Here is a 57,671-nt window from a genome sequence, read left to right as displayed (position 1 = left end):
CCGGCCGACACCTCGTCGTACACGGTCGCCGCCCGGCTGGTCGCGGACGGGCGGGGCGGCTCCCGGGAGGTGCACGAGCAGGTCGTGGCGGGCATGGAGCTGGAGGTGCGCGGGCCGCGCAACCGTTTCCCGCTCGTCGAGGCAGCCTCGTACGTGTTCGTGGCCGGGGGCATCGGGATCACACCGATCCTGTCGATGGTGCGGGCGGTGCCGGACGGGGTGGCGTGGCGGCTGCTGTACTGCGGGCGGACGCGCGGGTCCATGCCGTTCCTCGCGGAGCTGGCCGGGGACGAGCGGGTCACGGTCGTCGCGGAGGACGAGGACGGGCGCCCGGACCTCGGCGCGCTGGCCGTCCCGGAGGGCGCGGCGGTGTACTGCTGCGGTCCGGAGGGGCTGATGGCGGCGGTGGCGGAGCGGTTCCCGGCGGTCCGCCTCGAACGTTTCGCGCCGCGCGCCGACAGCGGCGGCGACCACGCCTTCGAACTCGAACTCCGGCGCAGCGGACGGACCTTGACGGTCCCGGCCGACTCGTCCGTGCTGGCCGCGGTACGTGCGGAGCTGCCCGACACCCCCTATTCCTGTGCCCAGGGGTTCTGCGGGACCTGTCAACAGCGGGTTCTGGAGGGGGAGGTGGAGCACCGGGACGAACTCCTCACGGACACGGAGCGTGCCGACTCGATGCTCATCTGTGTCTCGCGGGCCCGAAGTGGGAGACTTGTGCTGGATCTGTGAACACCCGTGAAGGGCCGGGTCCGTGGGAGGCCGGATCCGATCGGTAAGGTGTTCGCATGACAACCGGGGTACGCCGCAGGATGGGAGTCGAGGAGCGGCGGCAGCAGTTGATCGGCGTCGCCCTCGAACTGTTCAGCCGTCGCTCGCCTGACGAGGTCTCGATCGACGAGATAGCCTCGGCCGCGGGCATCTCGCGGCCGCTGGTCTACCACTACTTCCCCGGCAAACTCAGTCTGTACGAGGCCGCGTTGAAGCGGGCCTCGGAGGATCTCGCGGACCGCTTCCACGAGCCGCACGAGGGCCCGCTCGGGGCCAGGCTGCTCCGTGTGATGCGCCGGTTCTTCGACTTCGTCGACGAACACGGGCCCGGCTTCGCGGCGTTGATGCGCGGTGGCCCCGCGGTCGGCTCCTCGGCGACCAACGCCCTCATCGACTCGGTACGGCAGGCCGCCTACGAGCAGATCCTCGCCCACCTCGGCATCACCGAGGCGCCGCCCCGCCTGGAACTGGTCATCCGCTCCTGGATCTCGCTCGCCGAGTCGACGGCGCTGATCTGGCTGGACGGGCGGCGCATCCCGCGTGCCGAGCTGGAGATCCAGCTCGTCCATGACTTCGCGGCGCTGACCGCCGTGAGCGCGGCGTACGACGAGGAGATGACGGCGCTGGTGAAGCGGATGGTGCAAGGGGAGCCGAACGACGGGCCGTTCGCCGACCTGGCCGCCCGACTGATCGCCCTGGCGGGCTAGCCCCCCCGTACCGGGCGCCTGGGCCGTCGTTCGGCTGCGGCGCCGTCGTGGTCGCTCGCGCAGTTCCCCGCGCCCCTGAAGGGGCGCTCACCGCAGCGCCCTGCTTTCAGGGGCGCTGGGGGAGGAACTGCGCGACCAGCCCCCGCGGCGCCGCAGCCGGACCACCGGCCGGAGCAGACCTAGCTCTCGTACTTCCGGTACGACGGGTCCAGGTCCCGCACCTCCGCCGACGCGTGCAGTACGAACCCCTCCGGCTTCAGGTGCTCCCGCAGCAGCTCCAGGGTCGTCTCGGTCAGCTTCGCCTTCGTCTCGTCGGTGCGGCCGGCCAGCAGGCCGAAGGTCACGTGGACGATGACGTGCGCCCCGTCGGTGTCGTAGCCGAAGGCGGTCTCGTCGGCGGCGCGGAACAGGGTCTTGCAGGCCTCCGGCTTGGCCGCCGCGATCTCGACCACGGCGGTGTGCAGGGCCCGGGCGAAGCCCGCCCTGTCGAAGGCGGGGCCCGCCGTGGCGGTGTAGTCGACGGTGATCTGCGGCATGAGCACTCCTGTTCTACGGCAACGGGGCCCAGCCTAGGGCCCGTCCCGGCGGGCCGGTGCGTGCCCTGGTGTCATTCGGGGCGGCCGAAGCGGTGGGCCGCCCAGAGCAGGGCCATGGCTCCGCCGGCCAGCAGGACGGCGCCCTCCAGGAGCAGGGGCGGCTGCCGGCCGAACCACTCGACGCCGACGCCGGCCGCCTGGTGCGGTACCCGCAGGGCGATGCAGCGGCGGATCAGGTCCACTCCGTAGGCGAGCGGGTTGACGACGGACAGGGTGTGGGCCCAGCCCGGCAGGTTCGCCAGCGGGAAGAAGCCGCCGGAGAGGAACAGCAGCGGCATCATCACCAGGCCGAGCAGCATCTGGAAGATCTCGGGCCGGTCGAGGCTGACGGCCAGCAGCAGTGACAGGGCCGTGATGGTGAAGGAGGCGAGGACCAGGGCGGCGAGGAGCAGGGCCAGCAGGAGCGGGTCGTAGGGCAGGCCGACGGCGCCGCCCAGGCCGAGCAGGACGGCGCCCTGCACCGTGGAGACGAGGGTGCCGCCGGCGCAGCTGCCGAGCAGGAGGGTGGACCGGCGGACCGGGGCCATCAGGAGTTCGCGCAGGTAGCCGCTCTGCCGGTCGGTGATCAGGCGGATGCCGACGATGATGGCCGGTGCCTGGACCGTCATGATCAGCATGCCCGGGAAGAGGTAGGCCTGGTAGCCGACGCCCAGCGAGGAGTCCGGGATCAGGGCGGCCAGGCCACCGCCCAGCACGAAGAGGTAGAGCACCGGCTGGAGCAGCATCAGGGCGGTGTGGACGCGCTGGACGGACAGGCGCAGCAGATCGCGGTGGACCAGGGCGTGGACGGCGCGCAGTTCGTGGCGCAGGCGGGTCCCGGGCGCACGGCCGAGGCCGGTGGCGTCAGGGGTGGCGGGCGCGGTCACGGGGCCTCCTCCGCTGCTGCCGTGGGGGCGGCCGGTGCCCGGTGCGGCCCGGGGACGTGGATGCTACGGCCGGCGTGGTGGAAGAAGACGTCGTCGAGGGTCGGCGGGGTCGCGGACGCGGCGTGCACCGCGATGCCGTGGTCCGCCAGCGCCACGCACAGGCGGGGGATCCAGGCGCTGCCGTCGGGCACCCGCAGCGACACCCCTTCGGTGCCCAGGGTGACGGCGTGGCCCGGCGGCGCCGTCCGGCCCACGACCTCCCGGGCCGCCGCGTCGTCGCCGGTGCGCAGCACCACCAGGTCGTCGCCGATCGCGGCCTTCAGGGCGAGGGGCGTGCCCTGGGCGACGAGCCGGCCGTGGTCGATGATGCCGAGGCGGTCGCAGTGCTCCGCCTCCTCCAGGTAGTGGGTGGTGACGAAGAGCGTGCAGCCGTGCCGGCCGGGCAGTGCGCGCAGGTGTTCCCAGATCTGGGCACGGGCGTGCGGGTCGAGTCCGGTGGTCGGCTCGTCGAGGAACAGCACCCGAGGGGCGTGCAGCAGGCCGCGGGCGAGTTCGAGACGGCGGCGCATGCCTCCGGACAGGGTGCGTACCGGGGACCGCCGCCGGTCGGTCAGTCCGGCCGTTTCGAGCATCTCGGTGACGCGCAGGCGGGCCTGGCGGCGGCGCAGTCCGTAGAGGCGGGCATGGATGTGCAGGTTCTGTTCGGCCGTCAGGTCCGGGTCCAGGGCGCTGTGCTGGAAGAGCATCCCGACCGCTGCGCGTACCCGGTCCGGCCGGCCGAGCACGTCGACACCGGCCACCGTGGCCTGTCCGGCGGTGGGGCGGGCCAGCGCGCACAGCAGGGCGAGGGTGGTGGACTTCCCCGCGCCGTTGGGGCCGAGGAAGGCGTAGGTCTCGCCTTCGAGCACGTTCAGGTCCAGGCCGCGGACGGCGTGGATGGCGGTTCCGGCCGGGCCCGGGTAGCTCTTGACGAGGCCGCGTGTGCTGATGGCGTACCCGGTCCGGGCGGCGGGCTGCGTGGCGTCCGGGTGCGTGACGGAGGCGGTCGGCATGGCGGTCCGGGTGCGGGCGCCGTCACCGGCGGGTGGCTGCATGGTCGGGTCCTCGTCCACGTGGGTGCGGCTCCGGCCGGTGGCCGCCCGAGGGCGGCCACCGGCCGGAGGTTTTCGGCTAGGCGCAGCTGACGCCCACGCAGACCGTGTTGAGCAGCGTCAGCAGGCCGACGCACGCGCACGTCCCGGAGTACGACGCCCCGTCGAAGTCGACCGGGTCGGTCTCCGGCAGGGCGTGCAGCTCGGCCAGCAGCTCAAGGGCCTGGTTCTCCATGACATTCTCCTTCTGTGAGCGGTTGCGACAGGGGGATTTTCCTGTCGCTCAGCCCGGCTGCTGGACGGTCCAGTGCCGGGAGTCGGTGTGGCGGGTCCGCAGGAGGAACGCCAGGATTCCTGCGGATCCGTCGCTCCAGCTCGTCGAGACGTCCCCGTACTCGTTGGGGAAGACGACGTGCCGGTCGCGGTGGGCGCGTTCGGAGACGATCAGGCGGGCCAGGCCGTCGGCCATCGCCCGGTAGGCGGGGTCCCCGGTGGCGTCGGCCATGTCGAGGAGGAAGTCGCCGTTGCCGGCCAGTCCGTGGCACTGGGTCAGGGCTGCCCGGGAGGCCCGCTCCACGACGGCGTGCGTGGCGCCGCGGGCGAGGTCGCCGAATCGTTTGTCCCCGGTCCGCTGCCAGAGCCGGACCAGGAAGGTGCCGATGCCCGCCGAACCGTGGCACCAGTAGGGGGCCGTGGGCGGGTCGGTGGCCTGGGCGGGCCACTGGGCCGCTCCGCCGACCAGCACGGCGTTGGCCACCAGGTGCTCCCCGGCCGCGACGGCCAGCGCCAGGTGTTCCGGCCGGCCGGAGACGTCGGCGGCGGCGAGGAGGAAGCTGCCGATCCCGGCCGTTCCGTGCGCGAAGCCCAGGTAGCGTTTGCCGGCCTCCTCGGAGACGGCTTCCGCGGGGACGGGCCAGCTCACGCCGGACGGCTCGGGCTGGGCCGCGGCGGCCAGCCGGTCGGCCGCGTCGACGACCAGTTCGGCCAGGCGTGGGTCGCCGGTGCGGTGCCACAGGTGGGCGGCGGCGAGTCCGCTGCCCGCGCAGCCGTGGGTGATGTCGTGACTGGGTGTCGGCTCCAGCGGGGCGAGTGCCAGGGCCAGCGCGTGGTCCGTGAGCGTGCGGTCGTCGACGGCGCGTCCGGTGTCGTACAGCGCCCAGGCGATGCCGCGGCCGCCGAAGTGCAGGCCCGGGCGGATGGCGCGGGTGTCGGTACGGGCGGCGATCCAGGTGCCCGCCGTGCGGATCGGATCCGGCAGGCGTGGGTCGCCGGTGAGCTCGAAGTACCGGGTCAGGACCGCCAGTACGCCTGCGGCGCCCTGCTGCACGGTGCAGGGACCGGTCTCGCCGGCCAGGGTGGACACGGGCCACAGCCGCCGGTCGTCGCGCGGGGTCATCGAGTCGACGAGGTGGTCCACCATGCCGGTGACCGCATCCTGTACCACCCCGTCCGCACCGGCCGTCCACAGCTGCCCGACGGCTGCCCACGGCGCCCCGGCGGCGGATGGCGGCGGCACGGCGGCCGATCCCGGCACCCCAGCGGCCGAACGTGGCGCCACGGCAGCCGATCGCGGCGCCCCAGCAGCGGATCGCTGCGGACCGGCGGATGGTGGCCCCCCAGCGGTGGACGGCGGCGCCCCGGCAGCGGACGGCGGCGCCCCAGCGGCGGACGGCGGCGCCCCAGCGGCGGACGGCGGCGCCCCGGCGGTGGGCTGCTCCGGGCGGGACGGGGCCGCGGTGCGGAGGGCCGGGCGGGCCCTGGCGGGGGTCCAGCGCGCGGCGGGGTCGTCCTTCGTCAGCCCGAGGATCGTCTCCGGCACGCCGTCCGGCAGGTGCAACGTTTCGTCGCAGGCGGCCAGCCACTCCGCGAACCGCTGTTCGGCGGTCCTGGTGTCCGGTTCCTCGGGCAGCAGGTTCGGTATCTTCCCGGCGAGCACGAAACACACGGTGGCGCCGAGGCTGTAGTAGTCGGCCGTCACGGAGACCGGCGCGTCCGCCAGGCGCTCGGGGGCGCTGAAGCCGGGGGTCCCCACCCGGGTCGGGAGCGGGACGTCGTCCTCCAGGACGGCGAGCTCCAGGTCGATGAGACGCAGTTCGCCGTCGGGGCGGACCATGACGTTGCCGGGTGTGAAGTCCCTCAGTACGCAGCCGCGGGCGTGGGCCGCCGCGACCAGCTCCACCAGGCGTCCGGCCTGGGCGAGCGCGTCCGCGCGGTAGCGCTCGCTCCCGACGTCCCGGAAGCGCTCGGCGACCCAGGTGCGCAGGGGCACGCCCGGCACTTCCTCCTGGGCGAGGAACAGGTGCCCGCCCGTCTCGAACATCGCGAGCGGCTCCGGCGCCAGCCCCGTGCCCTTGAGCTTCTCCAGCGTCCTGGCCTCGGCCCGCAGCCAGTCTCGGACGTCGGAGCCGGACGCGTCGCCCTCGACGTGCGGCCGGGCCTCCTTGATCACCACAGGTGCGCCCGTGGTGACGTCGGTGCCCCGGTAGACGCCGCCCTTGTTGGTGTGCCGGATCGCCTCCCGCACGGAGAACCGGCCGCCGAGCAGTACGGGGCGGTTCGCCGTCTTCTTCTCCGCCCGCGGGGGCAGCGGTACCGAAGCGGGAAAGGGGCTGACCGCCCAGGAGGGCGGGGAATACTGCCCGGTGCGCTTGTCCTCCACGGGATTTCCGTCGGGGTCCTCGATGAACCAGACCAGCAGCCCCTGGTCCGAAAGCCGCCGCCGGCCGACGAAGGCGCCGTAGCGGTAGTGCACCAGACTGTGCGGGGCATAGGGCTGGTCGGACAGGATCCGGGGGCCGGCCAGTCCCGCCGTGGCCACGTGCAGTTCGAGCGCCAATCGGGCGGCGGCGGTGTCCGTGGCCGGGTACACGGTGATGAACTTGCCCGAGCTTCCTCGTGGCGTGGCGCGGGAATTGAGCGCGCCCACCTGTTCGAGCGACCGCACGAACTTGAATCCCGACTCGTCGCGCAGCAGCACTTCCAAAGCTTTCTCAAGCACTTTCGGCGCGGAGGCGGCCGTCGCGGAGACGTGTAATTTCCAGCCCTGCCGACGCCGCATACCGGACTGGTGGGTGAGGCGGCACCACATCTCGTCCGCGTCGGTCGTCCAACGCGCGCCGGTACCTGTGGCCTGTAACGCCCGGCGGAGCAGACTTTCGAGTTCGAATTCGGTTGCATGGCTCGTCATGCGTGTCCCTCTCAACGGCGAGAACCGCTGGTTGGAATATGCCTTCGGTGACGAGAAACGTACAACTCGCGTCGACCGGGCCGCTACTTGCTTCGATGAGCGCACGGTGTTGCAGCGGCAATAGAGGGCGCAGTCCGGCGCAACTATAGGCGTATAAGCGCCACCGCGCCGGAAAATAATTCACGCGTTCGATGGCAGCGGAGACCGCACTCCGGGAACCATAAACAGTGTGCACCAATTAACTCGGAATCAAATCCCGGTGACCGGGATGAATTCAGGAGTCCCACGCCGACACGCCGACCCCAGCTTTCCCAGCGGATCTCATGTGCCGGACGACGGAGGATTCCGCTCCACATTCTTTACCGGCCGGTCCGCCGTTTCGATCACATAGGGAATCGGCCACGAATAGTGACAGTCATGGCCACGGCGACCGCCATCGGCACGGAATACCCCGTACCACTTCTCGGCGCCTTTCGGTTCCGCTCGACCTCGCGCGATTCCGCTCGTTTCCGCTCGAATTCGCCAAAGCATCAGCTGGGACCGGCCGGCGTTCCTCCGCGGCGACCCGCGGTCAGAGACCGGCCCGGTCCGCCAGGCTCAGCGCGAGGAGTGCGATGTCGTCCTCGCGGTCCCGGCCGAAGCAGGCGAGGAGCGTGTCGCACAGGGCGTCCAGGCCGGGCAGGGCGCCGCCGGCGGCGGCCCGGAGGTGTTCCATGGAGACCGTGAGGTCGGTGCCGCGCGTCTCGATCAGGCCGTCGGTGACCATGAGGAGCCGGTCGGTGGGTTCGAGGACCACCTCGGTGGGCGGCGGGTGCGGCAGGCCCACCCCGAGCAGCGGACCCGACGCCTTGACGTACTCGGCGCTGCCGTCGTCGCCCAGTATCAGCGGCGGGATGTGCCCGGCGTTGGCGATGCGGGTGCGCCCGGTCCCCGGATCGACGAGGGCCAGGCAGACGGTGGCCGTGACCTCGGCGTGGTAGTGCTGGAGCACCTGGTCGAGCCGTTCGGCGAGGGCGGCCGGGTCGCTCTCGGTGAGGCAGTAGGCGCGCAGCGCGTGCCGCAGTTCGACCATGACGGTGGCCGCGTCCAGCGAGTGCCCCACGACGTCCCCCACCGCGGTGAGCACCCCGTCGCCGACCCGCAGCGCGGCGTAGAAGTCGCCGCCGATCTCGGTCTCCTGTGAGGCGGGCTGGTAGCGCACCGCTATGTCGACGCCCGGCAGCTCCGGCAGCTGGTGCGGGCGGGGCAGGAAGCTGTGCTGGAGGGTGAGCGCGACATGCCGCTCCACCTGGTACATGAGCAGCGGCTCGGCGGCGAGCGCGGTGGCCTGGGCCAGCTGGGCCAGCAGCGCCTCGTTCTCGGGATCGACCCTGCGCTGCCCGCGGGTGGGGGTGGCCACGCAGACCGGCACCTTGCCGTCCTGGGTGAGGACCAGCGTCAGCCGGGCGTCGTGCTGCACCCCGGGCCGGAAGAAACCGGTGGGCCACAGCGGCGTCGGCACGGTGGTGATCCGGACCCCGGACTGCCCGCGGGTGAGCCGCCGCAGCAGACCGGCGACGTCCCGGTGCGCGCCCTCGTCCGGCAGGGCCAGGGAGGTGCGCTCCCGGTACAGGCCGCGGTACAGCTCGTCGTCCTGGTCGAGGACGAAGACGGCGGCGGGGCAGCCGAGGAGGCGTGCGGCGCCGTCCGCGGCGGCGTCCGCCAGTTCGTGCAGCGAGCGCGCCGCCTGGATGGTGACGATCGTCTCCGACAGCAGTTTCAGCCGCCGCACCAGCGCCTGGTCGTCGGCGCGCAGCCGGGCGGCACGTACCGCGGCCCGGACCGCCGCCTCGATCTCCTCGGGCTCGGCGGGCACCGTCAGATACGCCTCGGCCCCCGTGTCCAGTCCCGGGCAGCGGTCCGCCGGTGCGACCCGGAGGGCCGAGAAGTGCACGACGGGCAGGCCGGCCATGTGCGGCCGCTCCTTGAGCCGGCGGCACAGCTCGAAGCCGCTCATGTCCGGCAGGTTCAGGTCGACGAGGGCCACGTCCGGCAGGGACCCCTTGCGCAGCCGTACGTCGAGTTCGGCGAGCGCCTGCCGGCCGTCGGCGACGGCCACGACCTGGTGACCGGCCCGGCGCAGGACGGTGCCCATCGCGTACCGGCTCGCGGGCTCGTCGTCCACGACCAGCACGGTCGTGTCTGTCAGCTTGCCGTTGACGTCCATTCTCCCAGCCTCTGGACAGCGCAGGTGGGGCAGTGCCCAGTGCCGGGCCTGCCCCACCGCCGTAAGGCCACGGTCACGTCGTCCGGGAGAACACCGCCACCGTGCGTCCCGGAACCACGAACGTACCCGTTTCCGGCTCGTACGATGCGGACTTGACGACGGAGTCCGCGCCCGCCGCCTGCACCGGGTGCAGCCGGTAGCCGGTTCCGGCCAGGGCGCCCACCCGCTGTTCCTGCCGCTCGGGGCTCGCGTTGAACACGACGACCAGGTCACCGAGTTCCATGGTGATCACGCCGGGCGTCTCGTCCTTCCCCGACAGCGGGAAGGAGAGCTCCGACTGGACCCGCGCCGCCGTGCCCAGCGAGAACGCCTTGTCGGTCGTACGGATCTTCAGCAGGTCCCGGTAGGCGGCCGAGGCCCCGTCGATCTGCGCGCACCCGACCTTCACCGACGTCAGCAGCGGCTTGGCGTAGGACCACTTGGACCGGTTGTCGGCGGCCATGGGCAGCCCGCGGCCGAAGCCGTTGCCGTCGGCGCAGTTCCAGTGGATGGCGTTGAACCAGTCGCCGCTGTCGAAGGAGTTGCGGTCCAGGGACTTGGAGCGCAGCAGGTCGGTGCCGGCCTGGGAGAGCGAGGGTCCCTGCGAGAGGGCGGCCGTGGCCATCGCCAGGACCTGCATCCGGGCCCGGTCGGACGCGGAGGTGCCGGACGGCAGTTTGTACGTCAGCGCGTCGAACAGCGACTCGTTGTCGTGCGCGTCGACATAGGCGAGGGCGTCGCCGGGCGCGTCGGCGTACCCCGCGGGCGAGCCGTTGTAGTCGATCTCGGCGCCGGTGACCTCCTTGCCGCCGGTGTCGGTGAACCGGTACTTCGCGAGGTTGCCGGTCAGGCCGACCTTGATCAGGTCCTGGTAGTGCAGCAGCCGGGCCTTCTGCTCGGCCGCGGTGCCGTTGGCCGTGGAGGAGTTGGGGTCGGTGTAGAGGCCGGACGCGAAGCCCTGGATGCCGGGGTCGTCGTCGAAGGGGCTGCCGCCGCGTACGGCGTCCCGGGCACGGTCGGAGAAGGTGGCGATGCCGGTGCCGGCCATGTTCTGCTGCGTGGCCTGCACGAACCGGGCGTCGTTCGCGACCTCGCCGAAGTTCCAGCCCTCGCCGTACAGGATGATCTTCTTGCCGTCGACCCCGTCCTTCTTCAGGGTCAGCGCGTCCAGGGCCTTGCGGACCGCGAGGATGTTGGCCTTCGGGTGGTGGCCCATCAGGTCGAAGCGGAACCCGTCGACCTTGTACTCCTTGGCCCAGGTGACGATCGAGTCCACCACCAGCTTGCCCATCATGGCGTTCTCGGGCGCGGTGTTGGCGCAGCAGGTGCTGTTGGCGACGCTGCCGTCGGCGAGCAGCCGCTGGTAGTAGCCGGGCACGATCCGGTCGAGGACGCTCGTGTCCGCCTCACCGTCGGCCGCGGTGTGGTTGTAGACGACGTCCATGACGACCCGCAGCCCGTCGTCGTTGAGCGACTTGACCATCTTCCGGAACTGGACGGTGCGCGCGGTGCCGTCCGGGTCGGTGGCGTACGAGCCCTCCGGGACCGTGAAGTGGTACGGGTCGTAACCCCAGTTGTAGGCGTCCTTCGCGGCCACCGCGGCGACGCACTCCTGCTGCTTCTCCGAGTCGGCCGGGTAGGAGGCGAGGTCGCAGCCGGGGCTCGCCTGGTCGGCCTTCTTCTCGGGCACGGTGGCGAAGTCGAAGACCGGGAGGAGGTGGACGTACGAGGTCCCGGACTTCGCGAGGGCCTTGAGGTGCCTGGAGCCGTCGCTGTTCCTGTCGGTGAAGGCGAGGTACGTGCCCCGGTCGGCGGCCGGGACGGTGGCGTCCGCCACCGAGAAGTCCCGGACGTGCAGCTCCTGGATCTGGGCGTCCTTCATCGGTACGGCCCTGGGCTTGGTGTACGTCGACCAGCCGTTCGGCGCGAGCGACCTGTCGTTCAGGTCGACGACGAGGCTGCGCCCGGAGTCGGCGGTGAGGGCGACCGAGTAGGGGTCGGTGACCTTGTTGGTGACGATCTTCTGGACGCTGGGCGCCCAGACCTTCACGACGTACCGGTAGGGCCTGTTCTTCCAGGAGGCGGGGCCGGTGACGGACCAGACGCCGGTGGCGGCGTCACGGTGCATCGCCTTCAGCGAGCCGTCGAGTTCGAGGGCGACGCTCTGCGCGGTCGGCGCCCACACGGAGAGCGTGGGCTTTCCGTGGTGGAAGACCGGGCCGAGGTCCGCCGCCGTGGCCCTGGCGTACACGTCGTCGAGGACCCCGGCGGTCTGCACGCCGGTCGCGGCCAGCACCGCGCCGTTGGCGGCGCGCTGGGAGGCGACGAGCTGTCCGCCGAGCGCCTCGCGCACCCGGGCCCGGTCGCGCGGGTCCACCGACCAGGCCGTGTAGTCCTTCAGGTAGGGGAACTTCGCCTTCTGGGCGTCGGTGAGGGTGGTCTTCGTCAGCCGCAGCCACCGCTCGTCGTCGCTGGTCAGAGCCCCGTCCTTGACGGCGATCGAACCGTCGTGGGAGTAGACCAGCTGGGTGGAGGCCGCGCCGTCGACGCCGTCCCAGGCGACGGTGTCCCGGTCGATCCAGACCGCCTTGGAGGTGGCCAGGTCGAGCGCGGCCGCGCTGCCGGCGGGCTGCGGGAGCAGGTACTTCTCCTGGCCGTTCAACAGCCACACCTCGTGGCCACTGGCCTTGAGGTCGAGTGACTGGTCGGCGGAGAGGTCCTTCTCGTCGCCCTTGTGGATGATGTAGCTGAGGCTGGTGGCACCCTCGGTGAGCGGTACCTCGAAGACCGCGCCATAGGCATCAGTCTTCACCGGCTGCAGGGGGTTCGACCAGTCGGTGGGGTTCGCGGCGCCCGTCCAGACGTGCAGGCCCCAGCCGTCGTAGTCCCCGTCGGCGCGGTGGTAGTGGATGATCGCCTTGGTGGTGTCCTGCGCCGGGTAGTCGGGCTTCGTCGTGAGGACGTCCGCCTTCCCCTGCTCGATCCAGACCTCGCCCGTCCTGGTGACGTCGATGGAGCGGTCGGCGGAGACGTCCTTGTTGCCGTCCTTGTCGATGACCAGGAAGTCGACGTTCGACGCGCCGGACTTCAGCTTGACGTAGGCGAAGGCGCCGTACGCGTCCCGGCCGATGAAGGGGTGGCTCGCCGGCCAGGTGGTCGCCTCGCCGTCGGCGAGGTCGCCCCAGGCGTACAGGCCCCAGTCGGCGTAGTCGCCGTCGGTGCGCTTGTAGTGGACGACCACGTAGTCGCGGGAGGAGGCGGTGGGGGTCTCGGCGGCGGGCGGGGTGCCGCTGGTGCTCTCGGCGAGTGCGCTGCTCGTGTGCCCTGCGGAGTCGGTCACGACCGCCTTGTAGCGCAGGGGGGTGCCGGCCGGGACGTCCTCGGCGATGGTCTGGGTGACCTGGTAGGGGGCGTGGTCGGCGGAGCCGAGGGTGGTCCACTTGCCGTCGCCGACCTGGGCGGCGAAGACGACCCGGTTCAGCTGTCCGCCGGTGACGTCCGCGGTGAGGTCGACGGTGCCGGTGGCGCCGGCGGCGGGGGCCCGGAGAGTGATCGCCGGGGTGGTGGCGGGCTTGGCGAGGGGGCCGGCCGCCTTGTAGACGACGGCGGACTCGGCGGGGACGGTGACGGTGACGCCGTTGTCCGTACCGGACGTCACGGTGCCGTCGGTGCCGTAGACGGCGCGGTAGCGCATGCCGGCGGAGCCGGTCGCGAAGGTCGCCGTCCTGGCGGTGTCGGCGTTGTTGAAGGCGACCACGTACTCCTGGCCGGTCTTCGCGTCCGTCCGGGTGAACGCGTAGACGCCGGCGCCGTCGGCGGCGTAACGCTCGGTCTGGACGCCGTCGGCGAGGGCCGGGTTGTCCTTGCGGAGCTTGCCGAGAGCGCTGATCTGCTTGTAGAGCGGTGCGCTGGTGTCGTAGGAGTCACTGGCGGCCGTGCGGTCGGTGCCGATCTCGTCGTCGTCCAGGTAGTCGGCGACCTTCGACGCGAACATCGTCTGCCGGGCGTCCTTGTCGCCGCCGGAGCCGGTGAAGCCCTGCTCGTCTCCGTAGTAGACGACCGGGTTGCCCCGGCTGAGGAACATCACCTCGTTGGCGAGCCTGTCCTTGGCGAGCAGCTGCGCGTCCGTGGCCTTCGGGTTGTCCTGCTTCAGGAAGTACCCGATCCGGCCCATGTCGTGGTTGCCGAGGAAGGTGACCTCTTCGTAGGCGTTCGCCTTGTCGGTCGTGTACTTGTAGTCGTCGCCGAAGACGCTCGCCAGCTTCTGCGCGCTGGCGCCCTGGGAGGCGTAGGAGCGGGCCGCGTCCTGGAAGGGGAAGTCGAGGGTCGCGTCGAGGCGGCCCCGGGTGACGTACGGCGAGGTGACGGAGGTGTCCGCGGAGTACGTCTCGCCGAACATGAAGAAGTTCTTACGGCCGTGCCGGGCCGCGTACTCGTCCAGCGCGGTCGCCCACTGGGTCCAGAACTCCATGTTCACGTTCTTGACGGTGTCGATCCGGAAGCCGTCGATGGCGAAGTCCTTCACCCACCGCTCGTAGATCTTCTCCATGCCGTGCACGACCTCGGGCCGCTCGGTCCACAGGTCATCCAGGCCCGAGAAGTCGCCGTAGGTCGCGGACTCGCCGGCGAACGTGGAGTCGCCCCGGTTGTGGTACATCGTCGGGTCGTTGAGCCACGACGGCACCTTGCTGTCGCTCGTCACGGTCGGCGTGCGCGGGAAGGAGGCGGTGGAGACGGCCGGGAACTTCTTCTTCCCGTCCGCGTAGTCTGCGTCGTCGAAGGGCCGCCCGTCCTTGGTCAGGTAGGGGAAGGCGCCCTTGGAGAGGTAGTCGTAGGACTTCTCCTGGTAGTCGACGACGTCGGCGGTGTGGTTGGTGATGACGTCGAAGAAGACCTTCATGCCCTTGGCGTGCGCCTTGGAGATGAGGGTCTGAAGGTCCTTGTTGGTCCCGAAGTGCGGGTCGACCTGGGTGAAGTCGGTGATCCAGTACCCGTGGTAGCCGGCCGAGGCGTTGCTCCCGGTCCCCTGCACGGGCTTGTTCTTGAAGATCGGGGCCATCCAGATGGCGGTGGTGCCGAGCCCCTTGATGTAGTCGAGCCGCCGGGTCAGGCCCTTGAGGTCGCCGCCCTGGTAGAAGCCCTTGTCGGTGGGGTCGTAGCCGGTGGAGAGCCGGGAGCCGGTGAGGCCGCCCTTGTCGTTGCTCTTGTCCCCGTTGGCGAAACGGTCCGGCATGACGAAGTAGAACTGCTCGCGGGTGTCGTCGTGCCGGGCGGGCTCGGCGGCGAGCTTCGCGTCGGAGGGCGGCGCGGGCGGGGCTGCGGCGTGCGCGGCGACCGGCTGCACGAGCGCGGCGGCGAGGGCGGCGACGGCGACGGCCGCGACCCGTCTGACATGTATCACCGGTATGAACTCCTAGCGATAGCGGCTCTCTTGGGTCCGACCCGGCGCGACCGTATCGCTAACGAAAGGTTTACAGCAAGAGGCTTGAAACTCACAGCAAGAACTTTCACGAGGCGTATTGACGGCCTGTCTCAACTGCCGCACGCTCACGGGTTGTTGAAACCTGTCCCGTTCGTCTCGGATCTCGTTTCGGAGCCGCACATGACCACCAGACACCGCCCCCCGGGTGTCTTCCGGCGCACGGCCGGCGCAGTAGCCGCGGGCGCCCTGGCGCTCGCGGGCCTGATCGCCCTCCCCGCCTCCCCCGCACACGCCGACACCACCGCCAAGGGCGACGTGATCGCCAACCTCTGGGAATGGAACTGGAACTCGATCGCGTCCGAGTGCACGAACGTGCTCGGACCGGCCGGGTACGGCGCGGTGCAGGTCGCCCCGCCCTCCGAGTCCCTCAAGCAGTCCAGCTACTACTGGTGGGACGTCTACCAGCCCTACTCGTACACCCTGAACAGCCGCTTCGGCACGGCGACGCAGTTCGCCGCGATGGTCACCGCCTGCCACACCGCGGGCGTGAAGGTCTACACCGACGCGGTGATCAACCACACCGCCGCCCAGACCGGCACCGGCTACGACGGCACCACCATCACCAGCAAGTACGACACCCCGGACTGGGACCCGAGCGACTACCACACCTCCGCCGACTGCCCCACCTCCGACCTGACCATCCAGGACTACTCCAACCTCACCCAGGTCCAGAACTGCGAACTGCTGGGCCTGCCCGACCTCAAGACCAGCGCCGACAACGTCCGTTCGGGCCTCGCGGCCTTCCTCAACAAGCAGATCGCGCTGGGCGTCGACGGCTTCCGCGTCGACTCGGCCAAGCACATCCCGGCCACCGACATGGCGGCCATCGTCGCCAAACTGAACACCACGGCCTCCGGCGCGGCGCCGTACGTCTTCGACGAGGTCTACCCGGGCTCGACCCCGCAGCCCAGTGACTACTACGGCTCCGGTGACGTCCTGGACTTCACCTACGCCAGTCAGATGAAGTCGGCGTTCGAGGGCAACGTCAGCAACCTCTCCTCCCTCTCCAGCAGCGGCATCCTGCCCGCCGCCAACTCGGTGTCCTTCGTGACCAACCACGACACCGAGCGCAACGGTCTGCACATGAGCTACAAGGACGGCGACAGCTACAGGCTCGCCAACCTCTTCGAGCTCGCCTACAAGTGGTCGACGCCGACCATCTACTCCAGCTGGCAGTGGACCCAGAGCGACCAGGCACCGCCGAACTCCGCGGGCTTCGTCACCGACACGGACTGCTCCAGCGGCTGGAACTGCCTCGACCGCGACACCGCGGTCGTCGGCATGGTCGCCTGGCACAACGCGGCCGGCGGCGCGGCCGTCTCCAACTGGCAGACCATGTCGTCGAACGTCATCGGCTTCGGCCGCAGCGGCGCCGGTTTCTTCGCCGTCAACAACGGCTCGTCGTCGGCCACCTACACCTTCGCGACGGGCATGGCCGACGGCACGTACTCCGACGTCATCGACGGCGGCGCCAGCACGGTCACCGTCTCCGGCGGCAACGCGAGCATCACGATCCCCGCGAAGGACGCCGTCGCCTTCTACAACTCCTCCTACACCTGCACGGTCGGCTGCGACGACAGCGGCAGCGGCGGCTCCACCTCCACGGTGACCGCGACCTTCAACGAGTACGCGCCCACCACCACCGGCACCAACGTCTACGTCGTCGGCTCCATCGACGCCCTGGGCGGCTGGGACACCTCGAAGGCGATCCGGCTCTCGTCCTCCGGATACCCGATCTGGTCGGGCACGGCGAGCGTGCCGATCAACACGTCCTTCACGTACAAATACATAAAGAAGGACAGCTCAGGCAATGTCACCTGGGAGTCCAACGCCAACAGATCGGCCACGACCACCGCATCGGCGGTCTCCCTCGACAACTCCTGGAACGTGGCGAACGCCGACGCCACCTACGTCACCTTCAACGAGTACGCCACGACCGACTACGGCACCAACGTCTACGTCGTCGGCTCCCTCGCCTCCCTCGGTTCCTGGAACACCAGCGACGCGATCCCGCTGTCCTCGGAGTCGTACCCGACGTGGAGCAAGCTGGTGATCGTCCCGAAGAGCACGGCCTTCACGTACAAGTACATCAAGAAGGACGGCTCCGGGAACGTGACCTGGGAGTCGGGCACGAACCGGTCGTACACGACGGGCACCTCGGCCGGCTACACGACGAGCGACACCTGGAAGTAGCCGAGCGGGGGCGGACGGGTACGGAAATTTCCTGCCGCCTCCCGTGAACAATTCCGGAGCACCGCGCATCTGACCTTGTGTACGGCACACGAAGCCGGCGCGGGCCGCACGCCGCGGCCCGCGCCTCGGAGCGCGAGTGGAGCACTGTCACCGTGAACGCACACCGGAACACCACCGACCTGTCCACCACCACCCGGCACCGCACCGGCCGCAGGCTCGGCCGTACGGTGCTGGCCGCGGCGGCCGTCGCCGGCCTGGGGCTCGCCTGGGCCGGTACCGCCGAGGCCGCGGGCCCGAGCACCGCCGGGGCCACCCCCACCTGCTCCGCCGCCGCGCTCAAGGCCACCTTCGGCCAAGGGCTCGCCGGCGGCATGAACCACCAGGGTGTGGTCATCAGGCTGCGCAACCTCAGCGGGAAGACCTGTGCGCTGCGCGGCTACCCGGGCCTGGGCCTGGAGAACTCCGCGCACAAGGCGATCACGACCCACACGCACTGGGGCAACACCTGGTACGCCAAGGACCCGGGCAAGAAGACCCTGGTCCTCAAGGACGGCCAGAGCGCCGAGGCCGTCGTCGCCTGGACCCACGCCAACACCGGCACCTCGGGCGCGGTGCACGCCTCCTACCTGGAGATCACCCCGCCCGCCTCGACCAAGCACAAGACGCTGGCGTTCCCCCAGTGGGTCGACCACGGCGACCTCTCCGTCACCGCGCTGGCCAGGCACATCGACGTCACGGACTGACGTCCCGCGCCATGGACGGCGGCGCCTACGCCCCGGCCCCGCCGTCCACCTGCAGAATCGCGCCCGACACGAAGGAGGCCCGGTCGCTCAGGAGCCACGCGGCGGCTTCGGCGATTTCCTCCGGGGCGGCCATGCGGCGCAGGGGCGACACGGACTCTATGTGGTCGATGACGCCGGGGGTGGCCGCCTCCCAGTCGCGGATCATCTCGGTGAGCGTGCCGCCGGGGGCGACGGCGTTGACGCGGATGCCCTCGGGGCCGTACGTGACGGCGGCCGACTCGGTGAGGCTGTTGACGGCGCGCTTCAGGGCGCCGTAGACCGGCAGGACGGGGTTGGCGCGCAGACTGCCGATGGAGGAGTTGTTGACGATGGCGCCGGTGCCCGCGGTGGCGCGGATGGCGGCGACCTCGGCGGTCATGGCCAGCCAGACGCCCTTGAGGTTGACCGCGGTGAGGTGGTCGAACTCGGCCTCCGGGAGTTCGTCCAGGGGGCCGGGGTGGTGCTGGCCGATCGCGCCGTTGTTGAAGGCGAGGTCGAGGCGGCCGTAGACCTCCACGGTACGGTCGACGGCGGCGCGGACGCTCGCCGCGTCCGCCAGGTCGCAGACCATGTGGTCGGCGGTGCCGCCGGCCGCGCGGATCTCCTCGGCCACCGTCTTGAGCTGGTCCTCCGTGCGGGCCGCGAGCAGCACCCGGGCGCCCTCGCGGGCGAAGAGCCGGGCCGCCGCCGCGCCGATCCCGCGCCCGGCTCCGCTGATGAAGGCGACCTTGCCGGCCAGGAGGCCGGTGTTCACTGTGTTGTCCATGGCGTCGAGCCTGCATCCGGGCGCGGGGCGCAGCCAGGCACCGGCGGTACCTGGATGAGGGCGGGCGGACGGGTGACACTGGACGCGTGGACAGGCAAGAACTCGCCGCTTTCCTGCGCAGCCGGCGTGAGCGGATCTCCCCCGCCGAGGTGGGGCTGCCCCGGGGCCCGCGGCGCCGTACTCCCGGGCTGCGGCGCGAGGAGGTGGCGCAGCTGGCGTTCATCTCGACGGAGTACTACACGCGTCTTGAGCAGGCCCGGGGGCCGCGGCCGTCGCGTGAGGTGCTGGGCGGGCTGACGCGGGCGCTGCGGCTGTCCGATGCCGAGCGCACCCATCTGCACCACCTGGCGGGGGCGCCCCCGGGGCCGCCGCCCGGGCCCCCGCGTGAGGTGCGGCAGAGTCTGCTCGACCTGTTGCGCAGGATGCCGCAGGCCGCCGCGTTCGTGATCTCCGCGACCTTCGAGGTGCTGGCCTGGAACGATCTGGCGGCCGCCCTCATGGAGGACTTCTCCGCGCTGCTCCCGCGCGACCGCAACCTGATGCGCCGTGCCTTCCTGACCCCGCGCCCGGCGGGCAGCAGGCTGTACGGGGTGTCGGACGTGGACGCCTTCGCCCGGCTCTCGGCGCAGCGGCTGCGGGCCGTGGCCGGCCGGTACCCCGACTCGCCGGAGGTGACCGGCCTGGTGGCCGAACTCCTCGCCGGGAGCGAGGAGTTCGGGCGGCTGTGGGAGTTGCACGACGTGTCCGCCGAGCCGACCCTGGTCAAGACGTTCCGGCACCCGGTGGTGGGCCCGGTCACCGTCAACTGCGACGCCCTGGACGTCACCGACCGGGACCAGCAGGTCGTGATCTACACCGCCACCCCGGGGTCACGGTCCGAGGAGGCGCTGCGGCTGCTGTCGGTGATCGGGACGCAGCGGATGGATCCTCAGCAGGTGGACTTCCCGGCGTAGATCGCGAGGGCGGTGTTCGAGGCCAGGGTGGCGGTGAACTGGCCGCTCGCATTGACCGTCACCGACGTGTTCGCCTGCACGTTGCAGTACGTCCCGGCCGGCAGCGACGTCTGGTAGGTCCGGGTCAGCGAGCCGGGCTCGTGGTTGATGGCGACGTAGCCCTTGGCGCCCCGGCCGAAGGCGATCGCGTCGGCGCCGTCGTCCCACCAGTTCGTGACCGCCGTGCCGCGCACCGCGTTGCGGAAGGCGACCATGCGGATGATCTCCGGCCAGGCGTGCTGGCACTTCCAGCCGTCCTGCCAGCAGGCGTTCACCACCCCGTTGTCGGGCGGTCCGGCGTCCGCGTCCGACCACTCGTAGCCGGAGTTGATGTCCGGGGCGCCGTAGGGGTAGGCGAGCATGAAGACGTTGGCCAGGGTGTAGTTGGCGCCGTCCTTGTAGTTCAGCGTGGAGCCGTTGCGCTCGGTGTCGTGGTTGTCGACGAAGACCCCGGCGACCGAGCTGCTCATGTACCCCCAGCCCTCGCCGTAGTTCTTCAGGTAGGCGAGGTTCTCGTCGTTGAAGACGCGCTTGAGGTCGTAGGCGTAGCGGAACTCCTGGACGTCCCCGTTGCCGGTGTACTCGGTGGGCTGGACGGCCTCGCCCGCGCCGTAGATGACCTCCTGTTTCCAGTACACGGAGGGGTTGGTCAGCCGGGTCTTGATGTTGGCGAGGTCCTCGGCCGGGATGTGCTTGGCCGCGTCGATGCGGAAGCCGTCGACGCCGAGGCCGAGCAGGTCGTTCAGGTAGCCGGCGATGGTCTTGCGGACGTACTCCTCGCCGGTGTCCAGGTCGGCGAGGCCGACGAGTTCGCAGTGCTGGACGTTCCAGCGGTCGGCGTAGTCGGAGACAGGGGAGGTGCAGTCGTCGAAGTCGTACGAGGAGTACAGGCCGGGGTAGTTGTACTTCGTGTACGACGAGCCGCCGGTGCCGGTGCCGCTGCCCGCGGACATGTGGTTGATGACGGTGTCGACGACCACCTTCACGCCCGCCGCGTGGCAGGTGTTCACCATGTTCTGGAAGGAGGTGCGGTCGCCGAGCCGGCCCGCGATCTTGTACGACACCGGCTGGTACGACGTCCACCACTGCGAGCCCTGTATGTGCTCGGCGGGCGGGGAGACCTGGACGTATCCGTAGCCCGCGGGGCCGAGGGTGCTGGTGCACTCCTTGGCGACCGAGCCGTAGTTCCACTCGAAGAGGACGGCGGTGACGTCCTTGGTGCCGGGCGGGGAGGCCGACGCGACGGACGGGGTCATGACAACGCTACAGGCGGCCAGCGCCAGTGCGGCGGAGAGGGTCTTACGTGCCATGTGGGGTTCCTTCACCATTGAAGGCTCTTGCAGAAACCTTGCTGAAACCTTGCGGTTGCGCAGATGTTAAGGGCCCGCTCCCCGGATGGGTAGCGGGCCCTGTGAAGTTGCTGCAAGAAGTTACCGAGTGACGCCCCGTCAGGCGGTGTCGGGCGGAGGTCAGGCGGTGGTCCACCACACGGTGGTGTCGGCCGGCAGCTTCGCCTCGCCGTCCGCCTCGGTCAGTTCACCGCTGGCGAGCAGCACCCTGCCGTACGCCGGAGTCGTCACCGACTCCCCGCTCGTGTTCGCGACGCACACGAACTCCCCGCGGCGGAAGGCGAGTACGCCCTCCGGGGCGCGCAGCCACTCCACCGCGTCGCCCGCGCCGAGGTCGGCCTGCTCACGCCGGACGCGCAGCGCGCTGCGGTAGAGCTCCAGGGTGGAGCCGGCCACCCCGGTCTGCGCCGCCACGCTCAGCTCGCCCCAGTTCGCGGGCTGCGGCAGCCAACTGCCCCCGGGCCCGAAGCCGTACGACGAGCCCTCCCGCTCCCACGGGATCGGCACCCGGCAGCCGTCCCGGAAGCCGTCCTGCCCCTCGCCCCGGAAGTACGCGGGGTCCTGGCGGACCTCGTCGGGCAGGTCCACGACGTCCGGGAGGCCCAGCTCCTCGCCCTGGTAGACGTAGGCCGAGCCGGGCAGCGCGAGCATGAGGAGGGTGGCCGCCCGCGCCCTGCGCAGACCCAGTTCCCGGTCGCCGGCCGTGCGGATCTGGGTGCCGAGGCCGGGCGGGTTGGCGAAGCGGGTGGCGTGCCGGGTGACGTCGTGGTTGGACAGCACCCAGGTGGCGGGGGCGCCGACCGGGCGCATCGCCTCCAGGGTGCGGTCGATGACCTTGCGGAGTTCGGCGGCGTCCCACTCCGTGCTCAGGTACTGGAAGTTGAACGCCTGGTGCAGCTCGTCCGGGCGGACGTAGTTCGCGGTGCGCTCGACGGTCGGGGTCCACGCCTCGGCCACAAAAATACGCTCTGGGGGTACCCCCGGCCGAAGGCTGGGGGAGTACTCGTCCAGCACGTGCCGCCACTGCCGGTAGACCTCGTGGACGCCGTCCTGGTCGAAGAACGGCATGACATCGTTGCCCAGCAGCTTCAGCTGTTCGGCGCCGCCGATGTCCGGCAGCCCCGCCGCCTTCACCAGGCCGTGGGCGACGTCGATGCGGAAGCCGTCCACGCCCATGTCCAGCCAGAACCGCAGGATGGAACGGAACTCGTCGCCGACGGCGGGGTGTTCCCAGTTGAAGTCGGGCTGCTCCGGGGCGAAGAGGTGGAGGTACCACTCGCCGTCCGCCACCCGGGTCCAGGCCGGACCGCCGAAGATGGACTCCCAGTCGTTGGGCGGGAGTTCGCCGTTCTCGCCCTTGCCCGGCCGGAAGTGGTACCGGTCGCGCGACGGCGAGCCGGGGCCCTCCGCCAGCGCCCGCTTGAACCACTCGTGCTGGTCCGAGGAGTGGTTGGGCACCAGGTCGACGATGATCCGCAGCCCCAGTCCATGGGCGTCCCGGATCAGCGCGTCCGCGTCCAGCAGGTTGCCGAACATGGGGTCCACGGCCCGGTAGTCGGCGACGTCGTAGCCGGCGTCGGCCTGCGGGGAGGCGTAGAACGGGCTGAGCCACACGGCGTCGACACCGAGGTCACGCAGGTACGGGAGTCTGGAGCGCACGCCTTCCAGATCACCCATCCCGTCGCCGTTGCTGTCGGCGAAGCTGCGCGGATAGACCTGGTAGATCACCGCGTCCCGCCACCAGTCGCGGCGACGGGCGATGGTGGCGGTAGTCGGGGCCGGGTCGGCGGCGGAGTGCTGCTGGCTCATGGCGTCCTTGATGCGTCGTAACACGGTCATCGGGTCAGAGGGTGGATGTAGAGGCGGCCGTGGTCACAGCGGGGTCGGATGGAGACCACGACCGCCAACCCGCGCGTTCGGGCGCACGGGAGTTTTCGACGCCCCGAGGGGCAGCGCCCCTGAAGGGGCGCTGGGGGTACCCCCGGCCGAAGGCTGGGGGAGGAACTGCGCGAGAGGCCACGACGGCGCCGCAGACGAACGACGGCCGAGGCGGCCCTTCAAGCAGCCAACGGTCACCCCTTGGTACCGCCGGCGGTGAGCCCGGTCACCAGGTTCTTCTGCACGAGGTAGAAGAACACCGCCACCGGTATCGCGATCAGCACAGCCGTCGCGGTCATCAGGTTGCGCTGCGCGTCGTGCTCACTGATGAAGCTCTGCAGCCCCACCGCGAACGTGTACTTGTCGTCGCTGAGCATGAACGTCGACGCGAACGCGACCTCGCCGAAGGCGGTGAGGAAGTTGTAGAACGCGGCGACCGCGAGGCCGGGCTTGGCGAGCGGCAGGATCAGCCGGCCGAACGTGCCGAACGGTGAGAGCCCGTCCACGCGGCCGGCCTCGTCGATCTCGAAGGGGATCGTGTCGAAGTACCCCTTGAGCAGCCAGGCCGTGTACGGCACGACCGTGGTGCAGTAGACGAGGATCAGGCCGAGGTAGCTGTCGATGAGGCCGAGGCGCGACATGATCTGGTACATCGGCACGATCAGCACGGCGATCGGGAACATCTGGGTCACCAGCAGCAGCCACATGAACTTGCGGTAGCCGGGGAAGCGCATGCGGGAGACCGCGTAGCCGGTGGTGGCGGCGAGGATCAGGCCGATGACGGTGGTACCGCCGACGACGATCATCGTCGTCCGGAACCAGTCCCAGAACCCGGTGTGCTGGAGGACGAACGAGTAGTTGTCCAGCGTCATCTTGTGCCAGATGCCGCCGGGGTGCAGGTAGTCGTCCTTGTCCGGGCCGAGGGAGAGGAAGATCAGCCAGCCGACCGGGAAGAACGCGACGATGCTCGCGACACCCAGGATGCCGTGGGTGACTGCGGTGGCGAGCGGGGAGCGCTCGCCCCGGCCGCGGACGCGGCGCGGGCTGCTGGTCACGGGGGCCTCCTCGGCGACCTGGGCGGAGGTCTGGACAGTGGTCGTACTCATGGGAACTCCTGCCTCAGATCGCGAGCTGCTGGTCGTTGCGGTTGAGCCAGCGTCGGTAGAAGGAGGTGAAGACGATCAGGATGGCCAGCAGCAGCATGCCGTAGGCGGCGGACTGGGCGAAGTCACGCGGCTGCTGTCCGAAGCCGAGGTAGTACGCCCAGGTGACCAGGATCTGCGCGTCGGGGGCGGTGTCGCCGAAGAGCAGGAAGATGACGGCGAACTGGTTGAACGTCCAGATGATGCCGAGGAGGACGACGGTGGAGCTGACCGACCTCAGGCCCGGCAGGGTGACGTACCGGAAGCGCTGCCAGGCGCTCGCGCCGTCCATCTCGGCCGCCTCGTAGAGCGTGCCGTCGATGGCCTGGAGGCCGCCGAGCAGCGAGAGCATCATGAACGGCACACCGCACCAGGTGTTGACGAGGATCGCCGCGGCCCGCTGCCAGAACGTGTCCTCCAGCCAGGCGGGTTGCGGCAGATGGAGGAAGTGCAGGGCGCTGTTGATGATGCCGCCGTCGGCGAGCATGAACCGCCAGCCGAAGACGGTGACGAAGGTCGGGACCGCCCAGGGCAGGACCAGGACCATGCGGTAGATGGTGCGGCCGCGGAACTTCTCGTTGAGCAGCAGGGCGAGGCCGAGGCCGATCGTGTAGTGCAGGGTGACGCAGAGCGCGGTCCAGACGACCGTCCAGAGGAAGTGGGACCAGAAGCGGTCGTAGGACGTCGGCCCGAACAGGATGTCCTTGTAGTTGTCCAGGCCGATGAACTTGTAGGTGGCGTCGATGTGGTTGACGCCGATGGTGCGGGCGGTGTTGAGGCTGTTGGCGTCCGTCAGCGTCAGGTAGAAGCCGTACACCAGCGGGTAGATGACGAGCGCCCCGAGGACGACGGCCACGGGGGCGATCATCGCGTAGGCGTACCAGTACTTCTGGTAGTTGTTCTTCAGCCGCTGGCCCAGCCCGGGGCGGGGCGCGCGGTCACCGTGGCGCTGGCCGGTCGCGCGGTCGATGGCGACTGTCATGGGTGACACCTTCTGGTTCTTGCGGGATCGGGCTGGGCACAGGCCGGTGGCCGCCGGAGCACTCCCCCTGGACGGGGCGCTCCGGCGGCCACCCGCCGCTTACTTGCTGAAGTCGGGGACGAGCTTCTCAATCCCGAGTTCGGCGGTGCTCAGGCCCTTGTCCAGGGACTCCTTGCCGCCGGCGATCTTGGTCAGCTCGGTGCCGACCGGGCCCCACAGGGAGGAGTACTCGGCGAGCGCCGGGCGCGGCTGGGCGGAGGAGAGGACGGCCTGGTAGCCGGCGATGCCCGGGTCGGCCTTGACCTGGGCGGTGTAGGCGTCGGAGCGGGTCGGCAGGGTGGAGTTCTTCAGGGCGATCTCCGTCTGGGTCTTCGCGGAGGTCATGAAGGCGACGAACTTCTCGGCCGCGGCCTGGTGGGCCTTGTCCGAGCCGGCGTAGATCGACAGGTTGTGGCCGCCGGTCGGGGCGCCCGCCTTGCCGGTGGAGCCGGCCGGGACGGTGGCGATGCCGAGGTTGGACTTGTCGCTGAACGCGGAGCCCTTGTAGAAGTTGGTGATCTCCCAGGGGCCCTCGATGGTCATGGCGACCTTGCCGTTGACGAAGGCGTCCTGGCGGTGGGCGTAGGCGTCGGCGGTGACGTCCGCCTTGTGCAGGCCCTTGCCGGAGTAGAGGTCCAGCCAGGTCTGGTAGCCCTTCTTGGCCGCCGCCGAGGTGATGGTGATCTTCTTGGCGGAGGCGTCGACCATGTCGGTGCCCTCGCCGTAGAGGAAGGGCTGCGTGTAGTACGCGGCCTCGGGGCCCCAGTAACCGGTGGTCCCGGTCTTGGCCTGGATCTTGGCGGCGTCGGCCTTGACCTCGTCCCAGCTGGTGGGGGCGGCGGTGATGCCGGCCTTCTTGAGCAGCGCCTTGTTGTAGACGAGCGCGAGGGTGTCGGTGACCAGCGGGACGCCGTAGGTCTTGCCCTCGTACTGGGCCTGGGTGATCAGGCTGGACTGGAACTTGTCCTTGTCGGCGAGGGCGGCGGTGCCGTCCAGCGGCACGAAGTAGCCGGCCTTGGCGAAGGCGGGGGTCCAGCCGACCTCGGAGCGCAGCACGTCGGGGGCGCCCTTGCCGGACTGGGCGGCCGTGTCGAACTTGTTCTGCGCCTGGTCGAACTGGACGTCGACGTAGTTGACCTTGATGTCCTTGTTCGCGGCTTCGAACTCCTTGACCAAGGCCTTGTACGTCGGCGACTCGTTGGTGGCGTTGGAGGTGTCCCACCAGGTGATGGTGACCGGGCCGTCCGACTTGCTGTCGCTGTCGCTCCCGCCGCACGCCGTCGCCGTGAGGGCGAGGGACGCCACCAGCGCGGAGGCCGCTATGCCACGCCGCATGAGTTCTCCTTGAGGGTTAAGCCCGAGTGATGCGGGGGCGGTCCCGTCCGCCGTCCCGCTGTCGTGCCGACTGCGCCGTTGCTGCGGCGGCCGGGCGTCAGGGAACGTAACAGCGATGTAAGCCTTGCGAAAGACCTTGCAGCAAAAATGTGCAAGAGATCTCCGAAGTTATCCGGGCGTGACCTCTCGGCGACCGCTGTGAGACGCTTGTTTACGGCGGTAGAGCGCCGAGGCGGCCACTTGTGCAAGACTCTGCAAGCTCTTGCCATCATGTCTCAGTAGGGAGTGCGATGACGCAGCAGCCCACCGCGGGCCGCCCCCCAGGCCGCATCAGGCGCCCGATCGGTGTGCAAGGGGACATACGGCCGGTACAGTCCGGTGCCGTGACCACACGGCTTGCCGACATCGCAGCGCAGGCGGGGGTGAGCGAGGCGACGGTGAGCCGGGTCCTGAACGGGAAGCCGGGCGTCGCGGCCACCACCCGCCAGTCCGTGCTCGCCGCCCTGGACGTCCTCGGCTACGAGCGTCCGGTACGGCTGCGGCAGCGCAGCGAGGGCCTGGTGGGCCTGATCACGCCCGAGCTGGAGAACCCGATATTCCCGGCCCTGGCGCAGGTCATCGGGCAGGCGCTGACCCGGCAGGGCTACACCCCCGTGCTCGCCACCCAGACCCCGGGCGGGTCCACGGAGGACGAGCTGACCGAGATGCTGGTGGACCGCGGGGTCGCGGGCATCATCTACGTCTCGGGGCTGCACGCGGACACGACGGCCGACATGCAGCGCTACGAGCGGCTGCGGGCGCAGGGCGTGCCGTACGTCCTGGTCGACGGTTTCTCGCCGAAGGTGCAGGCGCCGTTCATCTCCCCCGACGACCGGGCGGCGATGACCCTGGCCGTCACCCACCTCGTCTCCCTCGGCCACACCCGCGTCGGCCTCGCCCTCGGCCCGAAGCGGTTCGTCCCCGTGCAGCGCAAGATCGAGGGGTTCGTGCGGGCGATGCAGGACCAGCTGGGCCTGCCGGCGGACATGATCGAGTCCGAGTTCGTCCAGCACTCCCTCTACACCCTGGAGGGCGGTCAGGCGGCCACCGCGGCGCTCATCGACCGGGACTGCACGGCGGTCGTGTGCGCCAGCGACATGATGGCGCTCGGCGCGATACGGGCCGCACGGCAGCGCGGCCTCGACGTCCCCCGGGACATCTCCGTGGTGGGCTTCGACGACTCCCCCCTGATCGCGTTCACCGATCCCCCGCTCACCACCATCCGCAAGCCGGTCCCGGCGATGGGCCAGGCCGCGGTGCGGACCCTGCTGGAGGAGATCGGCGGCACCCCGGCCCCGCACAGCGAGTTCGTTTTCATGCCGGAATTGGTGGTACGCGGTTCCACGGCGGCAGTACCCGGGAAGTAGTCGCCCCGCCGTAGAACGTGCACCCTGAACCCAACCTTGGGATGATCTGTCGACAACGTCTTTTCTGGCAGACTCTGTGCCTATGAGTGACTCGACCGTGACAGAGCCGGAAGGTCGCGCACCACAGACCCTTCCGCGGACCGTCACGGGCGAAGGAGAGCAGGGGTTCCTGCGGCGGCTGCGCACTCCGCGGCGGCCGCGGCTCTGGTTCGAGATCCTGCTGATCGCGGTGAGTTACTGGACCTACTCGCTGATCCGCAACGCGGTCCCGGAGCAGAAGGCGCAGGCGCTGCGCAACGCCGACTGGATCTGGACGGCCGAGCGGCACCTGGGGATCGCCGTCGAGGAGTCGGTCAACCACGCCGTGAACTCGGTGGATTGGCTGATCATCGGCATGAACTACTACTACGCGACGCTGCACTTCGTGGTGACGCTGGGCGTACTGGTGTGGCTCTACCGCAGCCACCCCGGCCGCTACGCGGCGGCCCGCCTGGCTCTCTTCGCCACCACCGGGGTGGCCCTCCTCGGCTACTACCTGTTCCCGCTCGCCCCGCCCCGCCTGATGGGCGGGGGCCGCTTCGTCGACACGGTGATGGTCCACCACACCTGGGGCTCGATGGCCTCCGGCGACCTCAAACACATGTCCAACCAGTACGCCGCGATGCCGTCCATGCACATCGGCTGGTCCCTGTGGTGCGGCCTGACGATCTTCGCGCTCGCCTCGGTCCCCTGGGTCCGGCTCCTCGGCCTCCTCTACCCCGCGGCCACCCTCCTCGTCATCGTCGCCACCGCCAACCACTTCTGGCTCGACGCGGTGGGCGGCGCCCTCTGCCTGACCTTCGGCTTCACGGTGGCCCGCCTCTGGTACGGCACCCTGCCGCACGCATTGCCGCGGCGCGCAGCGGGGACGTCTCTCCTGAAGAGCCCTGCAGACATCTGAGGCGCAGCCCTGCGGGAGGGCTGTGGCCGAATGATCGGGAGGGCGGCGGCTGGTCCGCCACCGCCGTCTCCAGCACACTGCGGCGGAAGGAGAGTGGCCGACGCTTCCAGCTCCGAACCCGATCACCCACCCGTCGATGCGGTCGGCAGCCAGCGTCGCCCGCAGTCGGCCATGTCCCCAACCCCGGACAGGTCCGCGCCGGTCGCCATGTGCCGGCGATCAGGTAGCCCGCGGGGTGCCGATCCCGTCGAGCGGCTCGGCACCCGGGCCAGGCTCAGCTCAGGCTCAGGCTCGCTGTATCACCATTTGACATCCTCCCCCTCTCAAAAGAGGGGGATTCCAACCCAACCGGGTTGAGGTTCACGGGCGCTCGAACGGCTGGTGGCCGCTGTCACCCCTCCGGCACCGGCTGTACGCCGGGGGCGACTGGCTGTCGCCGCCGCAGCAGCTGACGACCGCTCCCTGAACTCCTGGATGATCGCCATCGTGCGACGCGCCGCCGAGCCGGGCGGGACGCCGAATCGCCCCGACGACGATCCGGCCACCTCTACCCCGCCACGCGGGAACGAACATTCACCCCGTCTGTGAAGGGACCGGGCACCCTGCCCGGTAGCAAGGTGGACGGCCGCGACGGCATCGTCGAGACTGCTGCGCGAGCGGGTCGCGGCGGCGATCGACCCCGCGACCCTGGACCTGGCCCCCTGGGACACCGCCGTGGAGTCCTGGGTTCGGCGCTGGACCTGGCGGCCCCGGAGACGATGTGGGAACTGACCACGGAGACACCGACCCCGCACCTGGCGGCGGTGGGGGCGGACCGCGCCTTCGAGGTGGGCCTGACCGGCCTCATGAGCCACGCCCGGACCCTGCTCCCGCGCAGACCGGGCCGTTAGCAGGTTCCGTGTATCGCGGGCGTATCGAAAAACGCATACGCCGCGGCAACGGCCCGCCGGGTGCCATGGAGGGCGTGAACCACAACGCAACCCCGTCAGCACCGTTCCGCCGCGCGCGCCGGATCGCGCTGCCCTGCCTGGCGCTCCTCGGCACGGCGGGCGCCCTGTTCGCCGTACGGCGGCCGCTCATGATGTCCGCCCCGAGGTGCATGGCCGGCAAGTGGCACGGCTGCTTCGACACGTTCAACGGCGTGGTGCTCATGACGCTGGTCACGCTGCCGGCGGCCGCGCTGGTGGCATGGGCGCTGGCGCACCGCCGGCGGGCCGCCGGTGCCGCGTCGGCGTGGCGGACGTCGCTGGCCGAGGTGGGCATGGTGCACGGGACGGTGCCGTTCGTGTGGCTGACCATGATGCCGGGCGAGGGGGCGGGCTCCGCCCCGGCCCGGGTGAGCCTCGTGCCGCTGCGGGACCTGGTCACCATGGGGGCGCTCGGGATCGCCGGCAACCTGCTGGTCTTCGCGGCGCTGGGGTTCTTCGCCCCGATACGGTTCGCGGCGCTGGCGTCCGCCCCGCGGGTCCTGGCGCTCGGGGCGGGCTGCTCGGTCCTGGTCGAGACCGCGCAGTACGTCCTGCGTCTCGACCGGGTGTCCTCCGTGGACGACGTCCTGGTCAACGCCACCGGCGCCCTGCTGGCCGGGCTGGCGTCGCGCCCCTGGTGGCGTACGACGGGACCGGCGCCGTCGGACCGGCCGCACCGCGCGCTGACGCCGACGGGCTGAGCCGCGTGCCGGTCCGCACCCGCCCCGGGACCCGTCCGCGCTCCCGCCCTCGCCCACGCCGGCGACCCGTCGTACTGCCTACGCTGGGGGCACCGTGAACAGACGCCCGAACCTCAGCGCCCGGCTGAAGCTCACCCTCAGCTACGCCGGTTTCCTCCTCGTCGCCGGCGTTCTCCTGCTGGCCGTGATGTGGGTGTTCGTGCTGCGCTGGCTGCCGAACGACGACGCCAGGGCCATCCAGAAGAGGTTCGGCGCCGTGATCATCACCGGGCCCAAGCGCTCCGACCTCCTGAACGGCTTCGCCCCCGCCGCGGCCACGGCACTGGCCTTCCTCCTCGTCTTCGGCCTGCTCGGCGGCTGGATCCTCGCCGGCCGGATGCTCGCCCCCCTCACCCGGATCGCGTCCGCGGCGCGGAAGGCCTCGGACGGATCGCTCTCCCACCGGATCCGCATGACGGGCCCCAGAAACGAGTTCCGGGAACTCGCCGACGTGTTCGACACCATGCTCGAACGGCTGGAATCCCACGTCGCCGAACAGCAGCGGTTCGCCGCGAACGCCTCCCACGAGCTGCGCACCCCGCTGGCCGTCTCCCGCACCCTCCTCGACACCGCCCGCAACGACCCCACGCGGGACCAGGGCGAACTCATCGAACGCCTGCGCACCGTCAACACGCGGGCGATCGACCTCACCGAGGCCCTCCTGCTGCTCAGCCGCGCCGACGGCGGGAGCTTCACCTGCGAGCCCGTCGACCTCTCCCTCGTCGCAGAGGAAGCCGCCGAGACGCTGCTTCCCCTCGCCGAGAGGCGCGGGACCACGCTCGACGTCACCGGCGAGCCGGCCCAGGCCGTCGGCTCCCAGCCGCTGATCCTGCGGATGGTGACGAACCTCGTCCAGAACGCCGTCGTCCACAACCTCCCCGTCGGCGGCACCGTGACGGTCCACACCGAACGGCAGCACGACACGAGTGTGCTGCGGGTCGAGAACACGGGCCGTCCGCTCCCGCCGGAACTGGTACCGACCCTCACCGAACCCTTCCAGCGCGGAACGGAACGCGTCCGCACCGGCGAGCACGCGGGCGTCGGCCTCGGGCTGGCCATCGTGCACAGCGTCGTCCGGGCGCACGGCGGCACCCTCGCCCTCGCGCCCCGCCCCGCCGGCGGTCTCCTCGTCACCGTCCGGCTGCCCGCCCCCGGCGATGCGGCCGCCAAGGCCCGTCAGGCCCCGTAGAAGAGCTCCTCCACGACCGCCCGGGCCCTGCGCGTGGTACGCCGGTACGCGTCGAGCATGTCCCCGGCGTGCCCGTCCCCGTACCCCAGGTACCGCCCGACGGCGGCCAGCTCCCGGCTCTCGGTCGGGAACGTGTCGCCCGCCCGCCCGCGCACCAGCATCACGGCGTTGCGCACCCGCGTCGCCAGCACCCAGGCCTCGTCCAGTGTCGCGGCCTCCTCGGCGCCCAGCAGCCCCGCCGCACACGCCGCGGCCAGCGCCTGCCGGGTCCGGGTGGTGCGCAGCCCCGGCTCGGCCCACCCGTGCCGCAGCTGGAGCAGCTGCACGGTCCACTCCACGTCGGAGAGCCCGCCCGGCCCGAGCTTGGTGTGCAGTTTCGGGTCGGCGCCGCGCGGCAGCCGCTCGGACTCCATCCGGGCCTTCAGCCGCCGGATCTCGCGCACCGCGTCCTCGCCGAGCCCCTGCGCCGGGTACCGCAGCGGGTCGACCAGCTCGATGAACCGGCGCCCCAGCTCCTCGTCCCCGGCGACGGGTTCGGCGCGCAGCAGGGCCTGCGACTCCCACACCAGCGACCAGCGGCGGTAGTACGCCTCGTAGGACTTGAGTGTGCGCACCAGCGGCCCGGACTTGCCCTCGGGGCGCAGGTCCGCGTCGATGAGCAACGGCGGGTCGGCGCTGGGGATCTGGAGCAGCCGGCGCATCTCGGAGACGACCTTGTTGGCCGCGTCGGCGGCCTCGCGCTCGGCCACGCCGTCCCGCGGCTCGTGCACGAAGACGACGTCGGCGTCGGAGCCGTAGCCCAGCTCGTGCCCCCCGAACCGGCCCATGCCGATCACGACGAACCGGGTCGGCAGGGTGTCCCCCCAGCCGTCCCGGACCACCGCGCGCAGGGTCCCCGCCAGGGTCGCCGCCGTCAGGTCGGAGACGGCGCCGCCGACCCGGTCGACCAGGGCGCCCTGGTCGGCCTCGACGGGATTGGCCTCGGTGCCGTAGGAGTCCACGATGTCGTCGGCGGCTGTCCGGAACAGCTCGCGGCGGCGCACGCCGCGGGCCGCCCGTACGCCGTCCTCGGCGTTGTCGGCGCGGCCGACGGCGGCGAGGATCTCCTGCTCCAGCTGGGCGCGTCCGCGCGGCTCCAGGCCGCCCCCGTCGCCGTCGCCCAGCAGGGCCACCGCCTCCGGGGCGCGCATCAGCAGGTCCGGGGCGAGGCGGCCTGCGGACAGCACGCGTGCGAGGTTCTCGGCGGCGGCGCCCTCGTCCCTGAGCAGCCGCAGGTACCAGGGGGTCTTGCCGAGGGCGTCGGAGACCTTGCGGAAGTTCAGCAGGCCCGCGTCCGGGTCGGCGGAGTCGGCGAACCAGCCGAGCAGGACGGGCAGCAGGGTGCGCTGGATGGCGGACTTGCGGGTGACGCCGGAGGCGAGGGCCTCCAGGTGGCGCAGGGCGGCGGCGGGGTCGGCGTAGCCGAGGGCCTCCAGGCGTTCCCGGGCCGCCTCGGCGCTCAGCCGGGTCTCGCCGGGGGCGAGTTGGGCGACGGCGTCGAGCAGCGGGCGGTAGAAGAGCTTCTCGTGCAGGCGCCGAACGACGCCGGTGTGCTGCTTCCACTCGCGGATCAGCTCGGTCACCGGGTCGGTGCGCAGGCCGAGCGAGCGGCCGAGGCGGCGCAGGTCGGCCTCGTCCTCGGGGACCAGGTGGGTGCGGCGCAGCCGGTAGAGCTGGATGCGGTGCTCCATGGAGCGCAGGAAGCGGTAGGCGTCGTCGAGCTGGACGGCGTCGGCGCGGCCCACGTAGCCGCCGGCGGCGAGGGCCTGGAGGGCGTCGAGGGTGGTGCCGGAGCGCAGCGTGGCGTCGGTGCGGCCGTGCACCAGCTGAAGGAGCTGGACGGCGAACTCGACGTCCCTGAGGCCTCCGGGGCCGAGCTTCAGCTCGCGGTCGATCTCGGCGGCCGGGATGTTCTCCACCACGCGCCGGCGCATCTTCTGCACGTCGGGGACGAAGTTGTCGCGCTCGGCCGCCTTCCAGACCATGGGCTCGAGGGCGGCGATGTACTCCTGCCCGAGCTCGGGGTCGCCGGCGACCGGGCGGGCCTTGAGCAGGGCCTGGAACTCCCAGGTCTTGGCCCACCGCTGGTAGTAGGCGAGGTGGCTGCTGAGGGTGCGCACGAGGGGGCCGTTGCGGCCCTCGGGACGGAGGTTGGCGTCGACGGGCCAGATCGACCCCTCCACGGTGGTCTCGGAGCAGATCCGCATCATGTGCGAGGCGAGCTTGGTCGCGGAGCGCAGGGCCTTGGCCTCGTCGGCCCCGTCGGCCGCCTCGCCGACGAAGATCACGTCGACGTCGGAGACGTAGTTCAGCTCGTGGCCGCCGCACTTGCCCATGGCGATCACCGCGAGCCGGCAGGCGGCGGCGTCCTCGGGCGCGGCGGCCTCGGCGAGGGCGAGGGCGGCGCGCAGGGTGGCGGTGGCGAGGTCGGCGAGTTCGGCGGCGGTCTGGGCGACGTCCGTGGTGCCGCACACGTCCCGGGCGGCGATGGACAGCAGACAGCGCCGGTAGGCGACGCGCAGGGCGACCGGGTCGGCGGCCTCGGCGAGCCCGCGCTCGAACTCGGCGACGCCCGGGTGCAGGTCGCGGGGCTCGTAGGTGACCAGGGCCTCCCAGTCGCGCGGGTGCCGGGCGAGGTGGTCGGCGAGGGCGGCGGAGGCGCCGAGGACGCCCAGCAGACGGTCGCGGAGCGGCTTGGCCGCTATCAGGGTGTCGAGCAGCTCGCGGCGGGCGGTGGTTCCCGGCTGGGTCTCCAGGAGCCGTACCAGGCCGTGCAGGGCGAGGTCCGGGTCGGCGGTGGCGCCCAGGGCTTCGAGGAGCACCGGGTCGTCGCGTACGGCGGCCAGTTCGACGCTGTCCAGCAGGCGCTCGGCGGCCGAGGCATCGGTGAAGCCGTGCCGCAGCAGCCGCGTGAAGGTACTGCTCCTGCGCCCCGGCGTCATCTGCGGCCTCCCCTGGATCACGGTGCTGGCCAGACGAGCCTAACCGGATCGGCCGCGCCCGGCTTCGGCCGCGCGGTCGGCGGGACACACGGCGGCTGCCCGGCGGCCGGGGTGCGGCGCTGGTGCGGCAGCCGGGCCGCGAGCAGGTCCGTCATCGTCCCTGCCGCCTGCGCGGCGCTGTCCGCGCAGCAGTTGTTGAACAGGACATGGACCTCTTCGGCCTGCTCGGCCAGGGCGCGGACGCGCGGCAGCCACTCGGTGAGCTCGGGGACGGTGTAGGTGTGGCGGAAGCGGTCCTCCTTGGTGCCGGCGCCCCAGTGGGGGCTGCGTCCGTGGAAGCGGACGACCGCCAGGCGCGGGGTGGTGACCCGGGCCGTCGGAGGGAGGGAGCCGGGCAGGCCCCGGGCCGTGTCCACGGCCACGGCGGTGGCGTCCAGGTCCCGCAGGAACGCCGTCGTACGCTCGCCGTGCCACCAGGCGGGGTGGCGGAACTCCACGGCGAACGGCCAGTCACGGGCGCGTTCCCTGGCGGCCCTGACGACGGCCTCCGCGTCGGGTCCGGGGGTCAGGGAGGGCGGATACTGGAAGAGGAGGGTGCCCAGGCGGCCGGAGTTCCGCAGGGGGTCCACGGCCTCGGCGTAGCGGGCCCAGACCTCCGCGAGCAGGCCTTCGTCACGGCGGCGGCCGCGCAGGTCGGCGGGGAGGGCGGCCGGGCGGGTGGGGTGGCCGGTGAGAAGGGAGAACGCCTTGACGTCGAAACGGAAGCCGGCCGGGGTGCGGTCCGCCCAGAGCCGGGTGGTGCGGGCGGACGGGAGGGCGTAGTAAGGGGAGTCGGCCTCGACGACGGGGAACCGGCCGGCGTAGTGCCGCAGCCGGCCTTCCGGGTCGCGGCGGCCGGGCGGGTACCAGCCGCTCGCCACGAAGGCGCGGTCGGTCCAGCCGCAGGTGCCCACGAGGATGCGTGCCATGGGAGCGCAAGTACCCGGCGTTCACCGGCTCTTCACCCACGGGGTCGGATTCCGTGAGCCGTGGGAGTCTTGGCGTGTACATGCTCTGTCCGCACAGCCCTTCGTCTCCGTCCTCTCCCCCGGAGGTTGATGTGTCCGGCAGTTCCGCACGTTCGGCGATGCTGCGCCGCGCCCGCACGGCGGTGGCCTCGGCAACCGCCTTCACCGCGGCCGCCATCGGCCTGTGGACCGGGCTCGGCGGCACGTCCGCGCACGCCGCGAGTGCCGTTCCGACCCCGGACCACGTGATCGTCGTGGTCTTCGAGAACCACGCCTACAGCCAGGTCATCGGCTCCTCCAGCGCCCCGTACATCAACTCGCTGGCCACCGGCGGCGCCAGCCTGACCCAGATGTACGCCGAGACCCACCCGAGCCAGCCCAACTACTTCGCCCTGTTCTCCGGCTCCACCCAGGGCATCACCGACGACAGCTGCTACACCCCGGGCTTCTCCTCGGCGGCGAACCTGGCCTCCGAGCAGCTCGCGGCCGGCCGCACCTGGGCCAGCTACAACGAGACCCTGCCCAGCCAGGGCTCCACCACGTGCAGCAGCGGCAACTACGCGCGCAAGCACAACCCGTGGTTCGGCTTCAGCAACGTGCCGACCTCGACCGCGAAGACGTTCACCCAGTTCCCGACCGACTACTCCACCCTCCCCCAGCTGTCCTTCGTGACCCCCAACCTGTGCAGCGACATGCACGACTGCTCGGTGTCGACCGGTGACACCTGGCTGAAGAACAACCTGGGCGCGTACGCCACCTGGGCGAAGAGCCACAACAGCCTCCTCGTCGTCACCATGGACGAGGACAACCGCCTGGCCGGCAACCGCATCCCGACGGTCCTGTACGGCCAGCCGGTCGCCGCGGGCTCGACCTCGTCCACCACGTACGACCACTACGACCTGCTGCGCACCCTGGAGAACGGCCAGGGCCTGAGCGCGCACGCGGGCAACGCGGCGTCCTCGTCCGACATCACCGGGATCTGGGCGTCCTGACGTGTACGTAGCGGACAGCCGCGCGAGCACTCCGGCGACGGCGTCCGTGGAAGGTACCGCCCGGCCCCCGCGGGCCGGGCGGTACCGCTCCACGGTCGCGCCCACCGTCCTCGCCCTCGGCACGGTCAGCCTGGTCACGGACGTGTCCTCCGAGATGGTCACGGCGGTCCTCCCGCTGTACCTGGTGGCGGGCCTCGGCCTGTCCCCGCTCGGCTTCGGCCTCCTCGACGGCGTCTACAACGGCTTCTCGGCGGTCGTACGCCTGGCCGGCGGCCACCTGGCCGACCGGGGCGGCGGCCGCCACAAGTGGGTGGCGGGCGCGGGCTACGCCCTCTCGGCCCTCTGCAAACCCCTGCTGCTGATCGCCCACACCCTCACCCCCATCGGCCTGGTCCTGGCGGCCGACCGCACCGGCAAGGGCCTGCGCACGGCTCCCCGGGACGCCCTGATCTCGCTCTCCAGCACCCCGGAGACCCGGGGCCGCGCCTTCGGCGTGCACCGCGCCATGGACACGGCGGGCGCCCTGCTCGGCCCGCTGGCCGCGTTCCTCATCCTGCGGGCGACCGTGGACGGCTACGACGCGGTCTTCACGGTGAGCTCCTGCGTGGCGGTGCTGGGCGTGCTGATCCTGGTCCTGTTCGTACCGGGCGGCGGCCGTACCGGGACGGCGGATCCCGCCGCACGACCCACCCTGCGCGCGGCACTCGGCCTCCTGTCCCACCGCGACCTGCGCCGCATCACCGTCTGCGCCCTGCTCCTCGGTCTGGCGACGGTGAGCGACTCCTTCGTCTACCTGCTGCTGCAACGCCGGCTCGGCGTCCCGGACCGCTGGTTCGCCCTCCTGCCCCTCGGCACCGCCGCCGCGTTCCTCCTGCTGGCCGTCCCGCTGGGCCGCCTGGCCGACCACTGGGGCCGCTGGCGCGTCTTCCTGGCCGGCCACGGCGCCCTGCTCCTGGCCTACGCCCTGCTGCTCACGTCCTGGCACGGCACGGCCCTGCCCTACGCGGTGCTGGCCCTGCACGGCACGTTCTACGCGGCGACCGACGGCGTCCTGATGGCGGCCGCCTCCGACAGCGTCCCCGAGGCGCTGCGCTCGTCCGGCCTGGCGCTCGTCCAGACCGGCCAGGCGGGGGCACGGTTCGCCTGCTCACTGGGGTTCGGTGCGGCGTGGACGCTGTGGGGCGACCGTACGGCGCTGAGCGTGTCGGCGGTGGTCCTGGCGGTGTGCGCGGCGTACGCCCTCACCCTGCGCCCCTTCCGGAAGGCCCCCTCATGACCCTCCGCTCCCGCCTCCTGATCCTGCTCTCGGCGCTCGCGGTCCTGGCGGCCGTGGCCCTGGCCTCCGTCCTGCACGCCTCCGCCCGGGCGGAGCGCCGCGACCACACCCGGGCGGGCGGCCCGAAGGTCACCCCGGGCACGGTGACCCTCACGGCCCGCGGCCGCATGGTCTTCCGCAACATGGCCTGGGGCCCGCACCGCGACGAGCTGACCACGGTCCCCGCCGCCGCCCCCTCCGGCCCCCGCACCGCCTCCGGTGTGAAATGCCTCCGCTTCTACGCCGCCGCGGGCACCGGCGTCTGCCTCCAGGCGGTCCACGGCCCGGTCTCGGACACGTACCGGGCCCTGATCCTGGACGCGCACCTGAAGGAGCGGGCCCACTACGACGTCCCGGGCATCCCGTCCCGCGCCCGTGTCTCCCCCACCGGCCACTACGCGGCCTGGACGGCGTTCGTGGGCGGCGACTCGTACGCGGGGACGGACTTCTCGACCCGCACGGCGATCGCCGACACCCGCACCGGCGCCCTGATCCCCACCCTGGAGGAGTTCCGCATCGTCAGGGACGGCCGTCCCTACCGGTCCGCGGACGTCAACTTCTGGGGCGTGACGTTCGCGTCCGACGACAACACCTTCTACGCGACCCTGGCGACGAAGGGCTCGACCTACCTGGTCCGGGGCGACCTGCGCGCCCGCACGGTCACCACCCTCCACCCGAACGTGGAATGCCCCTCCCTCTCCCCCGACGGCACCCGCATCGCGTACAAGAAGCGGGTGAAGGGCCTGCCGAAGGACGCGCCCTGGCGGCTCTACGTCCTCGACCTGCGGACGATGCGCGAGACCCCGCTCGCGGAGACCCGCAGCGTCGACGACCAGGCGGTGTGGAAGGACGCGCGCACCGTCGTCTACGCCCTGCCGGGCGACTACGGGGCGGACCTGTACCAGATCCCGGCGGACGGCACCGGGAAGGCGCGGCGGATCAGCGTCTCGGCGGTGTCACCGGCGTACGTGGACTGACTCGGCCCGATATCACGGGAATGCCCGGCCCAATGTCACGGGAATGGCGGACATGTCGCCATGTGTTGGTGATGGCAGCGACGAGAGAACGAGCAGACGAGCACCGGAGCACGACGTGAGCGCTGCCACGACCGCGACGTCCGTGGTCGAGACCCTGCGAGCCTGGCGCCGATACGCGCCGGAGTCGCTGCGCCTCGCCGGACCGCTCCTGCTGGTCGTCGCGATCCCGGTGACCGACTGGTTCCTGCCGCCGGACATCCACCTCGCCCACCTCCTGGTCGTCGCCGTGGCGGTCACCGCGGTCGGCAGCGGGCCGCGCGCCACCGCGCTGATCGGGGCGCTGGCGGTCCTCGCACTGGTCTGCGCCGGCCTGGAACGGCGGACCCTGCTCACCGAGAGCGTTCTCGTCGAACTCGCCGCCCTCCTCGCCGTCTGCGTCTTCCTCGTCCTCTTCACCCGGCTGCGGGACCGCCGGGAGCGGGAACTCGTCCGGGCGCGCTCGGTGTCCGACGCCGCACAGCGGGTCGTACTGCGGCCGCTGCCGAAGCGGGCCGGACCCGTCACGCTCGCCTCGCACTACCGCAGCGCCGAAGCGGACACGACCGTCGGCGGCGACCTGTACGCCGCCGCCCGGATCCCCGGCTGCACGCGGCTGCTCATCGGGGACGTGCGGGGCAAGGGACTCCCCTCGATCAGCGACACGGCGATCGTGCTGGGCGCCTTCCGCGCCGCCGCACACCGCCGGATCCCGCTGCCGGAACTGGTCGCCTACATCGAGGACGCCGTCCGCTGGGGACTCTCCGAGTTCGCGGAGCCGGACGAGGACGCCGCCGAGCGCTTCGTGACCGCCGCCGTCATGGACATCCCGGACGACGAGCCGGTGGTGCACCTGGTCAGCTGCGGGCACCCGCCGCCGCTCCTGCTGCGCGGCCGCACCAGGTCGGCGCTGGCGCTGACGGTCCCCGAGCCGTCGCCGCCGCTCGGCCTCGGCGTCCGGCCCGCCAGCGTGGACGGCGCGCAGTGTGCCGGCTGCTGCTACACGCCGGCGACGTTCCCGTTCGAGTACGGCCACAGGCTGGTCCTGTACACGGACGGCGTCACCGAGGCCCGGAACGCGGACGGCGACTTCTATCCGCTGGCCGAGCGCGCCACGGCCTGGGCGGACCAGGCGCCGGACCCGCTCGTCGAGCAGCTCGCCGCAGACGTCCGGGCGTACACCGGCGGCCGGCTGAACGACGACATGGCCATGGTCGTCCTCCAGCGCGACCGCACGGCGCCCTGACAGCGTCCCGACGAGCGCGCAACCCCCGACCCGCGCCTACGCGCCGGCCACTCGCCCTACAGCACCGGCAGGTTCTTCCGCAGCTCGAACGCGGTCACCTCGGAGCGGTACTCCTCCCACTCCTGCCGCTTGTTGCGCAGGAAGAAGTCGAAGACGTGTTCGCCGAGGGTGTCGGCGACCAGGTCGCTGTTCTCCATCAGGGTGAGGGCCTCGCCGAGGTTCTGCGGGAGCGGCTCGATGCCCATGGCGCGGCGCTCGGCGTTGGAGAGGGCCCAGACGTCGTCCTCGGCGCCCGGCGGGAGCTCGTAGCCCTCCTCGATGCCCTTGAGGCCGGCGGCCAGCAGGACGGCGTAGGCCAGGTACGGGTTGGCGCCGGAGTCGATGGAGCGGACCTCGACGCGTGCCGAGCCGGTCTTGCCGGGCTTGTACATCGGGACGCGGACGAGGGCGCTGCGGTTGTTGTGGCCCCAGCAGATGTAGGACGGGGCCTCGCCGCCCGCGCCGGCCGTGCGCTCGGAGCCGCCCCAGATCCGCTTGTAGGAGTTCACCCACTGGTTGGTGACCGCGGAGATCTCGGCGGCGTGCTTGAGCAGGCCCGCGATGAAGGAGCGGCCGACCTTGGAGAGCTGGAACTCCGCGCCCGACTCGTAGAACGCGTTGCGGTCGCCCTCGAAGAGGGAGAGGTGGGTGTGCATGCCGGAGCCGGGGTGCTCGGAGAACGGCTTCGGCATGAAGGTCGCCTGCACCCCCTGCTCCAGCGCCACCTGCTTCATGACCAGCCGGAACGTCATGATGTTGTCGGCCGTGGAGAGCGCGTCGGCGTAGCGCAGGTCGATCTCCTGCTGGCCGGGGGCGCCCTCGTGGTGGGAGAACTCGACCGAGATGCCCATCGACTCCAGCATGGTGATCGCCTGGCGGCGGAAGTCCATGCCGACGTTGGTGGGCGTGTGGTCGAAGTAGCCCGAGTTGTCGGCCGGGGTGGGGCGGGAGCCGTCCAGCGGGCGGTCCTTCAGGAGGAAGAACTCGATCTCGGGGTGGGTGTAGAAGGTGAAGCCGAGGTCGGAGGTGCGGGCGAGGGCGCGCTTCAGGACGTACCGCGGGTCCGCGAAGGACGGGGAGCCGTCCGGCATGAGGATGTCGCAGAACATGCGGGCCGTGCCGGGGGTCTCCGCGCGCCACGGGAGGACCTGGAAGGTGGACGGGTCCGGCTTGGCGATCATGTCGGACTCATAGACGCGGGCGAAGCCCTCGATGGCGGAGCCGTCGAAGCCGATGCCCTCGTCGAAGGCCTGTTCAAGCTCGGCCGGGGCCACGGCGACGGACTTGAGGAAGCCCAGCACGTCCGTGAACCACAGGCGTACGAACCGGATGTCGCGCTCCTCCAAGGTCCGGAGTACGAACTCCTGCTGCTTGTCCATCTTCCGCTTCCCCATCCTTGCTGGTCAGGCCGCCTGTCTTCCTGTCCCGCAGGAGGCGGTCGGGCACCTGAGCATCACACCACAACAGCATTTCACGCGCGTTGCGCACCTTGATCGCCCGAGCGACCTCGGCCTGAACGGCTCTCGTACGGCAGGTGTCCTGCCCTGCCGCCCATCTTGCCTGCTCGCAGCGGCATCCGTAATGGCCGGCCCGGACCCGGAGTGACCGACACCACGGGTCTTAAATTTGAATCTCATATGCAAGTTTTAATAGCGTCGAGGCGTCCAGCCGTTCGGCGAGCCACAAGGAGCCCCGATGCTGTCCGAGCCGTCCGCCGCCACCGTCCGCGCCACCCTCCCCGCCGTGGGCGCGGCCATCGGAGAGATCACCGAGCGCTTCTACGCCCGCCTCTTCGCCGCCCACCCCGAACTGCTGCGGAACCTCTTCAACCGCGGCAACCAGGCCGCCGGCACCCAGCGGCAGGCCCTCGCCGGCTCCATCGCCGCCTTCGCCACCCACCTGCTGGACCACCCGGACCGGCGACCCGACGCGATGCTGGGCCGCATCGCCCACAAGCACGCCTCCCTCGGGGTCGCCCCCGAGCAGTACGCGGTCGTCCACGAGCACCTGTTCGCCGCCATCGTCGAGGTGCTGGGCGAGGCCGTCACCCCCGAGGTCGCGGCGGCCTGGGACGAGGTCTACTGGCTGATGGCCAACGCGCTGACCGCCATCGAGAAGCGGCTGTACGAGGAGAGCGGGGCCACCGGCTTCCGGCCCTGGGAGGTCGTCGGACGGGTGGCGGAGACCCCCGACGTCGTGACCTTCCGGGTGCGGCCCGCCGACGGCGGCCCGGTGCGCGGCTTCCGGGCCGGGCAGTACGTCTCCGTGGGCGTCACCCTCCCGGACGGCGCCCGCCAGATACGCCAGTACAGCCTGTCCGGCGCGCCGGGCGAGTCGGTCCGCCAGTTCAGCGTCAAGCGCGTGCCCGGCGACCCCCGCGGCACGGCACCCGAGGGCGAGGTCTCCAACCACCTGCACGCGCGCGTGCGCGAAGGGGACGTCCTGGAGCTGTCCGAGCCGTACGGCGACCTCGTCCTGGGCGGCGCCACCGACCGGCCCCTCCTCCTCGCCTCCGCCGGCATCGGCGTCACCCCGATGGTGTCGATGCTCGCCGCACTCGCGGCCGACGGCCACCGCGCCCCCGTGACCGTCGTGCACGGCGACCGCTCCCCCGCCGACCACGCCCTGCGCACCGACCACACGGCCTACGCGGCCAAGCTCCCGGACACCTCCGCGCACTTCTTCTACGAGCGGGACGCGGAGCCGGGCAGCCGAACCGGCCTGGTGGACCTCACCGGTGTCGACGTCGCACCCGGCACGCGTGCGTACCTGTGCGGCCCGCTCCCCTTCATGCGCGCGGTGCGCACCCAGCTGCTCGCCAAGGGCGTCCCGCCGGCCGACATCCACTACGAGGTGTTCGGGCCGGACCTGTGGCTGGCGGCGGCCGCGGCCTGATCCCCGCGACGGGAGCCGAAAGGGCCGGCCACTCCAGGAGGAGTCGGCCGGCCCCCTCGTCGGGCGGACGGAATCAGCTCAGGCCGAGACTCGAGAGCGCGGTCGTCCAGTCCGTGACGATCGCGTCCTGGGCGTCGGTGAGACTGACGGTGCCGGCGCAGACGGCCTTCTTGAGCTTGTTCTCGACGGTGTCCTTGTTGGCGGCGGTCTTGGTGCCGTACTCCGGCTCGGGCCAGAGGTTGAGCTCACTCTTGGGGGCACCGCCGAGTTCGAGGGGGACGAAGTGGTCCTCCTCGTAGTCCGAGGTGCTGGTGTCCGTGTAGCCGTACTCGACGATCTGCTGCTTCTTCAGCGCGGTGGTGTAGGAACTGGACGGCCGGACGGTCGCGGTCCACCCGGAGACGCAGATGGTGGAGCCGATGGTCGACTGGGTGACGTCCGGGTTGAAGTCGCCGGGCTGGCAGCTGGGGTCGGGGAGCGGGAGGTAGTCCTGGCTGCAGCTCTGCGCGTGCGCGGTGCCGGCGGCGACCGTGAGGCCGCCGGCGGCCAGGGCGAGGGAGGACAGGGCGGTGACCAGGGAGCGGGATATTCGGGGCATGGGGGATCTCCCGGTGGGGTGCCCGGCAGAAGTTCCGGGCGGTCGTGAGCATGACAGCACCGGGGTCATCTATGCGGGTAGAGCCCTTTGTCGGTCGCGGAGATCCCTTTGTTGAATGTTTGAACACGGCGGTACTTACGAAGGGCAAGTCATGGCCCGCGCTTGGTTGTCGCCTTCGTGCGCGCGACGGGCGCTAAACCGCCCCCGGCCTTCCGGAGATGCCGAGCAGCAACGGCCCTGTCGGCTCCGCCACCAGGTCCGCCACCGTCACCGGGTCCAGCGCCGCGAAGAACGCCTCCTGGGCCCGGCGCAGGGCACCCCGCAGGCGGCAGCCGGAGTTGAGGGGGCACGGGGTGGCGCCCTCGCAGTCCACCACGTCCCCTTCGCCCTCGAAGGTGCGCACCAGCGCCCCCACCGAAGCGCTGCGGCCCTTCCCGGTCAGCGTCAGTCCGCCGCCCCGGCCGCGCCGGGCGTCGACGAGCCCCATGTGCTGCAGTTCGGCGACGACCTTGGCGGCGTGCGTGTACGGCACGTCCATGTCACCGGCGACCTCGCGGGTCGTGGGGCTGGCGTCGCCCGCGACGGCGAGCCGCATCAGGAGGCGCAGAGCCAGGTCGGTGGAGCGCAGCAGCCGCATACCGGCCAGCGTAGGTAATACGCATCCATCATTCAAATTATCGGTTTCCTGTCGGATCCCGGGTCTTTACGGGACTTTCCTGTGCCCCGCCTACGGCCGGCCCTCCTCCCCATTACGATCAGCGAGCCCCACCGTCCACGTCCCTTTCCCCCAGAAGGACACATCCCATGGGTTCCGCGAAGAAGAGCAGCAACGCCGAGCGCAAGGCGCGCATAGAGGAGATGCGGCGGGCGGAGCGTGCCCGCGAGCGCCGCAACCGGATCCTCACCATCGCCGCGAGCGCGGTGGTCGTGGCCGGTCTCGTCGTCGGCGGCGTGGTGCTCGTCAACTCGCAGTCGGGCAAGAACGACAGCGCGAGCGACGCCAAGGGCGGCTCCGGGGACTCCGGCCACTTCGTCACCGGCAGCGACGGCGTGCGGACCTGGACGGGCAAGCTGTCCCGCACCCACGTCACGGGGACCGTGCAGTACCCGATGCACCCGCCGGTCGGCGGCAACCACAACCCGGTGTGGCTCAACTGCAACGGGAACGTCTACACCAAGGTCGTGAAGGACGAGAACGCCGTGCACGCCCTCGAACACGGCGCGGTCTGGGTGACGTACACCGACAAGGCGAGCAAGGCCGACGTGGACAAGCTGGCGGCGAAGGTGAAGCAGACGCCGTACTCGCTGATGAGCCCGTACGCGGACCAGACCTCGCCGATCGAGCTGTCGGCGTGGGGTCACCAGCTGAGCGTGACGAGCGCGGACGACCCGAAGGTCGGCAAGTTCTTCCAGACGTACGTGCAGGGCAAGCAGACGCCGGAGCCGGGGGCCTCCTGCACGGGCGGGACGATGTGACGTGAAGAAGCACATCGGCTGGATCGCCGGGACCACCGCGGCGGCGCTCGTCGCCGCCGGCGCGATCACCTACGCGGTCGCCGAGGACGGCGACGGCGGTGGCGGCGGCCTGAAGGTCCCGAGCGCGGACGGGGCGGACGCGGGGTTCGCGCGGGACATGGCGGTCCACCACCAGCAGGCCGTGGAGATGTCGTACATCGTCCGCGACCGCACGAAGAACACGGAAGTACGGCGGCTCGCCTACGACATCGCGCAGACGCAGGCCAACCAGCGCGGCATGCTGCTGGGCTGGCTGGACCTGTGGGACCTGCCGAAGGTGTCGGCGAAGCCGCCGATGTCCTGGATGGGCATGGGCGACATGCCCGAGCGCGGCGACGGTTCGCTGATGCCGGGCATGGCCACCGACACCGAGCTGAAGAAGCTGGGGACCCTGAACGGCAGGCAGGCGGAGATCTTCTACCTCCAGCTGATGACGGACCATCACAAGGGCGGCATCCACATGGCCGAGGGGTGCGTGGCCAAGTGCACCGTCGCGGTGGAGAAGAGCCTCGCCCAGGGCATGGTGGACGCGCAGCAGTCGGAACTGACGACGATGAAGCAGATGCTGAAGGAGCGGGGCGCGAAGCCGCGCGACTGAACGGCCCCCAACGCGCCTGACAAGACCGGAGATTTGTCGACTTAACGGTACCGCAAGCATTCAACAACAATCGCAACCGATCTGTAATGCTCCGCGCGCTGTCGAAAGTGGACCAAAAGCCCCTAATCAACGCCCACTTGGGACTTCCTTGGGTTTCTCATTCCCCTGGCATGAACAGTTCACCGAAAGAGTGACGTCCACCGTGTGATCCATTCACGGGCCGTTCCGCCGCAGGCCTCCTGGTGACCACGGACGACCGACCACTCCATGCGTCGAACCGCATAGCAGGGGGCAGTATGAGATCCAACCGTGCCAAGGTGCGGGCCAGCGTGAGCATGGCAGCGACACTGCCGATGATCGCCGGCGCGCTCGCACTCGGCATACCCGCGGCGCACGCCGCGGACAACCCGGCCCGTGACAGCCTGAAGGGCACCAAGCCCACCTGGGCCACGGCCAAGGCGGACAAGGGCGCCACCTCGGACAGCGCGCAGGTCAAGGCCCGGGTCTACCTGGCCGGCCAGGACGCCAAGGGCCTCGCGGCCTACGCGAAGGCGGTGTCCGACCCCAGCTCGCCGCTCTACGGCAAGTACCTCAGCGCCAAGCAGGTCCAGGCCCGCTACGGCGCCACCAAGGCCCAGGTGAAGGCCGTCAAGTCCTGGCTGACCGCGTCCGGCCTGACGGTCACCGAGGTCACCCAGCACTACATCGCCGTCACCGGCGACGTGTCCGCCGCCGAGCAGGCGTTCGGCACGCAGCTGCACAACTACGCCAAGGGCTCCAAGACCTACCGCGCCCCCGCGAAGACCGCCTCGGTGCCGGCCTCCGTCAGCGCCGCCGTCCTGACCGTCACCGGCCTGGACAGCGCGCCGCACAAGGCGAGCCACGACGACACGCTGCCGCCGCCGGACTCCGTGTTCAAGAACTCCGGGCCGTTCTCCTCGTACTACGGCTCGAACATCGCGACCACGCTGCCGGACGCGTACGGCACGAAGATCCCGTACGCCGTCGAGGGCTACACCGGCAAGCAGTTGCGGGCCGCCTACGGCGCCGGCAAGTACACCGGCAAGCACGTGCGCGTCGCCATCACCGACGCGTACGCCTCGCCGACCATCGCCTTCGACGCCGGCACCTACGCCAAGACCAACGGCGACCAGGCCTGGAAGACCAGCCAGCTGCACCAGGTGCTGCCGGATGCCTACACCAAGACCGAGGAGTGCCAGGCCGCCGGCTGGTACGGCGAGGAGACCCTGGACGTCGAGGCCGTGCACGCGGTCGCGCCGGACGCCGACGTCACCTACGTGGGTGCCGCGTCCTGCAATGACGACGACTTCCTCGACGCGCTCGGCAAGGTCGTCGACAACCACCTGGCCGACATCGTCTCCAACTCGTGGGCAGAGGTGGAGAATGACGAAACTCCGTCTCTGGTGGCGGCCTACGACCAGGTCTTCCAACTCGGCGCGGTGCAAGGTATCGGTTTTTATTTCTCCTCCGGCGACGACGGTGACGAGGTCGCCAAGACCGGGACGAAGCAGGTCGAGGCGCCCGCAAACTCCGCCTGGGTGACGGCAGTCGGCGGTACCTCCCTCGCCGTCGGCAAGGGCGACAAGTATTTGTGGGAGACCGGCTGGGGCACCGAGAAGGCCTCGTTGTCGGCCGACGGCAAGAGCTGGACCAACTTCCCGGGCGCGTTCACCTCGGGCGCGGGCGGCGGCACCAGCAAGACGGTCGGCGAGCCGTACTACCAGAAGAACGTCGTCCCGAAGGCGCTGGCCACGTCCAACAGCGCCGCCGGCAACCGGGTCGTCCCCGACATCTCGGCGATCGCGGACCCCAACACGGGCTTCAAGGTCGGCCAGACGCAGACCCAGGCGGACGGCACCGAGGCGTACAGCGAGTACCGCATCGGCGGCACCTCGCTGGCCGCGCCGGTGATCGCGGCGGTCCAGGCTCTCGCCCAGGAGGCGCGCGGCGGCAAGGCGCTCGGTTTCGCCAACCCGCTTATCTACTCCAGGTACGGCACGAAGGTCTACCACGACGTCACGGACGAGCCGACCGGCAAGGACCTCGCGGTCGCCCGCGTCGACTTCGCCAACGGCTACGACGCCACCGACGGCTTGCTGACCTCGGTCCGCAGCCTCGGCAAGGACAGCTCCCTGTCCGCGGTCAAGGGCTATGACGACGTCACGGGCGTCGGCACCCCGGCGAACGGCTACGTCGCGTCGTACAAGCCGGCGAAGGCACACCGCAAGCACTGACCCGCTGCGCGGCTCGGCCGACTGAGGGGCGTGGGGTCGTCGGAGACCTCACGCCCCTTCGTGCTGCGGCGGGATGAGGGAGGCGATGAAAGGGGCCCAGGCAGCAGACGCCAGCAGGAGGACGGGACCTTGGGGGGCCTTGGAGTCGCGGACGGGGACGAGGCCGGGGATGTTGTCGGCGACTTCTGCGCAGTTCCCGCCGTCGCCGTTGCTGTAGCTGGACCTGCGCCAGAGGGCGGCGCTGGGGAAGTCGCGGGCGACCTCTACGCATTCCCCGCCGTCACCGTTGCTGTAGCTGCTCTTGAACCAGAGCGCGTCACTCAAGTCGATCCGGCTGCTTGCCATTTCGATATTCCCCGCCGCTGCCTCGATCATGGCCAGGGACGTCTCCGGTGACAGTGCGACGGCCCTGAGCCGATCGTATGCCTTGCGGTACTGCTTCACGAGGGCCGGATCGTCGATGGTGTCCCCGCTGTAGGACGCCTCCGTGTAGACGAGTGGCGGCGCCTCGGGGAAGGTCATGACCATGATGGAGGCAGCCATCAAGGGATACGCCCCGGTCTTCCGCGGGACGATCTGCGGAACGATCCGGCGGCGCCCGGCCAACTCCGCTACGCGACCCAGTTGTTCGGCCATCTCCTGCGGCGGCAGGATCGCATCAGTGATCAGCGACTCGTGCAGGATCGCCCAGTATTCCGGAGTGGCGTGGTCCTCCTCGAACAGCCGGGCCCGGGCGAGACGGGCCTGCACCTTCTCATCGACCCAGTCGTCGACCGCAGCCGGGTGAGCCGACCAGACCAGGGCCCGCGCGTACGAGGCGGTCTGAAGCAGCCCGGGGAAGATGCTGGGGGACCACAACTCGATAGAGTCCGCATGCCTTTCCGCCTCCAGCGCCTTCTCGAAGTACGACGCATGCGGGCCCCGCCTCGCCCTCCGCACATCCTCGCAATGCCGCTCGAAGTACCCGTCCGTCCCCAGCACCCGATCCACGTGCCGGGCCAGTTCCAACGGCATCCGGCGTTCGCCACGTTCGATGTCGCTCAGATGCGACTTGCCGTAGAAGCTGCCCTCGACGAGCTTCTCCAGGCACAGTCCCGCCGACTCCCGCTTCCACCTCAACTCCTTGCCGTAGAGGCCGGGGACGCTCGAAGAGCCGTCGATGTCCTTGCGTCGGGCCACGTGCTCACCGCCGTAACTCATGGTGCTATTTCCGCAGTTCGCGTCGCGTACGCGAATGCCCTTCCACGGTAGCGAGCGGGACGACAGTCTGTGACGCATTCGTCACACACCGCACAGAAGGTAGCCCGACCGCATGCCCGACCCCTCCCCCACTGCCTACGACGTCACCCTCTGCGTCGAGGACCTCCGCACCGCCCTTCCCGAGCACGGCATCACGCTGCCGTCCCTCCGCGTCGACCTGCCGAGCTTCGCGGGCACGTACGCACCGCCCGCCGGCCTCGTCTCGCTCGGGAACTGCAACACGGCGACGGCACGGGCGCTCGCCATCGCGCTCAGGAAGACGGCGGTGGCGGAACGATGACGACGCACCTCGAACTTCACCTAGCGGCCACGCCGAAGGCGGCACCGGAGCTGCGTCACCGGCTCCGCGACCACACCTTCGATGTCCGGCTGTGCGCGACGGAGTTGCTGACGAATGTGATCGAGCACGTCGGCGAGGGAGCGCCGGTCACCGTCCGGGTCATGGGCACGCACGAGCACGGCCGTACCCGGATCGAGGTGACCGACTCCGGTCCACGGACGCTGCCCGCCCTGCTCCCCGCCACGTCGACGGAGGAATCGGGGCGCGGCCTGGCCGTCCTCGACGCGCTGACCGATCGCTGGGGCGTGGACCGGGGCCCGGACCGGTCTGGTGCGAGATCAGTCATCCGGCCCTTCGCGAGGAATCCCCGCCGCGGCTGTCGCCGCAAGCACCAACAGGCCGGCATCGAGGACGAGGAAGAAGACCGATGCGGCCCCCGTTCCGCTCGACCACCTCACGAACGGCCGATTCAGGTGGTCGAACCCGAACGCCGACCCGGTTGCGCCCAGAGGGCGTTCATCTGGGCGTACGCCGGCAGGTCGCCATGGAGCCGCTGATCGGCCGACTCGCCGAGCGGAGGGGTGTGGGGTCCCGGTCCTGATGACCTCACTCCCTCCGCATGACGACGAGCGGAAGGCTTTCGCCCTGGCCCGGAGTACCCGCAGTACCCGGGTCACGGGCCGGGAGAGGGAGCTACCCGGTCATGGACGGGGCGAAGGGAGACAGGGCCGGGCCGAGCTGGGGGCCGTGGGCCAGGCCGAGGGCGGCAAGGGCGTCGGGCAGGCCGCACCCGGTACGGGCCGCGTCCAGTGTTCCCGGTGCGGCGAGCGGGCGGCAGCTGGCGGCGAGGATCCCGAAGAGGTGCTGCACGCGGCCCGGCCCCCGGGGCAGCAATTGGCCGTGGAAGTCCTCGTGGTGGGCCAGCACGAGCGCGGCCAGGCCCGCGATGTGGGCCGACGCGGTGCCGGTGCCGTCGAGGGCGGTGTAGCCGCCGTCCGGGGAACAGGACAGGACCGAGACGCCGGGGGCGGCCGCGTTCACTCCGGGACCGTGGCAGCTGAACGGAGCGGCGAACAGCCCCTCCGGGCTCAACTGCGGCCCGATGTGGGTGGCCTGGGAGGTGTCGGGCGGGTAGGTGCCGAAGGCTCCCAGGGCGCCCACGCCGAAGACGGTGGGCAGGGAGGCGGGGAAGGAGACCGGTCCGCCGCTGTCGCCGACCGGAGCGATGCAGGCGATGCCCGCCGCGGTGGCATCGGCGAGTTTGCGGGAGACCAGCGACGAGGGGTACGGGGTCGCCACCTGGATGTGGGCGATGTCGACCTCGTGCTCGACGCAGTGGTCCAGGGCTGCGATCAGGTCGCTGAAGTGACCGTCGGGCATGATCTCGCAGACCTCGAGTTCGGCGTCGACGGCGATGCCGATGACGCCCTTGCCCGTGTCCGCCCCGACGATGATGCCTGCCGCGTGGGTGCCGGTGCCGACCGGATCGCGGGCCCAGCCCTCCTTCGTGCCGCGCACGAAATCGGCGCCGGAGCGCACCTGTTGCTTCAGGTCGGGGTGGTCGATGCCGACGCCCGTACCGATGACGGCGATCTTGGTGCCGAAAGCACGGAACGTGGGTGGCAGCCGGTCCAGCCGCATGGCCTGCTGGCCCCAGCCGTAACTCTGCCGCTGTTCCAGTTCCGGGTAGACCCTGGAGAGCGGGGTGAGGGTGACCAGGTTGTCCTGCGTCGCCGAGAGTTCGGGGCGCTGGATCCAGCGGTCCGTGTAGCCGCCCGCGGCCCGGACGTACAGTGCCTGCACGGACTGCGCGGTCTCCGTCGCCAGCGTGAGGGTGACCCTCCCGTCGGGGCCGGTGACGCCCTGGCTCGGCCATGCCGACCCGATCAGGAACACCCCCGCACCGGCAAGCGGTTCGCCGTCCGGACGGCAGACACTGATCGTGACCTGCAGGGGCTTCTCCAGCGGCATGACCAGCCCCGGGTCGCGCAGCGGCAGCAACCCCGCGGCCGGCATGGCGACGGGTACGGCCGTGGACAGCGGCAGATCCGGCTCGATGTGCACATGCAGCGACCGCATCGCCGGTACCTGGGCTTCGGCGGCCTCGACGACCACGAGTTCCGGGCAGGAGGGCTGCACTCCCGCCGACTGCAGCTTGTCCGACGGGGTGAGTCTGCGAACCACCGTGACCTCGGGCATCCGCTCCAGGTGGTCACACACCGCGTCCATGCCGAGTTCGGGCACTCCCACGGGCAGCAGCTGCTGCGGCAGCGGGGTCACCATGTAGCGGGACCGGCGCGGCTGTACCGCGATCGGCGACGGTCCGCCCTTCTTGCGTGGCGCCGATTTTTCCTCGGGGCCCGGCCCGCCGGCCCCCGCGCCCTCGGATTCGCTCTGGCGGCTGCTCCTGGGCTTGCTTCCGGGCCTGTCCTTGACCATTACATCCACCTTAACCATGCCTACGTCGGTTTCCGCGCTTCTGATCCGTATGACGGGCGGCTCGTGCCTTCCGTGGCTGTGCGGTGTGCCCGGGAACCGGTCCCGGGCACACCGCACTGGGCACTGCCTTGCGTCAGCCGATACCGAAGTGCTGACCCATCGGGCCGAAGCCGAAGCCGGGCTGCTGGTACTGCTGCGGGTACTGCTGGCCGAACGGCTGCTGACCGAACGACTGCTGGCCGAACCCGCCGCCCCACTGCTGCTGGCCCTGCTGGCCCTGCTGTCCCTGCTGGCTCTGCTGGCTCTGCTGGCTCTGCTGCACCAGCGTCAGGATCGCGGCCGGCAGCGCCTGCTGCACGGACTGCTCCACGGCGCTGCGCACGCCCTGCATCAGGGAGTGGTGCAGCGCGACGGCCATGTAGGGGTGGGCGTGGTGGGCGATGCCCTGCTGCTGCAACTGCTGCTGGACCTGGTGGAGCTGCTGCAGCGTCTGCTGCATGCGCTGCGCGATCTGCTGGCTCGCCTGCTGGCAGGCCTGCTGGATGGACTGCTGGACGACCTGCGCGAGCTGCTGCTGCGGCCCGGCGAACTGCTGGCCGAACTGCTGCAGAGGCGGGGTACCGGTCATCACCGACATGAAGACTCCGTTCGATGCCACTGGAAGGCAAACATAAGGCAAGCTGTTTACCTTTTCGGAATATTTCCGACATGTCGAAGTTATGGCCACGCCGAGCGGTCCCGCAATCGGGCGAGACGATCGGCGCAAGGAATCCCCCGATCGGCTCCGGTGACCGGCGAACCGGCCCCGGACGCCGCAGGATGAGCTTCTGTCCGAAGGCACCGAACGACCGCGCGGACCTCGCCCCGCCACTGTCGGCGCCTGCGGCGCGGCAGGAGGCTTCGAGGACCGGCGACGCGCAGGAGGGGCCGAAGCCCTCGGCGGGTCCGGGAGGAGAGCACGGGCAAAACTCTGGTCGACACACCCCGCACACCTCACGGCACACCGCGGGGAGCGCGGATAGGTTGGGCAACGCCCTACAGCGACACGCGGCAGGGCGACGCCCGGCTGACCGTGCTCCCGCGGTCTTCGGTGCGAATGGGATATGGGGTAATTGGCAGCCCGACGGTTTCTGGTTCCGTTAGTTCAGGTTCGAGTCCTGGTATCCCAGCAAGCGCGGACACCGCCCCTCCGGGACAGGAGGGGCGGCTCCGGTGCACGACGTGAGGCTCGCCGCCGGGGAGGCGGACGCGGTCAGTCGGCCTTCTTCTGGGCGGCCTTGAGGATCTGGTCGACGTCGAGGGTGACCTCGGCGCCGATCGACGCGGGCAGCGTGGCGGTCTCGCCGGGCGAGTACGGGCGGTGGTGCTCGTACTTTTCCCCACTGGGATCGGTGAGCACGTGGAGGCGCTGGTGCCTGCGGTCGACGATCACGTAGACCGGCACCTTGGCCTGGGCGTACGCGGCGGCCTTGGTCTTCAGGTCGTCCTTCCAGTTGCTGGAGGTGACCTCCAGGACGAGACGGAAGCAGACCGGGTCGTAGGCGTTGTTCTCGACGAGGTGGTCGTCGATGTCGGCGTCCACGATCGCGAGGTCCGGGATCGCGTAGTCCTCGACTCCGGTGGACAACCAGAGTCCGACGTTCTGCAGGACCTCGGTTTCCTCCCCGTGCAGACCTGCGGCGATGAAGGGGATCATCAGGCCGGTCAGGGCACGGGCGTGAGGGGCATCCGGTGATGGGGTCACGAGGAGGTGACCTCCGATGATCTCGACTCGGTAGCCCGGATGCCGTTCCATGATCTCGTCGGCGATGGCCGTGAGCGAGAACGGCTCGTCGTCGAAGGGCTGCTCGATGGCTGCGGCGGACATCGCGTGCCTCCCAGGGGCTGGCGTCGAGAGCATCATCGTAGGCAGATCCGATCGGCGACGCCCCGTCCGAAGCGCTTCACCCGAAGGTGAACAGCGCGCGTCCGACCCTTGAGGACCGGATCCGGCAGCACGCGACGTATCACGGTGTCCCGGCCGGGGGCGCATCGGCGACCTGGCCGGGACACGGCCGTTCAGGAGGAGTGCACCGGCTCCACGGCCTCCGGGACGTGCGAGGCGACCACCCGTACGTGGCCGGTCGGCGCCGGGACGTCCCGGCGGCGGTCCACCGCGTACGCCACGCTCGCTACGCCCAGGCCCAGGACGGCGAGGGCCGCGCCCGCCAGGGCCGGGGACGTGACGCCGAAGCCCGCGGCCAGGGCCACGCCGCCGATCCAGGCGCCGCCGGCGTTGGCGAGGTTGAAGGCCGCCTGGTTGGCGGAGGAGGCGAGGGAGGGGCCGGCGGCCGCGCGCTCCATGACCATCAGCTGGAGCGGCGAGCCGGTGACGAAGGCCGCGACACCGAGGAGGACGACCGCGCCCGCCGCGCTCCACTCCGCCCGCATCAGGACCGGGAAGAGGAGCAGCACCGCGACCATCGAGACCAGGCCGCCGAAGAGCGTGCCGCGCATCGCGTGGTCGGCGAGGCGGCCGCCGACCAGGTTGCCGATCGTGGCGCCGACGCCGAAGAGGGCGAGGAGGAGCGTCACGTTCCCCTCTCCGTAGCCGGCGGACTCGGTCAGCATCGGCGTGATGTAGCTGTACGCGGAGAAGAGGGCGCCGAAGCCGACCACCGTGGTGGCGAGGGCCAGCCAGACCGGCAGGGAGCGCAGGGCGGCCAGTTCGCCGCGCAGGCCGGACGCCGGGGCCGGGGTGTGCGTGGGGTGGATCAGGAAGAACACCGCGGCGATCGCCGCGACGCCGATCAGGCTCACGCCCAGGAAGGTCGCCCGCCAGCCGAGGTGCTGGCCCATCAGGGTCGCCACCGGGACGCCCGCGATGTTGGCGACGGTCAGGCCCATGAACATCAGGGAGACCGAGCGGGCCTTGCGCTCCGGCGCCACCATGCTGGTGGCGACGACCGCGCCGACGCCGAAGAAGGCGCCGTGCGGGAGGCCGCTGAGGAAGCGGGCGGCGAGCAGGGAGTCGTAGCCGGGGGCCAGGGCCGAGAGCGCGTTGCCCACGACGAACAGGGCCATCAGCGAGATGAGGACCCGGCGGCGGGGCAGGCGCGCGGTCAGCGCCGCCAGGAGCGGGGCGCCGATGACGACGCCGAGGGCGTACGCCGAGACCAGGTGGCCGGCGGCCGGGATCGAGATGTGGAGGTCGTCGGCGACGTCGGGCAGCAGGCCCATCATGACGAATTCGGTGGTGCCGAGACCAAAAGCGCCGACGGCCAGGGCGAGCAGGGCCAGAGGCATGAAGGACTTTGCCTTTCGGGGAGCAGGGTTCCGTGCGTTCTAAGTTCAGCTACGGAACAAAGTCTCCCAGGCCAAGTATTCCGCCAGGTTACGGCGCAGTGTCCGATTGTCCTTACAAAGAGGGTTGGACCGCGCCGGCCAGGGGTTTTTACGAACCCGATGTGGTCAGGTTCACACGCGCCGCGATCGGGAGGTGGTCGCTGCCGGTCCTCGGCAGGGTCCAGGAACTCTCCGGCTCCACGCCCTTGACCATGATCTGGTCGATGCGGGCCATCGGGAACGCGGCCGGCCAGCTGAACCCGAAGCCGCTGCCCGCCGCGCCCTGCGTGGAGCGCATCTGCGAGGTGACGCCGTTCAGGGAGCGGTCGTTCATCGTGCCGTTGAGGTCGCCGAGGAGGATCACCCGGGGCAGGGTCTCGTCGGCGATGGCCTCGCCCAGCGCGTCCGCGCTCGTGTCGCGCTGCCGGGCGGTGAAGCCGGCGTTCACCTTGACGCGCACGGAGGGGAGATGGGCGACGTAGACGGCGACGGGGCCGTGCGGGGTGGCGACCGTGGCGCGCATCGCGCGCGTCCAGCCGAGCTTGATGTCGACGGCCTTCACACCGGTGAGCCGGTACTTGCTCCACAGGCCGACGGTGCCCTCGACCGCGTGGTACCTGTACGTCGACGCCAGCGCTGTCTCGTACGTGGGTACGGCCGTCGCCGTCAGCTCCTCCAGGGCCAGCACGTCGGGGCCCGAGGCGGCGAGCCGGGCGGCCGTACCGGTCGGGTCGGGGTTGTCCGCGTTGACGTTGTGGGTGGCGACCGTGAAGTCGCCGCCGGTGCCCTGCTTGTCGGTGAGCAGTCCGCCGAACAGGTTCAGCCAGACGATCGCCGGGAGGAGCACGGCGATCAGCGCGGTCGCCGACCTGCGCAGGAAGCCGACCAGGAGCAGGACCGGGATCAGCAGGCCCAGCCAGGGCAGGAAGGTCTCGGTGAGACTGCCGAGGTTGCCGACGGCGTTGGGGATGCGGGAGTGCAGCAGCATCACACCGGCGAGGAGCAGCGCCACCACGGCGGTGACGATGCCCCGGCGCCAGATGCGCGGATCGTTCCGCCAGCCCTTCAGCAGCCGTTCCACCAGGCGTCGGAACCGGTCTCCCCGACGCTCGGGTCCCGAGCCGCCGTTGTCCGTCTCCGTCATGTACGCCTGCTGCGCCATACCGCCTGCCTCACAACCCGCCGTGCACACCGTCGTCCCCCGATTACGACCCTAGGGGATGATCGGCTCCTCTCCCGCCGTCACATGACGGCCGTACGGAAGACGATGACGAACAGGCCGGGGGAAGGGGTTCCGGTTACCGCCGGGTCGGCGGGGTCTGTGACGAAACGCGCACACTCGCTACGGCGAGGTGACGGGGCCCAGCCCCGCCAGCACCTCGTCGACGATCTGTTCGGCGAGGCCTTCGGGGAGTTCGGCGTCGGGGCGCAGGACGGCCCTGAGCAGCATCGGTCCGGTGAACATGTCGTTGGCCAGCTCGATGTCGACGTCGGCGCGGAGTTCGCCGTTGCGCTGGCCCCGGCGCAGCACTTCCCTGCCCAGTTCGCGCCGGGGGTTGACGACGTTGGCGTGGTAGGCGTTCCAGATGCGGGGGCTGCTCTTCATCTGGGCGTAGACGTTGTGCAGGATGGCCGACGAACGGTTCATCAGACCGCGCTGCCGCAGCGATTCGAGCAGCACGACGAGGTCGTCGCGCATGGAGGTGCCGGGGAGTTCGGGGTCGGGGGGCTCGGCGGCGCGCATGACGTCGACGAAGAGCTCCTCCTTGCCGTTCCAGCGGCGGTAGATGGTGGCCTTGCCGACGCCGGCGGTCCGGGCGATCCGCTCGATGGAGAGCTCAGCGAGCGGGACGCCGTCCTCCAGGAGCTTCATCACGCCTTCCAGGATGGCGATCTCCACCGCCTCGCTGCGGGGGCGGCCGCGGGCCGGAGTGATGGACCGCGGTCCGCTGTCGGCAAGCGTCACGTCGTACCGTCCTCTCAGTGCACTGGCTGCGGGAATTCTCCCGCAGCCGAAGCCTCCCCCCGTGGTGGGCCACGAGGTTTCCCCGCGGCTCCGGGGTGTCCCCCGGCCCCCCGGTCCCCCGGTGTCCCCCCGTGGTTCCTGCCGGTGCCGGCCGGTCCGTTCAGTCGCTCCGGTCGTGCCGGTCGCTCGGGTTCACTCCGCCGCCACGACCAACTCCTGCTCCCGGTCCCCCTGCTGACCGGCCGGTGGTTTTCCCGGCAGGAAGAGAGTCACGACCACGGCGCCGATCAGCGCGACGCCCG

At 70.9% G+C, this 57,671-nt stretch carries 45 protein-coding genes, 1 tRNA gene and 2 pseudogenes (2 of these 48 running past the window's edge); 21 read left to right on the top strand and 27 right to left on the bottom strand.

Going from position 1 to position 57,671, the window contains the following annotated elements; translation table 11 throughout:
- Together JF597_RS08385 and JF597_RS08380 are read left to right on the top strand one after the other, a co-directional pair.
- Nucleotides 1-732 carry the 3' portion of a PDR/VanB family oxidoreductase gene (locus JF597_RS08385; protein WP_293991185.1) on the top strand. The gene continues 300 nt to the left of window position 1, outside the view, so 732 of the gene's 1,032 nt are visible here — the last part of the coding sequence; its start codon lies off the left edge, out of view; the stop codon is at nt 730-732.
- Between the two features lie 56 nt (nt 733-788).
- Nucleotides 789-1,478 (top strand): TetR/AcrR family transcriptional regulator, encoded by a 690-nt coding sequence (locus JF597_RS08380; protein ID WP_293991183.1) that lies wholly within the window; start codon nt 789-791, stop codon nt 1,476-1,478.
- 179 nt (nt 1,479-1,657) lie between these two features.
- Here the strand turns inward: JF597_RS08380 and JF597_RS08375 are convergent, their stop codons facing one another.
- From JF597_RS08375 to pulA, 7 genes are all read right to left on the bottom strand, one after another.
- On the bottom strand, nt 1,658-2,014 hold the full coding sequence (locus JF597_RS08375) for an isomerase (protein ID WP_293991181.1): 357 nt from the start codon (nt 2,012-2,014) through the stop codon (nt 1,658-1,660).
- 71 nt (nt 2,015-2,085) lie between these two features.
- Entirely contained in the window at nt 2,086-2,940 is an 855-nt protein-coding gene (locus JF597_RS08370; RefSeq protein WP_293991179.1) for an ABC transporter permease, read from the bottom strand.
- Nucleotides 2,937-3,992, bottom strand: coding sequence for an ATP-binding cassette domain-containing protein (locus JF597_RS08365; protein WP_293991242.1), 1,056 nt, complete (start codon nt 3,990-3,992; stop codon nt 2,937-2,939). Before JF597_RS08365 ends, JF597_RS08370 begins: the two co-directional genes overlap by 4 nt.
- A 118-nt stretch (nt 3,993-4,110) precedes the next feature.
- Nucleotides 4,111-4,266: a VenA family class IV lanthipeptide gene (locus JF597_RS08360; protein WP_293991177.1), complete on the bottom strand. Its 156-nt coding sequence runs from the start codon at nt 4,264-4,266 to the stop codon at nt 4,111-4,113.
- A gap of 48 nt (nt 4,267-4,314) precedes the next feature.
- Nucleotides 4,315-7,218: a class IV lanthionine synthetase LanL gene (lanL, locus tag JF597_RS08355; protein ID WP_293991175.1), complete on the bottom strand. Its 2,904-nt coding sequence runs from the start codon at nt 7,216-7,218 to the stop codon at nt 4,315-4,317.
- 571 nt (nt 7,219-7,789) lie between these two features.
- On the bottom strand, nt 7,790-9,424 hold the full coding sequence (locus JF597_RS08350; protein ID WP_293991173.1) for a fused response regulator/phosphatase: 1,635 nt from the start codon (nt 9,422-9,424) through the stop codon (nt 7,790-7,792).
- Nucleotides 9,425-9,497: 73 nt separating this feature from the next.
- The gene (gene pulA, locus JF597_RS08345) at nt 9,498-14,864 is read right to left on the bottom strand and encodes a pullulanase-type alpha-1,6-glucosidase (protein ID WP_293991171.1); all 5,367 of its coding nucleotides are present in this window, start codon (nt 14,862-14,864) and stop codon (nt 9,498-9,500) included.
- Nucleotides 14,865-15,065: 201 nt separating this feature from the next.
- Here pulA and JF597_RS08340 point away from each other — a divergent pair, with 201 nt between their 5' ends.
- Together JF597_RS08340 and JF597_RS08335 are read left to right on the top strand one after the other, a co-directional pair.
- Nucleotides 15,066-17,138 carry a carbohydrate-binding module family 20 domain-containing protein gene (locus JF597_RS08340; protein ID WP_293991169.1) on the top strand — a complete coding sequence of 691 codons (2,073 nt, stop codon included), beginning with the start codon at nt 15,066-15,068 and terminating at the stop codon, nt 17,136-17,138.
- A gap of 152 nt (nt 17,139-17,290) precedes the next feature.
- Nucleotides 17,291-17,881: a DUF4232 domain-containing protein gene (locus JF597_RS08335; RefSeq protein ID WP_293991167.1), complete on the top strand. Its 591-nt coding sequence runs from the start codon at nt 17,291-17,293 to the stop codon at nt 17,879-17,881.
- Nucleotides 17,882-17,906: 25 nt separating this feature from the next.
- Here the strand turns inward: JF597_RS08335 and JF597_RS08330 are convergent, their stop codons facing one another.
- The gene (locus tag JF597_RS08330; protein WP_293991166.1) at nt 17,907-18,686 is read right to left on the bottom strand and encodes a glucose 1-dehydrogenase; all 780 of its coding nucleotides are present in this window, start codon (nt 18,684-18,686) and stop codon (nt 17,907-17,909) included.
- A gap of 86 nt (nt 18,687-18,772) precedes the next feature.
- On the opposite strand from JF597_RS08330, the gene JF597_RS08325 reads away from it, so the two are divergent.
- Entirely contained in the window at nt 18,773-19,639 is an 867-nt protein-coding gene (locus JF597_RS08325) for a helix-turn-helix transcriptional regulator (RefSeq protein ID WP_293991164.1), read from the top strand.
- Here JF597_RS08325 and JF597_RS08320 read toward each other — a convergent pair.
- The 5 genes from JF597_RS08320 to JF597_RS08300 all read right to left on the bottom strand — a co-directional run bounded on the left by JF597_RS08320 (nt 19,615) and on the right by JF597_RS08300 (nt 26,403).
- Nucleotides 19,615-20,988: an alpha-amylase family protein gene (locus tag JF597_RS08320; RefSeq protein WP_293991162.1), complete on the bottom strand. Its 1,374-nt coding sequence runs from the start codon at nt 20,986-20,988 to the stop codon at nt 19,615-19,617. The genes JF597_RS08325 and JF597_RS08320 overlap by 25 nt on opposite strands.
- Nucleotides 20,989-21,147: 159 nt before the next feature.
- A complete protein-coding gene (locus JF597_RS08315; protein WP_293991240.1) occupies nt 21,148-22,836 on the bottom strand; it encodes a glycoside hydrolase family 13 protein in 1,689 nt (562 codons plus the stop codon).
- A 263-nt stretch (nt 22,837-23,099) separates the two neighbouring features.
- A complete protein-coding gene (locus JF597_RS08310; RefSeq protein ID WP_293991160.1) occupies nt 23,100-24,011 on the bottom strand; it encodes a carbohydrate ABC transporter permease in 912 nt (303 codons plus the stop codon).
- Between the two features lie 13 nt (nt 24,012-24,024).
- On the bottom strand, nt 24,025-25,029 hold the full coding sequence (locus tag JF597_RS08305) for a carbohydrate ABC transporter permease (RefSeq protein ID WP_293991158.1): 1,005 nt from the start codon (nt 25,027-25,029) through the stop codon (nt 24,025-24,027).
- A gap of 99 nt (nt 25,030-25,128) precedes the next feature.
- A complete protein-coding gene (locus tag JF597_RS08300) occupies nt 25,129-26,403 on the bottom strand; it encodes an extracellular solute-binding protein (RefSeq protein ID WP_293991156.1) in 1,275 nt (424 codons plus the stop codon).
- Between the two features lie 383 nt (nt 26,404-26,786).
- Here JF597_RS08300 and JF597_RS08295 point away from each other — a divergent pair, with 383 nt between their 5' ends.
- From JF597_RS08295 to JF597_RS08275, 5 genes and pseudogenes are all read left to right on the top strand, one after another.
- On the top strand, nt 26,787-27,809 hold the full coding sequence (locus tag JF597_RS08295) for a LacI family DNA-binding transcriptional regulator (RefSeq protein ID WP_293991154.1): 1,023 nt from the start codon (nt 26,787-26,789) through the stop codon (nt 27,807-27,809).
- An 82-nt stretch (nt 27,810-27,891) separates the two neighbouring features.
- Nucleotides 27,892-28,749, top strand: a complete 858-nt coding sequence (locus JF597_RS08290; RefSeq protein WP_293991152.1) for a phosphatase PAP2 family protein — start codon at nt 27,892-27,894, stop codon at nt 28,747-28,749.
- A 617-nt stretch (nt 28,750-29,366) separates the two neighbouring features.
- Nucleotides 29,367-29,639 (top strand): annotated as a pseudogene (locus JF597_RS08285) (hypothetical protein); the annotation flags it as partial.
- 74 nt (nt 29,640-29,713) lie between these two features.
- The gene (locus JF597_RS08280) at nt 29,714-30,418 is read left to right on the top strand and encodes a VanZ family protein (RefSeq protein WP_293991150.1); all 705 of its coding nucleotides are present in this window, start codon (nt 29,714-29,716) and stop codon (nt 30,416-30,418) included.
- A 94-nt stretch (nt 30,419-30,512) separates the two neighbouring features.
- Nucleotides 30,513-31,646, top strand: coding sequence for a HAMP domain-containing sensor histidine kinase (locus JF597_RS08275; RefSeq protein ID WP_293991148.1), 1,134 nt, complete (start codon nt 30,513-30,515; stop codon nt 31,644-31,646).
- Here the strand turns inward: JF597_RS08275 and JF597_RS08270 are convergent.
- Entirely contained in the window at nt 31,634-34,627 is a 2,994-nt protein-coding gene (locus tag JF597_RS08270) for a bifunctional [glutamine synthetase] adenylyltransferase/[glutamine synthetase]-adenylyl-L-tyrosine phosphorylase (RefSeq protein WP_293991146.1), read from the bottom strand. The two genes, JF597_RS08275 and JF597_RS08270, sit on opposite strands and share 13 nt — an antisense overlap.
- Nucleotides 34,628-34,644: 17 nt before the next feature.
- Nucleotides 34,645-35,595: a DUF72 domain-containing protein gene (locus JF597_RS08265; RefSeq protein ID WP_293991144.1), complete on the bottom strand. Its 951-nt coding sequence runs from the start codon at nt 35,593-35,595 to the stop codon at nt 34,645-34,647.
- A 158-nt stretch (nt 35,596-35,753) separates the two neighbouring features.
- Here JF597_RS08265 and JF597_RS08260 point away from each other — a divergent pair, with 158 nt between their 5' ends.
- The 4 genes from JF597_RS08260 to JF597_RS08245 all read left to right on the top strand — a co-directional run bounded on the left by JF597_RS08260 (nt 35,754) and on the right by JF597_RS08245 (nt 40,200).
- Nucleotides 35,754-36,626, top strand: a complete 873-nt coding sequence (locus JF597_RS08260) for an alkaline phosphatase family protein (protein ID WP_293991237.1) — start codon at nt 35,754-35,756, stop codon at nt 36,624-36,626.
- 1 nt (nt 36,627) lies between these two features.
- Nucleotides 36,628-37,902, top strand: coding sequence for an MFS transporter (locus JF597_RS08255; protein ID WP_293991142.1), 1,275 nt, complete (start codon nt 36,628-36,630; stop codon nt 37,900-37,902).
- The gene (locus JF597_RS08250; RefSeq protein ID WP_293991139.1) at nt 37,899-38,918 is read left to right on the top strand and encodes a TolB-like translocation protein; all 1,020 of its coding nucleotides are present in this window, start codon (nt 37,899-37,901) and stop codon (nt 38,916-38,918) included. Before JF597_RS08255 ends, JF597_RS08250 begins: the two co-directional genes overlap by 4 nt.
- Before the next feature lie 115 nt (nt 38,919-39,033).
- Nucleotides 39,034-40,200, top strand: coding sequence for a PP2C family protein-serine/threonine phosphatase (locus JF597_RS08245; protein ID WP_293991137.1), 1,167 nt, complete (start codon nt 39,034-39,036; stop codon nt 40,198-40,200).
- A gap of 56 nt (nt 40,201-40,256) precedes the next feature.
- On the opposite strand, the gene glnA is transcribed toward JF597_RS08245, so the two are convergent.
- On the bottom strand, nt 40,257-41,618 hold the full coding sequence (gene glnA / locus JF597_RS08240) for a type I glutamate--ammonia ligase (RefSeq protein ID WP_093503759.1): 1,362 nt from the start codon (nt 41,616-41,618) through the stop codon (nt 40,257-40,259).
- A 316-nt stretch (nt 41,619-41,934) separates the two neighbouring features.
- Here glnA and JF597_RS08235 point away from each other — a divergent pair, with 316 nt between their 5' ends.
- Nucleotides 41,935-43,134 carry a globin domain-containing protein gene (locus JF597_RS08235; protein ID WP_293991132.1) on the top strand — a complete coding sequence of 400 codons (1,200 nt, stop codon included), beginning with the start codon at nt 41,935-41,937 and terminating at the stop codon, nt 43,132-43,134.
- Nucleotides 43,135-43,207: 73 nt separating this feature from the next.
- Here JF597_RS08235 and JF597_RS08230 read toward each other — a convergent pair whose 3' ends face one another.
- Nucleotides 43,208-43,732, bottom strand: a complete 525-nt coding sequence (locus tag JF597_RS08230; protein WP_293991130.1) for a hypothetical protein — start codon at nt 43,730-43,732, stop codon at nt 43,208-43,210.
- Between the two features lie 193 nt (nt 43,733-43,925).
- Nucleotides 43,926-44,369 (bottom strand): Rrf2 family transcriptional regulator, encoded by a 444-nt coding sequence (locus JF597_RS08225; RefSeq protein WP_293991128.1) that lies wholly within the window; start codon nt 44,367-44,369, stop codon nt 43,926-43,928.
- Between the two features lie 167 nt (nt 44,370-44,536).
- On the opposite strand from JF597_RS08225, the gene JF597_RS08220 reads away from it, so the two are divergent.
- From JF597_RS08220 to JF597_RS08210, 3 genes are all read left to right on the top strand, one after another.
- On the top strand, nt 44,537-45,208 hold the full coding sequence (locus JF597_RS08220; RefSeq protein ID WP_293991126.1) for a DUF3105 domain-containing protein: 672 nt from the start codon (nt 44,537-44,539) through the stop codon (nt 45,206-45,208).
- Nucleotide 45,209: 1 nt separating this feature from the next.
- Nucleotides 45,210-45,845 (top strand): DUF305 domain-containing protein, encoded by a 636-nt coding sequence (locus JF597_RS08215; protein ID WP_293991124.1) that lies wholly within the window; start codon nt 45,210-45,212, stop codon nt 45,843-45,845.
- Between the two features lie 335 nt (nt 45,846-46,180).
- Nucleotides 46,181-48,100, top strand: coding sequence for a S53 family peptidase (locus tag JF597_RS08210; protein WP_293991234.1), 1,920 nt, complete (start codon nt 46,181-46,183; stop codon nt 48,098-48,100).
- A gap of 48 nt (nt 48,101-48,148) precedes the next feature.
- Here the strand turns inward: JF597_RS08210 and JF597_RS08205 are convergent, their stop codons facing one another.
- Both JF597_RS08205 and JF597_RS08200 read right to left on the bottom strand, forming a co-directional pair.
- Nucleotides 48,149-48,445, bottom strand: a complete 297-nt coding sequence (locus JF597_RS08205) for a DUF397 domain-containing protein (protein WP_293991122.1) — start codon at nt 48,443-48,445, stop codon at nt 48,149-48,151.
- A pseudogene (locus tag JF597_RS08200) lies at nt 48,417-49,279 on the bottom strand (helix-turn-helix transcriptional regulator). The gene JF597_RS08205 and the pseudogene JF597_RS08200 overlap by 29 nt, the downstream one beginning before the upstream one ends.
- A 133-nt stretch (nt 49,280-49,412) precedes the next feature.
- Between JF597_RS08200 and JF597_RS08195 the strand changes: the two are divergent.
- Both JF597_RS08195 and JF597_RS08190 read left to right on the top strand, forming a co-directional pair.
- Nucleotides 49,413-49,640, top strand: coding sequence for a hypothetical protein (locus tag JF597_RS08195; RefSeq protein ID WP_293991120.1), 228 nt, complete (start codon nt 49,413-49,415; stop codon nt 49,638-49,640).
- Complete coding sequence (locus JF597_RS08190; RefSeq protein ID WP_293991118.1) at nt 49,637-50,197, top strand: ATP-binding protein; 561 nt, start codon at nt 49,637-49,639, stop codon at nt 50,195-50,197. Before JF597_RS08195 ends, JF597_RS08190 begins: the two co-directional genes overlap by 4 nt.
- A gap of 136 nt (nt 50,198-50,333) precedes the next feature.
- Here JF597_RS08190 and JF597_RS08185 read toward each other — a convergent pair whose 3' ends face one another.
- Together JF597_RS08185 and JF597_RS08180 are read right to left on the bottom strand one after the other, a co-directional pair.
- On the bottom strand, nt 50,334-52,079 hold the full coding sequence (locus JF597_RS08185) for a S8 family serine peptidase (RefSeq protein WP_293991116.1): 1,746 nt from the start codon (nt 52,077-52,079) through the stop codon (nt 50,334-50,336).
- A 133-nt stretch (nt 52,080-52,212) separates the two neighbouring features.
- Nucleotides 52,213-52,716, bottom strand: coding sequence for a hypothetical protein (locus JF597_RS08180; RefSeq protein ID WP_293991114.1), 504 nt, complete (start codon nt 52,714-52,716; stop codon nt 52,213-52,215).
- A gap of 460 nt (nt 52,717-53,176) precedes the next feature.
- Between JF597_RS08180 and JF597_RS08175 the strand changes: the two genes are divergently transcribed.
- Nucleotides 53,177-53,248: transfer RNA gene (locus JF597_RS08175), tRNA-Gln, on the top strand.
- 83 nt (nt 53,249-53,331) lie between these two features.
- Here the strand turns inward: JF597_RS08175 and JF597_RS08170 are convergent.
- From JF597_RS08170 to JF597_RS08150, 5 genes are all read right to left on the bottom strand, one after another.
- Entirely contained in the window at nt 53,332-53,946 is a 615-nt protein-coding gene (locus JF597_RS08170; RefSeq protein WP_293991112.1) for a Uma2 family endonuclease, read from the bottom strand.
- Nucleotides 53,947-54,137: 191 nt separating this feature from the next.
- Nucleotides 54,138-55,364: an MFS transporter gene (locus JF597_RS08165; RefSeq protein WP_293991110.1), complete on the bottom strand. Its 1,227-nt coding sequence runs from the start codon at nt 55,362-55,364 to the stop codon at nt 54,138-54,140.
- A 148-nt stretch (nt 55,365-55,512) separates the two neighbouring features.
- Complete coding sequence (locus JF597_RS08160; RefSeq protein WP_293991108.1) at nt 55,513-56,565, bottom strand: endonuclease/exonuclease/phosphatase family protein; 1,053 nt, start codon at nt 56,563-56,565, stop codon at nt 55,513-55,515.
- A 180-nt stretch (nt 56,566-56,745) separates the two neighbouring features.
- Complete coding sequence (locus JF597_RS08155; protein ID WP_293991106.1) at nt 56,746-57,369, bottom strand: TetR/AcrR family transcriptional regulator; 624 nt, start codon at nt 57,367-57,369, stop codon at nt 56,746-56,748.
- Between the two features lie 192 nt (nt 57,370-57,561).
- Nucleotides 57,562-57,671, bottom strand: the 3' portion of a protein-coding gene (locus JF597_RS08150; RefSeq protein ID WP_293991104.1) for an MFS transporter. Its footprint extends 1,489 nt past the window's final position; the window shows 110 of its 1,599 coding nt (coding positions 1,490-1,599); its start codon lies beyond the right edge, outside the window; it ends in the stop codon at nt 57,562-57,564.

The sequence above is a fragment of the Streptomyces sp. genome (genome assembly GCF_019510245.1).
In the GTDB taxonomy this organism is placed as follows: Bacteria; Actinomycetota; Actinomycetes; order Streptomycetales; family Streptomycetaceae; genus Streptomyces.
Note: the sequence above shows the minus strand (reverse complement) of the source record. Positions and strands in the feature narration are given on the sequence as shown.

Bases quoted from the DNA above. Each gene is read 5' to 3' on its own strand.
- JF597_RS08380 (WP_293991183.1), top strand. From the start codon at position 789: ATGACAACCGGGGTACGCCGCAGGATGGGAGTCGAGGAGCGGCGGCAG.
- JF597_RS08375 (WP_293991181.1), bottom strand. From the start codon at position 2,014: ATGCCGCAGATCACCGTCGACTACACCGCCACGGCGGGCCCCGCCTTC.
- JF597_RS08365 (WP_293991242.1), bottom strand. From the start codon at position 3,992: ATGCCGACCGCCTCCGTCACGCACCCGGACGCCACGCAGCCCGCCGCC.
- JF597_RS08360 (WP_293991177.1), bottom strand. From the start codon at position 4,266: ATGGAGAACCAGGCCCTTGAGCTGCTGGCCGAGCTGCACGCCCTGCCG.
- lanL (WP_293991175.1), bottom strand. From the start codon at position 7,218: ATGACGAGCCATGCAACCGAATTCGAACTCGAAAGTCTGCTCCGCCGG.
- JF597_RS08350 (WP_293991173.1), bottom strand. From the start codon at position 9,424: ATGGACGTCAACGGCAAGCTGACAGACACGACCGTGCTGGTCGTGGAC.
- JF597_RS08340 (WP_293991169.1), top strand. From the start codon at position 15,066: ATGACCACCAGACACCGCCCCCCGGGTGTCTTCCGGCGCACGGCCGGC.
- JF597_RS08330 (WP_293991166.1), bottom strand. From the start codon at position 18,686: ATGGACAACACAGTGAACACCGGCCTCCTGGCCGGCAAGGTCGCCTTC.
- JF597_RS08320 (WP_293991162.1), bottom strand. From the start codon at position 20,988: ATGGCACGTAAGACCCTCTCCGCCGCACTGGCGCTGGCCGCCTGTAGC.
- JF597_RS08315 (WP_293991240.1), bottom strand. From the start codon at position 22,836: ATGAGCCAGCAGCACTCCGCCGCCGACCCGGCCCCGACTACCGCCACC.
- JF597_RS08310 (WP_293991160.1), bottom strand. From the start codon at position 24,011: ATGAGTACGACCACTGTCCAGACCTCCGCCCAGGTCGCCGAGGAGGCC.
- JF597_RS08305 (WP_293991158.1), bottom strand. From the start codon at position 25,029: ATGACAGTCGCCATCGACCGCGCGACCGGCCAGCGCCACGGTGACCGC.
- JF597_RS08300 (WP_293991156.1), bottom strand. From the start codon at position 26,403: ATGCGGCGTGGCATAGCGGCCTCCGCGCTGGTGGCGTCCCTCGCCCTC.
- JF597_RS08290 (WP_293991152.1), top strand. From the start codon at position 27,892: ATGAGTGACTCGACCGTGACAGAGCCGGAAGGTCGCGCACCACAGACC.
- JF597_RS08270 (WP_293991146.1), bottom strand. From the start codon at position 34,627: ATGACGCCGGGGCGCAGGAGCAGTACCTTCACGCGGCTGCTGCGGCAC.
- JF597_RS08265 (WP_293991144.1), bottom strand. From the start codon at position 35,595: ATGGCACGCATCCTCGTGGGCACCTGCGGCTGGACCGACCGCGCCTTC.
- JF597_RS08260 (WP_293991237.1), top strand. From the start codon at position 35,754: ATGCTGCGCCGCGCCCGCACGGCGGTGGCCTCGGCAACCGCCTTCACC.
- JF597_RS08250 (WP_293991139.1), top strand. From the start codon at position 37,899: ATGACCCTCCGCTCCCGCCTCCTGATCCTGCTCTCGGCGCTCGCGGTC.
- glnA (WP_093503759.1), bottom strand. From the start codon at position 41,618: ATGGACAAGCAGCAGGAGTTCGTACTCCGGACCTTGGAGGAGCGCGAC.
- JF597_RS08235 (WP_293991132.1), top strand. From the start codon at position 41,935: ATGCTGTCCGAGCCGTCCGCCGCCACCGTCCGCGCCACCCTCCCCGCC.
- JF597_RS08230 (WP_293991130.1), bottom strand. From the start codon at position 43,732: ATGCCCCGAATATCCCGCTCCCTGGTCACCGCCCTGTCCTCCCTCGCC.
- JF597_RS08225 (WP_293991128.1), bottom strand. From the start codon at position 44,369: ATGCGGCTGCTGCGCTCCACCGACCTGGCTCTGCGCCTCCTGATGCGG.
- JF597_RS08220 (WP_293991126.1), top strand. From the start codon at position 44,537: ATGGGTTCCGCGAAGAAGAGCAGCAACGCCGAGCGCAAGGCGCGCATA.
- JF597_RS08210 (WP_293991234.1), top strand. From the start codon at position 46,181: ATGGCAGCGACACTGCCGATGATCGCCGGCGCGCTCGCACTCGGCATA.
- JF597_RS08205 (WP_293991122.1), bottom strand. From the start codon at position 48,445: ATGGCAAGCAGCCGGATCGACTTGAGTGACGCGCTCTGGTTCAAGAGC.
- JF597_RS08195 (WP_293991120.1), top strand. From the start codon at position 49,413: ATGCCCGACCCCTCCCCCACTGCCTACGACGTCACCCTCTGCGTCGAG.
- JF597_RS08190 (WP_293991118.1), top strand. From the start codon at position 49,637: ATGACGACGCACCTCGAACTTCACCTAGCGGCCACGCCGAAGGCGGCA.
- JF597_RS08185 (WP_293991116.1), bottom strand. From the start codon at position 52,079: ATGGTCAAGGACAGGCCCGGAAGCAAGCCCAGGAGCAGCCGCCAGAGC.
- JF597_RS08180 (WP_293991114.1), bottom strand. From the start codon at position 52,716: ATGTCGGTGATGACCGGTACCCCGCCTCTGCAGCAGTTCGGCCAGCAG.
- JF597_RS08170 (WP_293991112.1), bottom strand. From the start codon at position 53,946: ATGTCCGCCGCAGCCATCGAGCAGCCCTTCGACGACGAGCCGTTCTCG.
- JF597_RS08165 (WP_293991110.1), bottom strand. From the start codon at position 55,364: ATGCCTCTGGCCCTGCTCGCCCTGGCCGTCGGCGCTTTTGGTCTCGGC.
- JF597_RS08160 (WP_293991108.1), bottom strand. From the start codon at position 56,565: ATGGCGCAGCAGGCGTACATGACGGAGACGGACAACGGCGGCTCGGGA.